A 56,025-nucleotide genomic window follows, 5' to 3' on the forward strand; every position below is an offset into this window, starting at 1 on the left:
TCGATCACCTGGGAGCGGGCAGCACCGATCGCCGCATCCGTGGCGGCGAGCTGGGCCTTGGCGGCAGACAGCGAGGCCTTGGCGGTCTCGACCCGGCTGCGGTCGTCATCGAGCGCCTGCTCGGAGACGGTTCCACTGCGGGAAAGCTGTTCGCTGCGCCCGAGGCGTTTCTGCGCGGATTGAAGCGCGATGTCGTTCTGGGCGACGACGGCCGCTGCCGCCTCCTTTTCGGCCAGTCTCTGGGTCACGACGCTTTTGGCGGTGTCGATGCCGACCCTGGCACGCGCAAGCTGGGCCTCCGCCTCGCGCTTCTGGGCGCTGAGCTGTTCGATGTCCATCCGGGCGACCACGGTGCCCATCTCGACGAAGTCACCCTCGCGCACGAGGACATCCGACAGTCGCCCCGCCGTGCGCGCGGCGACGTCGATCTCGGCGGCCTCGATACGGCCGTTGCCGCTGGCGATCCCTGCCATCGCCTGCGCGCCCACGTGGGTGGACCAATACTGCCAGCCGAAATAGCCGGCGAGGGCGAGCGTGGCGAGGACGGCGCCAATCTTCCAGTAACGGGTCAATCTGCCCTCCTGCTGTGGGACGTTGGAGTACATCCTCATGCGCCTCGTCGCACCGCAGATCCTTGACGAGGATCAATCCGCAGGGCGAGCCGCGCGACATACATTGACTCCTGAAGGCAACTGCAGTTCCCGACCCGAAAGCCCTGTCATCGATATCCGTCGCCGGATACGATCTGCATCAATGCAGCCGCCGCTCGGCCTGGGCATCTGGATGTCATCGCCGACACGGTTGGTGCTGGCGGCGATGCAGCCTGCCAGACATCCAGCGGCGGCGGGCGACGGTCATATAGCGTTGAAGGCAGAGGCATGAACTTGAAAGATCCCCATAGTCAGACACTCGATGCTTGCCTCGACACTCTGGAGACGAGTGTGGGCGGACTCACCGCGGCGGAGGCGGCACGGCGGCTGGGAGTGCACGGACCCAACCAGCTGCCGGAAGCGCGTCGGCGGGGGCCTGTCCGCCGATTTCTGACCCAGTTCAACAATGTCCTCATCTATGTCCTTCTGGGGGCGGCCCTGGTGACGGCGTTGCTGCAGCATTGGGTGGATACGGGGGTGATCCTGGCAGTGGTGTTGGCCAATGCGGTGATCGGCTTCCTGCAGGAGGGGAAGGCGGAAGCGGCGATGGCGGCGATCAGGGACATGCTTGCCCCCCATGCCGCCGTCCTGCGCGATGGCGCGCGGGTGACGGTCAGCGGCACCGAGCTTGTGCCGGGCGACATCGTGCTGCTGGAGGCGGGCGACAAGGTGCCAGCCGACCTGAGGCTGATCGAGGCACAGGGGCTCGCGGCGCAGGAAGCGATGTTGACGGGAGAATCCGTTCCCGTCGAGAAGGCGACTAATCCGGTCGCGGAGGATGCCGCACTGGGCGACCGCAGTTCGATGCTGTGGTCCGGCACGCTGGTTACACAGGGGACGGCGAAAGGGCTGGTGGTTGCCACCGGAGCCTCGACCGAAGTCGGTCGCATCGGCGGGCTTCTGGAGGGGGTCGAGCAGCTGACGACACCACTGGTCGCGCAGATGGATTACTTCGCGCGCTGGCTGTCTTTCCTGATCCTGCTCATCTCCGCACTGCTTCTGCTCTACGGCTACTTCGTCGGACATCGGGATTTCGCCGAATTATTCATGGTCGTCATCGGCGTGGCCGTCGCGGCCATACCCGAGGGTCTACCCGCCGTCATGACCATCACGCTTGCGATCGGGGTGCAGGCGATGGCGCAACGCCATGCGATCGTCCGGCGTCTGCCGGCGATCGAGGCCATCGGCTCCGTTTCCGTCATCTGCACCGACAAGACCGGCACGCTGACACGCAACGAGATGATCGTGGCCGCCGCGGAGACGCCGGACGGCGCGTTCGAGATTTCCGGCGAAGGCTATGCCCCGGAAGGCGCCGTTACGCCGAGCGGCGAGCTTGCGCGGCTGGCCCTCGCCGCAAGCCTTTGCAACGATGCGGAACTTGCCCTGCGCGACGGTCAGTGGATGGTGGAAGGCGATCCAATGGAGGGGGCACTGCTTGCCTTCGCCGGCAAGATCCTCACCGGAAGCCGCCCGGACATGCGCCGGCTGGACGTCATCCCCTTCGACTCCCGCCACCGCTTCATGGCGGTCCTCAGCGAGGTGCCCGATGGCCGTACCACCTTCGTGAAGGGGGCACCTGAGCGCGTTCTGCGCATGTGCGGTGGCATCGACTTCGGCCACTGGCACGACCGCGTCGAGGCGATGGCGTCGCGTGGTCTGCGTGTCCTCGCCCTTGCCGACCGGAGCGAAAGCAGCGTCACCATCGATCCTGCATCCCTGCAGGGAAACCTCCGGTTTCTTGGCCTTGTCGGTCTGATCGACCCGCCACGCCCGGAAGCGATCGCCGCCGTGGCCGAATGCCGGGCGGCCGGCATCCGCGTCAAGATGATCACCGGGGACCATGCGGGAACGGCTGCCGCGATCGCGGCTCAGATCGGCCTGGAGAACTCGACCCGCGTTCTGACGGGAGCAGATCTCGACAAGCTCGACGAGACGCAGCTGGCGCTCGAGGTCGCAGGGGTCGACGTTTTTGCCCGCACCAGTCCGGAACACAAGCTGCGGCTGGTCACGGCGCTTCAGGCCAATGGCCTGACGGTCGCCATGACTGGCGACGGTGTGAATGACGCGCCAGCCCTCAAACGTGCGGACGCAGGCATCGCCATGGGGCAAAAGGGGTCGGAAGCTGCCAAGGAGGCTGCCGATCTCGTGCTGGCCGACGACAACTTCGCCTCCATTGCCGCGGCCGTCCGCGAGGGGCGTACGGTGTACGACAACCTCCGGAAGGTGATCAGCTGGACGCTGCCCACCAATGCCGGCGAGGCGATGGTGGTGGTGCTGGCGCTGCTGGCGGGGCTGGCTTTGCCGGTGACCGCGGTGCAGATCCTCTGGATCAACCTCATCACCAGCACGACGCTGGGGGTCGCACTTGCCTTCGAACCGACAGAGGAAGGTACCATGAGGCGGCCGCCACGCCCGCGTGATACGCCCATCTTGTCGGGCGAACTCGTGTGGCACGTCTCGCTGGTCGGCGTGCTGTTCCTCGCGGCCGTCTTCGGGATCTTCTCGTATGCGATCGACCGCGGCTACCCACTTGCGGTGGCGCAGACCATGGCGATGAACACACTGGTCGTGCTGGAGGTCTTCCACCTCTTCTTCATCCGCAACATCTACAGCACCTCACTGACCTGGGCGGCCATCCGCGGAACGAAGGTCGTGTGGGGGATCGTCATCACGGTCATCGTCGCCCAGTTCGCCGTCACCTATGTGGCGCCGCTGCAGGCGATCCTTGGCACGCGGCCGATCGCCTTTCTGGACGGCCTGCTGATCGTGGCCGTCGGAGGTGTCTTCTTTGCCATCATCGAGATTGAAAAGCAGATCAGGCTGGGCTTGAGGCGGTGACCGACCGGCTGTTGCCGGTCGCACTGATCGAGCGCGCGATCACGGAACGCGGGCTACAAAGAGCCCTTGCATAATATACAATATTATATTATGTATTTCGTAATTCATTGCTCAACCAGGGAGCCAGTCATGTCTGTCACGGCAATTTCGGAAAAGCTATCGGTGTCGGCGCAACCAAGCGTCAGGGGAATTCGCCTGTTCCGCGACCGGGGGTTCGGGACGTTGATCAACAACCGGCCGGATAACGAAGAGCCTTCGCAGCCGAGCAGCGAGGTGGAAAGACAGGAAGCCAAACAGTGCGGCCTGGCCTATGCCTTCATCCCGGTCACGTCCGAGACCATCACCGAGGCGGATGTCCGGGCCTTTCAGCGGGCGGTGGCCGCGTCCGAGGGGCCGGTCGTTGCCCATTGCAAGACTGGTACGCGCTCGCTCAACCTCTATCTGATCGGAGAGGCTCTGGATGGGCGCATGTCGGCCGAAGAGGTCGTCGAGTTCGGGCGCAGCCGAGGGTTCGATACGACACCCGCCGCAGCCTGGCTGAAGAGCCGCGCCGCGCAGCGTCCCCAGGTCAAGGGCTTCTTCGACAAACGCACGTGGAGCGTCCAATACGTCGTCTCCGATCCCGAGACCCGCAAATGCGCCATCATCGATCCCGTGCTCGATTTCGACGAGAAGGCGGGCGCGACGGCACCCAAGTGTGCGGAGGAGATCCTGAACTACATCCGCGACAATGACCTGACGGTGGAATGGATCCTGGACACGCATCCGCATGCCGACCATTTCTCGGCCGCCCATTACCTGAAGGAGAAGACCGGCGCGCAAACCGCGATCGGCGAGCGCGTGGTCGATATCCAGAAGCTGTGGAAGGGCATCTACAACTGGCCGGCGCTTGTCACGGACGGCTCGCAGTGGGACCGCCTCTTTGCCCATGGCGATACCTTCAAGGTGGGCTCCATCGACGCGAAGGTCCTGTTTTCCCCGGGACACACCCTGGCGTCCATAACCTACGTGATCGGCGACGCGGCCTTCGTGCACGACACCCTGTTCATGCCCGACAGCGGCACGGCACGGGCGGACTTTCCCGGCGGCGACGCGCGGATCCTGTGGAAGTCCATCCAGGACATCCTCGCGCTGCCTGACGACACCCGGATCTTCACGGGTCACGACTACCAGCCCGGCGGGCGGGCACCGCGGTGGGAAAGCACGGTGGCCGACCAGAAGAAATTCAATGCCCATCTCGCTGGCGTGACGGAGGAGGCCTTCGTGGCGCTGCGGACGAAGCGCGACAAGACGCTGCCGATGCCGAAGCTGATCCTGCATGCTCTGCAGGTGAACATCCGCGGCGGGCGCCTGCCGGAACCGGAAGCCAACGGCAAGCGGTACCTCAAGTTTCCGCTCGATGCCTTGCAGGGAGCAGCATGGGAATGAGCGACGATCTCAAGCAGATGATGAAGGCCGGGCTGTCCCCCACCGAGCTGGCCGGCCGCGCTGGTGAGGTCGCCAACCTTCTGAAGACGTTGTCCCATCCGGCGCGCCTGATGATCGTCTGCACCCTGGTGGAGGGCGAATATTCCGTCGGGGCGCTGGAGGAGAAAGTCGACGTGCACCAACCGCATCTGTCGCAGCATCTCACGGTGCTGCGCGGATCCGGCATCGTTGAAACGCGGCGGGAGGGCAAGCAGATCTTCTACCGGCTGACGGAAGAGAAGGCCGCACAACTGGTGGGGGCCCTCTACGAGATCTTCTGCACAAAGGACGTAAAATGAGTATCTACCTCGCATCACTGATCGGTGGCATGCTGATCGGCACCTCCGCCGTCATGCTTCTGCTCCTGAACGGCCGGATCGCCGGGATCAGCGGCATCGTCGGACGCCTCGTCCAGGGCGTCCAGACGGCCACCAATCTGGCCTTCGTCATCGGGCTGCCTCTCGGCGTGCTCGTCTATCTCCTTGCCTTCGGCGGTTGGCCGGAAGTGCGCATGACGGTTGGCCTGCCGCTCATCGTCGCGGCCGGACTGCTGGTCGGCTTCGGCTCGCGGATGGGATCCGGATGCACCAGCGGCCACGGCGTCCTCGGCCTGGCGCGCCTGTCGCCGCGCTCCATGGTCGCGGTCGCCACCTTCCTGACTGCGGGTGTCGTCGCGGTCGCTGTCCTGCGGGGGCTCGGCCTATGAACCGGATCATTCTTCAAGTTGCGGCTGCTCTGGCGTCGGGCATCGTCTTCGGCTTTGGCCTGTCCCTGTCCGGCATGCTGAATCCCGCGCGCGTCCAGGGCTTCCTCGATATCTTCGGCGCCTGGGACCCGAGCCTCGCCTTCGTGCTTGGCGGCGCCGTCCTGGTGGCCTTCGTCGGCGTCCAGGCCATGAAGCGGATCAAGCATCCGGCCTTCGACGACAGCTTCCATGTGCCGACCAACAACCGGATCGACGCACCGCTGGTGGTGGGCTCGGCCCTGTTTGGCCTTGGCTGGGGCATCGGTGGCTTCTGCCCGGGACCGGCCATTGCCGCCCTGATGATCGGCCTGCCGGAGACGGTCGTCTTCGTCGTCGCCATGCTGGTCGGGATGACCCTGCATGACCGGGTGTGGAGCAAACGGCCGTGACTTACTCGATCCTATCGGCAGTGGCGTCGGGCGGCCTGGTCGGCTTCCTGCTCGGCCTGCTCGGCGGCGGCGGCTCGATCATCGCCACGCCTTTGCTTCTCTATGTCGTCGGCGTGGCCCAGCCGCATGTGGCCATCGGCACGGGCGCTCTCGCTGTCTCGGTCAACGCTTTCGCCAATTTCGCCAGCCATGCAGCCAAGGGGCACGTCTGGTGGAGATGTGCAGCCGTGTTCTCCGTCCTCGGCGCCATCGGTGCGCTTGGCGGCTCGAGCCTCGGCAAGGCCATGGACGGCGATCGGCTGGTCTTCTTCTTCGCCATCCTGATGGCCGTCGTCGGCGTCCTCATGCTGCGACCGAAGAAGCCCGTCGAGGTGGAATGCCGGCCTGTCGATCTGAAGATGTGTCTTGCCACCGCCGCCGTGGCGCTGGCGGCCGGTGCCGCCTCCGGTTTCTTCGGCATCGGCGGCGGCTTCCTGATCGTGCCGGGTCTGATGCTGGCGACAGGTATGCCGATGATCAATGCCGTCGGCACCTCGCTTCTCTCCGTCGGCACCTTCGGGCTCGCCACTGCTTTGAACTATGCAAGCTCCGGTCTCGTCGACTGGGTGCTGGCGGCGCAGTTTATCGGCGGCGGCGTTATCGGCGGAATTCTGGGCATGCTGCTGGCGGTCCGTCTCAGCGGCTACAAGAACATTCTCAATCGCGTGTTTGCGGGGCTGATCCTCGTCGTGTCCGGATACATGCTCTACCAGAGCTGGGGCGAGCTCTTCGCCTGACGGGGCGCTAAATATCTCCGAGCCGCGGCTTGATGCGCAAGGCGCGCAGCGCATTCAGAATGACGGCCACGTCGATGACCTCCTGGAGAAGCGCCCCCTGCACGGGGGTGAGATAACCGAGCGCTGCGGCAATCATGCCGGCAACCGACAGTCCGATGCCGGCTGCCACGCTTTGCATGGCGATCTGCCGGGCCCTTTGCGCGATCTCGATCCCCGACAGCAGGCGATCCAGATGATCGACCAGCAGAACCACATCCGCCGCTTCGGCCGAGGCCGCAGCCCCGCGCGCGCCCATGGCGACGCCAACATCGGCTGCGGCAAGGGCCGGCGCATCGTTGACGCCGTCGCCGACCATCATCACCGGGCCGTTCTTGCGCTCGGCAATCACCAGAAGCACCTTCTGGTCCGGCGTCAGGTCGGCGCGCACGCCGTCGAGGCCAAGTCCCTCCGTCACTGCCTCGGCGACGGCCTGCCGGTCGCCGGTCGCGAGCAGGATGCGCGCAACCCCCAGCCGCCGCAGCCCTGCCAGCAGATCGCCGGTGCCTGCGCGAAGGGCGTCGGACATCACCAGACGACCCTGGAGTTTTCCGTCGACTGCAACGGCTACGATGACCGAGCCTGCGTCGCGCGCCTGGCTTTCGATCTCGCTCGTGCCGATCTGCGCTGCCACGAAGCCGGCCCCGCCGACAACGATCTTGCGGTCGCCGACCATTCCTGCAAGCCCTTCGCCGGGTGTCTCGACCACGTGGTCAGGGAGGGACAGGGGTATGCCTTTCGCCTTGGCTGCGGCGACAATCGCCTGCGCCATCGGGTGCTTCGATGCCTGCTCCAGGGCGGCGGCGAGGGCGACGATGTCGTCGGCCGGCATGTCGCCTGATGTCTCGACGGAGACGATCTGTGGCCGTCCGTCGGTCAGGGTGCCGGTCTTGTCGAGGATCAGTGTCCGGATCTGCGCCAGCGACTCCAGCGGTCTGGCCCCCTTGATCAGGACCCCGAAATGGGCCGCACGCGACAGTCCCGCCACCAGCGCGACCGGAACCGCCAGGATCAGCGGACAGGGCGTCGCCACCACCAGCACCGCAACGGCGCGGATGGGATCGCTCGTCAACCACCAGGCAGCGGTCGCCAGGAACACCGTCAGGCCGAGAAACCAGAGCGAATAGCGATCCGCCAGCCGCGACATCGGCGCCTTGGACTTCTGCGCCGCCTCCACCAGGCGGACGATCCCGGCATAGGTGCTGTCGGCGGCACGGTGCGTTGCCCTCAGATCGAAGGCCTCGCCGGCATTGGTCGAGCCGCTCATCACCTCCATGCCCCGATCGCGCCCGACCGGCATGGACTCTCCCGTCAACGCTGACTGGTCGAGCTGCGCCCGGTCGCTTTCGACCGTACCGTCCACCGGCGCAACATCGCCTTGGCGGATCAGCAGAAGATCGCCTGGCAGGATGTTTTCGAGAGGGACTTCTTCGAGCGATCCGGTGCCGTGCCGTGTCGCCGTCCGCGGCACGCGCGACAGAAGATCGCTCATTTCGCGCCGGGCACGGCCTTCTGCATAGCTCTCAAGGAAAGTGCCGCCGGAATACATCAACGCGACAACGGCGGCCGCAAGCGCTTCGCCGAAAAACAGCGCCGCGGACATGGAAAGGGCTGCCACGATGTCGAGGCCAACCTCGCCCTTTGACAGGCTGCGGACAATCTCGACCACGAGCGCTGCCAGGACCGGGATCACGCCGGCCGCCCAGGCCATGGCCGCCAGATCGCTCCCGGCTGCCATCAATGCGAGGCCGGACACAAGGCCGGCCAGTGCAACAGCCAGCAAAGCGATGTTGAGGCGGCTGTGCGACAATGGGGTCATCATGTCTTTGGCCAAGGTCTATCCACCGGCGGATGCCCTCAGGCTGGCGGCGAGCACTCCCTTACCCTCCGCCTCGGCCACCTTCTGCTTGACGGCGACGAAGCTGTCGGGACTGACGGAGATGCTGTCGATGCCGCAATCGACCAGGAATTTCGCAAAATCCGGGTGGTCGCTCGGCGCCTGGCCGCAAATGCCGATCTTTGCGCCGGCCTTGCCGGCCTCCGTGATCACGCTGCGGATCATCCATTTCACCGCCTCGTCCTGCTCGTCGAAGAGTTCGGCGAGGTCGCCGGAGTCGCGATCGACGCCCAGCGTCAGCTGGGTCAGGTCGTTCGAGCCGATCGAGAAGCCGTCAAAGTGCTCCGCGAACTGCTTGGCCAGGATGACGTTCGACGGGATTTCGCACATGACGTAGACCTGCAGGCCGTCCTCTCCGCGACGTAAGCCGTTCTCCGCCATCACCTGCAGCACCTTCTGCGCCTCCGAGACGGACCGGCAGAAGGGGATCATGATGATCACGTTGCGGAAGCCGAGCTCGTTGCGGAGCTTGCGGATCGCCCGGCATTCGAGCGCAAAGCCTTCGCGGTAGCGCGGGGAATAATAGCGGGACGCGCCGCGAAAACCGATCATCGGGTTTTCCTCGTCCGGCTCGAATTCGGCGCCGCCGAGCAGTCCGGCATATTCGTTCGTCTTGAAATCGCTCATCCGCACGATCACCGGCTTCGGATAAAGCGTTGCGGCGATGCGCGAGAGCCCCTCGGCCAGCTGGTCGACGAAAAAGGCCGGCTTGTCCTGATAGCCGGCGGTGATCGCGGCGATCTCCTGCTTGGCCGCCTCGTCCTTCAGCCTGTCGAAGTGGACGAGCGCCATCGGATGGATGCGGATGGCATTGCTGATGACGAACTCCATGCGCGCCAGTCCGACGCCATCGGCCGGCAGCTTCCACCAGCGGAAGGCCGCGCCGGGGTTGCCGATGTTCAGCATGACCTTCGTCTTCGTCTCCGGCACGTCGTCCATGTTCAGCGTCTCGACGGCGTAGTCTGCCACCCCTTCGTAGACCTGTCCCTCATCGCCTTCGGCGCAGGAGACGGTAATCTCCTGTCCCGTGTGCAGGAGATGTGTCGCATTGCCGGTGCCGACGATCGCCGGCAGGCCGAGTTCGCGGCTGACGATGGCGGCATGCGAGGTGCGCCCGCCATGGTCGGTGACGATGGCGGCTGCCCGTTTCATGATCGGCACCCAATCCGGATCGGTCGTCGAGGTAACGAGGATCGAGCCGTCGATGAACTGGTCGATGTCCTTTGCCGAGTCGATCAGGCAAACGGTTCCGGAGATGATTGCATCGCCGATCGACAGGCCGCTGACGAGCGTCTTGCCCTTGCTCTTGATCCGGTAGGACTTGAAGACGGCGGCCTCGCGGTTCGATTGCACCGTCTCCGGCCGCGCTTGTACGATGAACAGCCGCCCAGTATCGCCGTCACGCGCCCACTCCATGTCCATGGCGCAACCATAATGGTGCTCGATGGTCACGGCCCAGCGGGCCAGCGTCAGGATCTCGTCGTCGCGCAACACCAGCGCCGCCCGCTCCGCCTTCGAGGTCGGCACGTTCCGTGTCGGCTGGTCCTGCGTGCCATAGATCATCTTGATCGCCTTGGCGCCGCGCTTGCGGGCGATGATCGGGCGAAGCGAGGGGTCGCCGAGAAGCGGCTTGAAGACCTGGTATTCGTCCGGATCGACGGTGCCCTGCACGACGTTTTCACCCAATCCCCAGGCCGCATTGATGAGCACGACCTTGTCGAAACCCGTTTCGGTGTCGATCGAGAACATCACCCCCGATCCGCCGATGTCGGACCGTACCATCTGCTGCACGCCGATCGATAGCGCGACCTTCATGTGGTCGAAGCCTTTCGTCTGGCGGTAGGAGATGGCGCGATCGGTGAAGAGCGAGGCGTAGCAGCGCCGGCAGGCGTCGAGCAGCGATGCTTCGCCGGCGATGTTGAGATAGGTTTCCTGCTGGCCGGCGAAGCTCGCGTCCGGCAGGTCCTCGGCCGTGGCGCTGGACCGCACCGCGACGCTGGCATTGTCGCGGCCGGCGCGCTTCGATAGCTCATGATAGGTCTTGAGGATCGCGTCTGCGGTCGCTTTCGGCCATTCGCCGTGGAGGAAGAGCTTGCGGATGGCCTCGCCGGTTTCCGGAAGGCTGGCCTTGCCGCTGGTCCATTTGCCGATCAGCTCGGTCATTGCCGCCCGGATGCCGTTTTCGTCCACGTAGTTCCAATAGGCATCCGCAGTGGTGGCAAAGCCGGCCGGAACGTCCACGCCCTGCTGGCCAAGCGTCTGGATCATTTCTCCAAGCGAGGAATTCTTGCCGCCCACCTTGGCAACGTCGACGCGTCTCAGGTCTTCGAACCAGACGACGGGTGAAGATGCATCACTCATTGCTGACCTCCATAGGCAAGCGGTTCGCCGAATGCGGTTGCTTGCGATGACGTGAGGCTAATTGCAGTGCGCGTCCGCAACCTTGATCCTTGTCAAGGTGACGGCGCTGTCTCTGTCACACCTTGCACCGTGTAAGGACAAGGAGAAGCACCATGATACCCAGGAGACGGACGGCGATTGCGGGCGAAGTCGGGCCGACACATGTCCGGTTTGCCCTCATCGACATGGACGAACTGCGCCTTGATCACTTCGTCAATTTCCGGTGCGGCGACTTCACGTCGATCGAACAGGCACTGGCCTCCTATCTGCGCTCGCTGCCGGCGCATCCAGATGTTCTGAGCCTTGCCGTCGCAGGCACCGTCGACAACGACCGCGCCTCCGTCCTGGGCAGCGGCTGGCACTTTACACGCCGGCACCTGGAGAGTGCAATGTCCATGCGGCATGTGACCCTGATCCGGGACATCTCGGCCATGGCGCTCGCTCTGCCGTTGCTGGAGCCGCACGAGATCGAGCAGGTCGGCGGCGAGGCGCCCTTCATAGACAGGCCAAAGATCGTCATGAGCTTTGGGCATTTTCTGGAAGCAGCCACGATCATTCCCGTCGATGATGGCTGGATGGCCCTTGCCGGGGCCGCCGGAGAGATGTCCCTTGGCGGGGTCGACGCAGAGGAGATTGAGCTCCTGAAGCACGCCGGGGGTGACGGACCGATGTCGGCAGGCAACCTGCTTTCGAGCGAGGCTCTTCAAAGGCTCTACGTCCACCTGCTGAGCCGCAAGGGAAGAGTGGCGGACGGTGATCCCCACGACAGCCTGGCCACCGGACTTGCCAAGCAGGATGCGGTTGCAGTGGAGGCATCGCAGATCTTTTCCGCCTGGATCGGCCGGCGGATTGGCGATCTTGCCCTTCTCACCGGAGCCGAAGGCGGTGCCTACCTCGTTTCTGACGAGGGCAGGTACGGGCTCGACGTGCTCTCGCCGCAAGCCCTGCGCCAGGGCTTCGAAGCCGGCCGCATCGGCTCCGGCCTCGCCAGGCTCCCGCTGTTCCTGGCCCGTTCGACAACGGCGGTGCTGCGCGGTGCCGCTCTCGCAATCCAGTTTGACGAAGATCATGGCGGCGGGCAGCCGGCTGCTTAGTCTTCAAGACAGAAAGAAGAAGGAACAGTATCATGACATTCAAGACGGTTTTGGCGGTTGTCGGCAGCGATAGCGCAAAAGGCGATCTTTCTCCTGCGCTGCAGGCAGCATCGGAAATCGGAGCGCATCTGACGGTCATCGTCGCAGGCATCGCGACCGCTCCCACGATCGGCGACTATCCCGTCGGCATCGGCTGGATCGAGCAGCGCGACAGCGACATGAAGGCGCTTCAGGCGGTTCGCGACGAGGTCCTCGAACGCTGCCGGGCGGAGGGTATCTCCTGCGATGTCGACCTCGCCTATGCGGAGCGCGCTTTCCTCGAAGAAATCCTGTTCCAGAGGACGCTCTACTGCGATGTCGTTGTGATCGGGAAGGGCGTTATCCAGTCCGCCGACCTGGCGCGTTCCGTGCTCGACGCCGCGGTCTTCCAGGCGCATCGTCCGCTCGTCCTCATCCCGGCCAGCGGTAAGGTGAGCTTCCAGCCGAAGCGGGTCCTCCTGGCCTGGAATTCGAAACTGGAGGCTGCGCGTGCTGCCCGCGAATCGCTCGAGATGCTGATCGGCGCCGAGCAGGTGAATGTCACCCTCGTCGATCCGGATGGCTTCTCCGGACGCAATGGCGAAGAGCCGGGCGCCGATGTCGCGGCCTATCTCGCGCGGCATGGAGTAAAGGTGATCGTGGACCAGCTTCCCAGCGCCGGTCGCCCGGTCAAGACGGTGCTTCAACAGCATGCGCTCGACATAGACGCCGATCTGCTGGTGATGGGGGCTTATGGACACTCGAGAATGCGCCAGCGCATTTTTGGCGGCGTGACGACGTCCATCATGGAAGAGGCGCAGCTACCGGTCCTGCTTGCCCGCTAGCGGCTTCTGCGCTTCTGGTTCCAGACCTCGGAAAGGACGGTCCGCAATGATTATGGAAGATCAGAGTGCCGTCATCGCCTTCCTTTCTGCCCCTGCAACCTATGGCCTCGGCGAGCCTGTCGAGGTCATCCGCACGCATATCTCCGAGGTCTTCCTCGCGGGAGGACGCGCTTACAAGATGAAGCGGGCGGTCAAGCTCCCTTATGTCGATTTTTCGACCATCGAGCGTCGCCTTGAGGCCTGCCAGGATGAGGTTTCGCTCAACAGCCTGACGGCGCCCGATCTCTATCTCGGCATACGCCGGATCACCCGCGACAGCGATGGCCGTCTGGCGCTTGACGGGGCGGGGGACCTCGTCGAGGTCGTGGTGGAGATGGTCCGCTTCGCGCAGGAAGCGCTGTTCGACCGGATGGCGATGGACGGCGGATTGACGCTTCCGCTCATGACGGAGACGGCCCGTGCCATTGCGAGGTTTCATCGCTCCGCGCCTGTGATTTCCTCGGGCACGGGATCGGACAACATGGCCAATGTGCTGGCCATCAATGAGGCGGGCTTCCGGACAAGCCAGATATTCACCACCGATGAGGTCTCCCGGATCGCCGCAGTTTTTCGCAGCCGTCTTGATGAACATGCAGAGGTGCTGGACCGTCGCTCGGATGCCGGCCGGATCCGGCGCTGCCACGGTGATCTCCATCTGCGTAACATCTGTCTCATGCAGGGAGAGCCCCGGCTCTTCGACTGCATCGAGTTCAACCTGCAGATTGCCACCACCGACGTCCTCTACGACCTTGCCTTCCTGCTGATGGACCTCTGGCATCGCGGCGACCGCATGCGCGCCAATTGGGTGATGAACCGATATCTCGACGAGGCGCAGGATGAGGATGGTTTCTGTCTCCTGCCGTTCTTCATGGCGACGCGGGCAGCCGTGCGCGCCCATGTGACGGCGACCCAGGCCTCCGAAGCGGAAGGCGAGGCGGCGTCCTCCCTTGCGACAGAGGCCCGGTCCTACTATGAGTTGGCGCTCACGCTTCTGCAGAAGGCACCGGCGCGGCTTGTGGCCATCGGCGGCCTGAGCGGCTCCGGCAAGTCGAGCCTCGCGGATGCGTTCGCCCCGCTGCTCGGTGTGGCCCCCGGTGCCCGGATCATCGAGAGCGACCGTATCCGCAAGGCCCTGCACGACGTGCCTGCCGAAACGCGGCTGCCGCCCGCGGCCTACCGGCCGGAAATCTCGAAGAAGGTCTATGCCGAGATGGCCTGGCGTGCGGCCGTCATTCTCGGACAGGGCGGGTGTGCGGTGGTCGATGCCGTCTTCGAGCGGCATGACGATCGGCAGCAGGTCGAACGGGCGGCGGCCGAAGCCGGTACTCCCTTTCTCGGTGCATGGCTGGAGGCAGAGCCGCTGCTGCTCTGGGAGCGTGTCTCCAGCCGTTCAGGAGGCGCTTCCGACGCCAACACCGAAATTCTCGCCCAGCAGCTGGAGCGAAGGCCGAGGGATGTCGGTTGGCGCCAGCTCGATGCGGGCAGGGCGATCGGCGAGAACGTCGCTCTTCTTCTGAGCCTTGCCCGTTGAACGACCTGTGTCACAGGAGGTGAAGGCTGCTTCTCGGGAGATCGGCGTTGCGGATTTCCTCAGGGCGCCGGAGCCGGAAAGACGCGCCCCTCGAACAGCTTGCGGGCCGTCCGCAAGGTGCCGATGCCTTCTATCTTGCCCTCCGCACTGATATGAACCAGGACCTCGGCGGCTCCCGTCGGATGCTCGACGAGAAAACGTCCATCCTCCGGGAGCTGTGCCATCTCGGCCGCGATGGAGTCCGGGATGGTACAGGCCGTGGCGACGCTGACGGCGGCGAAGACGCCGATAGAGGCATGGCAGCGGTGCGGGATGAAACTGCGCGTGCTGATCGTGCCGCCGTGCTGTGGCGGCGAAACGAGCGTCATCTTCGGCACCGACTTCTCGGTCACGTCGCCAAGGTTCATCATCGGGCCGACGGCGAGGCGGATCGTTTCCAGGCGGGCCTTGAGGTGGCCGTTGGCGTCGAGATCTTCCCGGCTTTCGGTGCCGCTCAGGCCGAAGTCCGATGCGCGCAGGATGACGATCGGCATGCCGTTGTCGATCAGCGTGCATTCAATGCCGTCGACCACGTCGCGGGCGTTGCCGGAGGGCAGGAGGGCTCCGCACATCGAGCCTTCGGTGTTCTGGAACAGGAGAGGGACGGCGGCATGATGCCCGGGAACGCCGTCGATGCGCGCCTCGCCGCGATAGCTGACCTTGCCGCCGGGGGTCGCGACCTGGGCGACCGATACCTCGCCGGTGTTGACCATGTGGATGCGGACCGGTGTCACACCGTCCTGGGCCGCTACCAGCCCCCGTTCGATCGCCGCCGGTCCTACGGCCGCCAGGATGTTGCCGCAGCCCTGCGCGTCGGTCACCACCGGCTGGTCGACGAAGACCTGAAGGAAGAGGTAGTCGACATCGGCATCCGCCCGGGTGGAGGGAGACAGGATCGCCACCTTCGAGGTCAGCGGGTCGGCGCCGCCGATGCCGTCGATCTGGCGGCTGTCGGGGGAGCCCATGGTGCCGAGCAGCAGTGCGTCACGCTCCTTCGGATCTGACGGAAGGTCGGACGCCAGAAAGACGGCAGCCTTGGAGGTGCCGCCGCGCATCCACAGGCACGGAATGCCGTCGGCATAGGGGTCAGACATATCTCAGCCCCTTCTCGGTCAGCCTTTCCCGCATGGAATAGATGTCGAGGCCGAGTTCTCCTGCGGCCAGACGCTTGCGCCGAGCCTCCTCCGAGGCCACCCGCGCCTCTGCGGCGGCGGCCACCGCCTCTGCTTCGATACGCTTGACGACGACGACCCCGTCGTCATCGGCGACGATCACGTCTCCCGCCTCGATGGCCGCCCCGGCGCAGACGATCGGGATATTGACCGACCCCGGCGTCTCCTTGACGGTGCCCTGGGCGGAAATCGCCTTCGACCAGACCGGAAACCCCATGGCCGTCAGATCCCTGATATCGCGGACGCCTGCCTCGATGATCAGTCCGCGGCAGCCGCGCGCCCGGGCGGAGGTGGCGAGCAGATCGCCGAAATAGCCGTTGTCGCAGGGCGAGGTAGGTGCGAGCACCAGGATGTCTCCTTCGCGGAGCTGCTCGATCGCCACATGGATCATCCAGTTGTCGCCGGGCGGTGCCGAGATGGTCACGGCAGAGCCGGCGACCTGGGCGCCCGAGTAGATGGGCCGCATGTAGGAGGCCAGGCACCCGCGACGGCCCTGTGCCTCATGGACGGTCGCGACGCCGGCTGCCGCGAGGCGATCGATGACCTGCGGATCCGCCCGATCGATGTTTTGCACGACGACAGCCATGTCAGTGCTCCCTGTTCACGGGCGGCGTGCCGTGGGTATGGAATGTCTCGATGGTCTTCAGGCCCCAGGCCTGACCCTTCTTGCGGTCGGTCTCCGTCCAGACGATCGGCTGCCAGTCGGGCGCCAGGATGAGGCGGGCGCCGGCGTTGGCGAGCTCGATCCGGTTGCCTGCCGGTTCCCAGACGTAGAGGAAGAAGGTGCCCTGGATGGCGTGCTTGTGCGGTCCCGTCTCGATGTGAACGCCGTTCTGCAGGAAGATGTCGGCGGCCCGCAGGATATCCTCGCGCTGGTCGGTGGCATAGGTGACGTGATGAAGACGCCCTTCGCCGCCGCCGTGTTCTTCGGTGCAGGCAAGATCATAGGTCTTGTTGTTGACGGTGAACCAGCAGCCGCCGATGCGACCGTTGTCGAGCTGGATCATCTCCGTGACGCGGGATCCGAGGCAAGTCTCCATGAAGCGGCGAAACGCGGTGACGTCGCTCGACAGGAGGTTCAGGTGGTCGAGCCGGCGCGGGGCGGCGCCGGTGAAGGCGGAGGCGGTGTTCTTCAATACGGCACGATCGGACTCCACTTGGGGCTTGTACCAGTTGGTTTCCCAGTAGATCTCGAACAGATGGCCGAACGGATCCTCGAAGCGGAAGGCGCGGCCATGCCCGAGATCGCCGTCGCTCCAGCCGTGGACCGTGTAGCCGGAAGCTTCGATCGCCTTGACGCGGCGCTCCAGCGCTTCCGGCGAAGCGACACGATAACCAATGTGGCCAAGGCCCGTCTGGTGATGGCGCGTCAGCTTGAGCGAATGGAACTCGTAGTCGTCCCAGGCGCGCAGGTAGGCGGAGTTTTCGTCCTCGGCGGAGAGCTTCAGGCCATAGACGCGAGTAAAAAAATCGAGGCTTTCGTCATAGCGGTCCGTGTACATCTCCACGTGACCGAGATGGGCGATGTCGTGACACTGTTCCACGATATGCTCCCTTACAGCTCGTCAACGGTGCGCGGGAAGATGGACTGGAAGCCTTCGGCATATTTGCAGTCGCGGCCGCCCGACTGACCACCCGAGTTGCGCTTGAAGTGGTTGGCGCGGTTGATGGCGACGCGGGTGTAATACTCCCACAGATGCTCCTGGCCCTCCATGCATTCGATGGCGGCGCGCTTCTTCTCCCAGACCGGAGTGATGTCGAGAAAGGTGTCCGGCTTCCAGCCCATCTGTTCCGTCTGGTGCGGTTCGAAGAGATAGAGCTGGGGCGCCCCCAGAACATTCTCGCCCGGATTATGGCCCCAGGCCTGGGCGATCATCCGGCACTCGAGGGTGACCTGCGTCGCGTACATATGGTCGGTGTTGTAGGGGTCGTATTGCGAATGGCTCAGCATAAAGCGCGGCTGCACCTTGCGGATGACGTCCACGAGCTGGTTCTTGTTGTCGCGGGTGAGCTCCAGCGGATAATCGCCGAGGTCCATGCTGACGAGGTCGTGGACGCCGAGCGCTTCCGCCGCGCGTTCGGCCTCCGCCCGCCGCGCATCCTTGACCCGCTCCAGCGTCATGCCCTCCTGCTTCCAGAGCTTGGCGCTCTCGCCGCGCTCGCCGAAGGAGAGGCAGACGACGGTGACGTTGTATCCCATCTGCGCATGGAGCGCGATCGCGCCGCCGCAGCGCCAGACGAAATCGGCCGCGTGCGCGCTGATGATGAGAGCAGTCTTGTTCGTCGACATGAAGGTTCCTCCTCAACCTCCGCCAGACTTGCGCGCCAGCCGCCGCACGACAAATGAAAAAGTCGCCAAGTTTCATAAGTTTTGGCTATAGTACATGGAAGTTGCGGGTGACATCTGCGACATTTCCCGCCACGGAGGAGGTGCAGATATGGCAGACGGCAACGTGGATTACCTTTCGAATATCGTCTTCATGGGCTTCGGAGAGGCGGGCCATGCAATCGCCTCCGGCTGGTCGAAAACCCGGCCCGGAACGGTCCGCGCTTATGACATCGCTCTGGCTGAAACGGGTGATGAGGCGCGGGCAGTGCGGGACCGTTGCAGCGATGCCGGGATCGAAGCCGTGGAAAGCCTGCAGAAAGCGCTCGCTGGCGCCAGGCTGGTCTTCTGTCTCGTGACGGCCGACCAGGCACTGGAGGCGGCGCGGACCGCGTCGCCCTATCTGCAGCAAGGCGTCCTCTGGCTGGACTGCAATTCCTGCGCGCCCTCGACGAAGGCGCGGGCAGCTCTTGTCATCGAAGCGGTCGGCGGCAGGTATGTGGACGTCGCGGTCATGGCACCGGTCTATCCGAAGCGCCATCAGGTGCCTCTCCTCTTGGCCGGCCCGCATGCGGAGGAGGCCGCAAGGCTGATCGAGCAATTGGAGATGCGCCCGAGGATCACGGGCGGGAAGGTCGGCGATGCCTCGAGCGTCAAGATGCTGCGCTCCGTGATGATCAAGGGCCTGGAAGCGCTGACGGCGGAGTGTCTGCTGGGAGCGCGGCGGGCGGGGGTCGAGGAGGCGGTGCTGGCCTCGCTTCAGGCCTCAGACCCCGGCATCGATTGGCGTGCCCGGAGCGCCTACAACCTGGAACGGATGATGGTGCACGGTGCGCGGCGGGCAGCCGAGGTGGAGGAAGTCTGTGTCACCCTGCAGGAGCTGGGGCTTCCCGACTGGATGAGCCGGGGAACGGTGGCATGGCAGCGCGCGGTTGCCACCCTTGGGCTGGAGCCCGGAGAGGATGATCTGACAGCGCGGGCGGATCTCATCCTGAGCAGGCTATGATCTCCCGAAACCTGAAACATCTCAGGCTTTTCGTTGCGGTGGCGGAGCTGAAGTCCGTGACGCAGGCTTCGGAGCGATGGCATGTGTCGCAGCCTGCCGTGACGCAGGCAATCAACAAGCTGGAGCTTGAGACAGGTGGGGGGCTGTTCGAGCGCAGCCGAAACGGCTTCTTTCCGACGCCCCGAGGCGAAATCCTGTTGCGGCGGGTGGAGAGCGCGTTCGGGTTGCTCGACCCTGTGCTGGCGACAATCTCTCCGCGGTTGCGGATCTCGCTCACCTACGCGCAGCTTCAGGCGCTGGTGGCCGTCAGCGAGACCGAGAACTTCACGCTTGCCGCGCGACAGCTGGGGCTGGCGCAACCCACGGTCCATCGCGCCGTCACCCAGATCGAACAGGAGGCGGCCCGCAGTCTCTTCGAGCGCACGGCCTTCGGCATTCTGCCGACGCGTCTTTGCCAGGCGCTGACGCAGGCGGCCCGGCTGGCGATCTACGAGCTGGATCAGGCGGACGCGGAACTGGCGGAGTTCGACGGCGGCGAAGCGGGGTCGATCGTGATCGGCGCCATGCCCCTGGCGCGCTCGGTTCTCCTGCCGACGGCACTTGTCCGGTTCCGGCAGCAGTACAGGGAGATGGCGGTGCGGGTGGTGGATGGGCCCTATCCCGGCATGCTGAGCGAATTGCGCCGAGGCAGCCTCGATATCCTGGTGGGCGCATTGCGGGAGCCGGCGCCCATCGACGACATCGTGCAGGAGGCGCTGTTTGACGACCGGCTGGCGCTCCTGTCGCGGCCCGATCATCCGCTCGGGGCGCAATCGGTCATCTCCGTGGACGATCTCCTCGCCTACCCTTGGGTCGTGCCGCACAGCGGCACGCCGACGCGGGCGCAGTTCGAGACCATCTTCTCCTCGGCCGGCAGACAGCCTCCCTCGCGCCTGATCGAGTCCGGGTCGCTGTTACTGATGCGCGGGCTGCTTCTGGAAAGCGATCATCTCTGCTGCATCTCGCATGTCCAGGCGCGCACGGAATGCGACCGGGGGCTTCTGCGGCAGCTGTCGTTTTCCACCGACGAACTTGTCAGGCCCATCGGCCTGACCTTCCGAGCCGGCTGGCGCCCGACCAACCCGCAGAGGAAGATGATCGAGATCCTTGGAGAGGTGGCCGCTCTCCTGGGCGAAGGCTCGCTCGGCCGCGGCGGGCGCTAGGCGGCCGGAGCGACGTCCGGCTGGAAGCTTGCAAGCATGCCGCTGTAAGTCTTCTCCACCGGGAAGGCATAGGCGCCGCGTTTGGCGGTGGAAAGCCCAAGGGTCACAAGGGCCTCCGCCTGCTTCACCGCCGCCGCGACACCGTCGATCACCGGGACGCCGAATTCGTTTTGCAGCTGCCGGGGCAGATCGGCCATGCCGGCGCAGCCCAAAACAATCGCTTCGGCCCGGTCGTCCCTCAGTGCGATCTCGATCTCCCGGCAGAGGCGCTCGCGGGCCGTGGACGCAGGATCTTCCAGCGAGAGGACTGGAATGTCTGCCGCGCGCACCCGGGCACGCATGCCCATGCCGTAGCGGTGAACCAGAGCCTCAACCGGAAGGCGGGAGCGTTCCATGGTCGTTACGACGGTGAAGCGCTGGGCGATGAAGGAGGCGGTGGCCACGGCGGCCTCGCAGATGCCGATGACCGGGATGCCGGCCATGGCCCGGGCCGCATCGAGGCCTGTGTCGTCGAAGCAGGCGATGATGGCCGCGTCGGCGCCATCACGCTCTCCCTGACGGATGGCCTGCAGCAGGCCGGGAACAGCCAGAGCCTCGTCGTAATAGCCTTCGATGGAGGCTGGGCCCATCGACGAGGTGACGGCGACTAGGTCTGTGCCGGTTGCCAGCACCCGCTCGGCTGCCGCGGCGATGCGGCGGGTCATGCTGGCGGTGGTGTTCGGATTGACGATCAGGATGCGCATGGCGATCATTCAGGCCTTGAGACGCCGCCGGTTGAGGCGGACGATGAGAAACAGGGTTCCCGCGATGACGAGGAAGGAGAAGGCCGTCGTGACGGTACCGAGCGCGTAGAGCACCGGCGTGGTGACGTTGGTGGTCATCGCGTAGATCTCGAGCGGCAGCGTGTTGTAGGTGCCGGCGGCCATCAGGGTACGCGCGAACTCGTCATAGGAAAGGGTGAAGCCGAAGAGGCCGACCCCGATCAGGCTGGGAGCGATGATCGGCAGCAGCACGTGGCGGAAGGCCTGCCAGGAGGAGGCGCCGAGATCGCGTGCCGCTTCCTCGTAGACGGGGGAGAAGCGGTTGAAGACGGCAAACATGATCAGCACGCCGAAGGGGAGCGTCCAGGTGAGGTGGGCGCCGAAGGCGGAGGAATACCAGGCCGGCGGAAGACCCGCCTGCTGGAAGAGCACGCCGATGCCGAGCGAGATGATGATGGAGGGCACGACGAGGCTTGCCACCGCCAGATAGAAGAGCGCCGTGGCACCGATGAAGCGCCGGCGGAAGGCAAGTCCGGCGAGCAGAGACACGGCGACAGTCGTTGCCATCACCATCAGCCCGAGCATCAGCGAGCGCCGGAACGAACCGCCGAAATCGCCGACCGCCTGGGTCTCGAAGAGATTGGCGAACCAGCGAAGGGAGACGCCATTTAGGGGGAATGTCAGCCCACCGTTAGGCCCCTGGAAGGACAGGATGAGGATGGCCGACAGCGGTCCGTACAGGAAGAGGACGAAAATGACGAAGAAGATGGCAAGCGCGTAGAACTCGCGGGAGCGTTTTTCTCTGTGCATCTAAAGCTCCTTGCGAATATCGACGATGCGCAGGATGCCGGCGACCATCAGGAGAACGAGGGCCAGCAGCACCACGGCATTGGCGGCGGCGGCCGGATACTGCAGGAGCGACATCTGGTTCTTCATCATCAGCGCCACGGACGCGCTCTGCCCGCCGGACATGACCTGTACGGTCGAGAAATCGGCCATCACCAGGGTCACGACGAAGATCGTGCCGATGGCCATGCCGGGCTTGGCCAGCGGCAGGATCACGTTGGTCAGCGTCTGCCAGCCGGAGGCGCCGGCATCGCGCGCCGCCTCGACCAGCGACTTGTCGATGCGCATCAGCGTGTTGAAGATCGGCGTCACCATGAACAGCGTGTAGAGGTGGACCATGGCGAGCACGACGGCGAAATCGGAGTAGAGCAGCCATTCGACCGGCTGCGAGATCAGCCCGCTGTTTACGAGCGTCGTGTTGACGAGGCCGTTGCGGCCGAGCACCGGGATCCAGGAGATCATGCGGATGATGTTGGACGTCAGGAAGGGCACGGTGCAGACGAGAAAGAGCACCATCTGCATGGCGGAGCTGCGGATGTGGAAGGCCAGGAAATAGGCCACCCAGAAGCCGACGAAGAGCGTGATGGCCCAGACCATGAAGGCGAACTTCAGCGTGTTGAGATAGGTCTTCCAGGTGACCCAGGATCCGAGTGTCTCGCCGTAGTTGAAGGTGACGAAATCCGGATACATCTGGGCGAAGTCATAGTCCCAGAAGCTGACCACCGTGATCATCAGGATCGGCAGGAGCAGGAAGCAGAACAGGATGATCGCCAGCGGCGCCGCCTGGAGGTAGGAGGTCAGCCAGGAGGGCATCCGGATCTCGCGCCTTGCCTTCGTCTCGCTGACGTCCGCGATCTGTGCTGTGGTCATGGTCTGCACCATTCTCCGGTTTGGCTGCCTCAAAACCCCCTCTGGCCTGCCGGCCATCTCCCCCACAAGGGGGGAGAGACCATGAGGCAACCTCTCGTCCGACATCGATCGAAGAGTGGGACGCAAAGCCCCTCCCCCTTGTGGGGAGGGGTTGGGGAGGGGACTTTCCGTCCCTTACGCTGCGATGAACTCGTTCCAGCGGCGGACCATGTAGCGGTCCTCGTCCATGACGGAGTTCCAGCAAGCGACCTTGCCCATGCGCTCCTCGAAGGAGCCGCCATCGCGCACGGCGCCGGCCTTTTCCATGACCTTGCCGTCGGGCGCGACGATGTCGCCCTGGGCAGGCTTGCCCTCCACCCAGAAGCCCCATTCGTCGGCGGACATGTGTTCCTTGGCGGTATCCATGGCGGCCGAATAGTAGCCCTGACGGTTGAGGTAGGCGCCGACCCAGCCGGAGGTGTACCAGTTGATGTATTCATAGGCTGCATCGAGCTGAGCACCGGACAAGTGTGCCGCCAGACCGAGGCCGCCGCCCCAGGAGCGATAGCCTTCCTTCAGCGGCTGGTACTTGCAGGCGATGCCCTTGCCGCGCACGGCCGCGACGGCCGGGGACCACATGGACTGGATGATCACTTCGCCCGAGGCCATCAGGTTGACGGACTCGTCGAAGCTCTTCCAGAAGGCCCGGAACTGGCCGTCCTTCTTGGCCTGGATCAGGAAGTCGATCGTCGCGTCGATCTCTTCCTTGGTCATGTTGCCCTTGTCGGCGTATTTGATGTTGCCCATGGCCTCCATGATCATGGCGGCATCCATGATGCCGATCGACGGAATGTTCAGGATAGAGGTCTTGCCCTTGAAGGCCGGGTCCATGATGTCGGCCCAGCTGGTGATCTCGCGGCCGACGAGGTCGGGGCGGATGCCGAGCGTATCGGCGTTGTAGATCGTCGGGACCATGGTGAAGAGGTCGGTCTCACCCTTGGCGAAGGTCTTGTCGCCGGCCTTCTCGACATAGCCGACCGTGTGCGGCGCCGTGCCCTGGGCGATGACGCTGTCGGGGGTCAGCTTGCCGTTTTTGAAGAGCGGCACGATCTTGTCGTAGTACTTAAGCTTGCTGATCTCCATCGGCTGGATGACGCCGGCCGGATAGACCTTCTTGAGGATCCAGTATTCGATGTCGGCGATGTCGTAGGAGTTCGGCTGGGTGACGGCGCGCTGGGCGGCGGCATCACTGTCGGTCGCGGTCATCTCCAGCGTGATGCCGAGATCTTCCTTGCACTTCTCGGCAATCGCATTGAGGTTCGACACGCCGGTGCCGAACTGGCGCAGCGTGATCGGGTTCTGGGCCCAGATGGTCGGGAAGCCGGTGATGGCACCGGAGCCGGCGGCGAAGCCGGCCGCAGCCGCACCGGTCTTCAGCAGGGATCGGCGGGTCACGCCCTTCGGCTGATTTGCTTTCGTCATGTCAGTTCTCCTCTGTTGGGCTTTGGCCTTCGTTATTGATGGAATTCACTGCCGGTGCGGCCGAGGACGATGACGTCCTCCTGGTTCCAGCAGAGATGCAGGGCATCGCCGATCCTGACGGGGGTGGCGAAGAATTCGCTGTCGCTGAGGATGGCGGTGAAATCCTCGATGCCGGCACCGGCCACCGAGATCTTCACCGAAGCGCCCCGGTATTCGATGTTGGTAATGGCTCCGGTGAAGCCCAGGCCTTCCTTGGCTGCCGTTCCGATCCGGACCCGGTCGGTGCGAATGGCGAGGTCGGCGGTCTCACCGATCTCATCCGTCGAATCGGTGGCAATGAAGCGGCCGCCCTGCGGGACCACAAGCGTCATGGTGCCGCCGCGGTGTTCGACGACGCGGCCGGAAATGACGTTGTGGTTGCCCATGAACCGCGCCACGAAGGCTGTCGCCGGCCGTTCGAAGACTTGGCGCGGTGCGGCGGCCTGCTCGACGCGCCCGTCGTTCATGACGACGATCACATCGGCGAGCGCCATGGCCTCCTCCTGGCTGTGGGTAACGTGCACGAAGGTGATGCCGAGAGAAGCCTGAAGCTTCTTCAGTTCGGCACGCATGCGCACTTTGAGAAAGGGGTCCAGCGCCGAAAGCGGCTCGTCCAGAAGGAGCGCCTGGGGATTGGTGATCAGCGCCCGGGCCAGCGCCACGCGCTGCTGCTGGCCGCCGGAGAGCTGCGCCGGCTTTCTCGTCGCGTAGGCCTGAAGCTCCATGAGCTCCAGCATCTTCATCGCCTTTGCGCGGCGCTCGTCCTTGGGGGCGCCCTTCATCTTCAGGCTGAAGGCGACGTTGTCGACGAGGTCGAGATGCGGGAACAGCGCATAGGACTGGAACATCATGGCGGTGCCGCGCCGCGCCGGCGGCAGATCGGTCACCACGGTGTTGCCGAGCCGGATGTCGCCGCTGGTGATCGTCTCGTGGCCGGCGATCATGCGAAGCGTCGATGTCTTGCCACATCCGGAGGGGCCGAGCAGGCAGCAATAGGTCCCGCCGGGGATCTTGATGCTGATAGCCTCCACGGCAGTCGTCGTGCCGTAGAGCTTGGTTACCGAAGCAATGTCTATCTCAGATGCTTTGTTCATCACTGTCACCCCTGCTGACCTGATCATGCAGAGTTCGTGCCAGTTTCGCTTTGCCTGCCGTGGACGTGGATTTTCGCTCCTGTTCCGCAAGTTGCCACCCGGACCTGCGTAAACCAGAAGCGATTGCTGTCACTGCCGTGGCTAAATTGTATGCAATCGGGCTTGCGGTTTGTGAGCGCTTGGCATGGGCGATGCGTAACGTTAGAAGTGTGCGATCCGGAAGCAGCCCATGAACATCAAACAAGACATATCCTCACCCGAGTCCGCCACCGAAGATCGTGCTCTCGCGATCCGCGACGCCTTGCGCAACGCGATTGTCGATCGCCGGCTGACGCCCGGGACCAAGCTTACGGAGAGCGAGGTGGGGGCCTTGTTCGACGTCAGCCGGACGGTTGCGCGGGCGGGGCTGCAAATGCTGTCGTTCGAAGGGCTGGTGCGCCTGGAGCGCAACCGGGGTGCCTTCGTCTCCAACCCGACACCGGAGGAGGCACGCCAGGTTTTCGCCTCACGCCGGCTGATCGAACCGGGTGTGGTGATGTCGGCGCTCGAGCGGCTCGATGCAGACAAGATCGCGATCCTGAGGCACCAACTGGAGGAAGAGAGCCGCTACCTCAACGAACGCGGCCCCACGGCCCGGCGTGCGGAAATCAAGGCGTCGGGGGATTTTCACCTGCTGCTCGCCTCGATGGCGGGCAATGCGATCCTCGAACGGTTCATGGAAGAACTCATCGCCCGCTCCTCGCTGGTCATCGCCCTCTATGGGCGGTCGGGCATTTCGAGCTGCGGCCATAATGAGCACATGGCGGTCCTTGCGGCCCTGGAGGCCGGTGACGGGGAACGGGCGCGAGACCTGATGCTGCGCCACATCGACCATATCGAGGCCGATCTGGATCTGCAGGTGCGTGATGTCACGCGGCTGAAGGACGCTCTCGATCTGGCCTAGGACAAGAGCGTCTGCGTCAGCGGGTGGTTCGGGTTGGCCAGGCCGTCGAGGACGTTGAAGTGATGCCTGTCCGGCTCTTCCACCGCCTCCGTCTCGGCGCCGAGGCCTTTCCACAGGTTGGCGAGCAGGGCGTTCTGGCGCAGGAATTCCGATCTTTCGGTGGCGCCGACCCAGCAGGTGAGTCGTGCGCCATTCATTGGCTCCAGCAGCGCCGGGCTTTCCCGCCAGGCTTCCTGGCGGTCGATGTTGAGCTGGGCGTTCATGGCGGTGTGCATCAGGGGCCGCAGATCGTGGACTCCCGAGAGTGAAACCGTGTGGGCGACGCGGGCTTGCACCTCTTGCGGGAGCGGAGACGTGGTGGTGATCATGCGCGTCACCAAGTGCCCGCCGGCGGAATGTCCGATCAGCCGGACCGGCCCCTCGACCAGTTCCGCCGCTTTTTCGATGGCGGCTCCCACCTCTGCTGTGATGCCGGAAATCCGGATGTCCGGGCAGAGCGTGTAGGAGGGCATGGCCACGGCAAAACCTGCCTCGACCGGACCGCGGGCGAGATGGGACCAGTAGGACCTGTCGAGCCGTAGCCAGAAGCCGCCATGCACGAAGACGACCAGTCCGCGCGGCTCTCCCGCCGGCAGGAACAGATCCAGCTTGTTGCGTTCTCCCTCGCCGTAGGGGATGCCAAGCTTCGCTTGTCCCGCCTCCAGCTTGGCCTGCCGGTACATCCGCGCCGGTTCGATCCAGAGCCCCGGCCAGCGCTCGCCGCCGGCGATGTTCGGCCCGTTGGCATAGGCGTCGTCCCAGTCGGTGATGCGGTGGCGCATGTGATCCTCGGCTTGCTGCTTGCTGTGTCGCCCATACTGGCATCTGCCTGCTTGAGGCGGAAGAGGCCAAAGATCGGGTGAGGCCAAAATTATTACAAACTTAAAACTTCTCTCTTGCCAGCGGGCGGGCGCGGTGCTTTTCTGGTGGAAAGGCAAAAATGCCGCGGCCGCCGCACCGGAAACATCCGGGCGTCGGACCAGAAGAACGCATGGGAACTCGACGATGAAACTGGGACCGACAGGCCACCTGGATACGTTTGCCCGCGATAATCTTCCGCCCTCCAATCAGTGGCCGGAGATCCTTGTCGACGGCTTCGATTATCCCGAGTGGCTGAACTGCGCCGTGGAGCTCACCGACCGCATGGTCGAGCGCGGCTTCGGGGACCAGACGGCCCTGATCGGCAACGGCCGGCGTCGTACCTACAAGGAGCTCTCCGACTGGACGAACCGCATCGCCCGGGCGCTGACGGAGGATTACGGACTGAAGCCCGGCAATCGGGTGCTGATCCGTTCGGCCAACAATCCGGCCATGGTCGCCTGCTGGCTGGCGGCGACGAAGGCCGGGGCCGTGGTCGTCAACACCATGCCGATGCTGCGTGTCGGTGAAATCGCCAAGGTGGTCGACAAGGCAGAAGTGACCATGGCGCTCTGCGACACGCGCCTGATGGACGAACTGGTGGCCGTCGCCAAGGAAAGCCGCTTCCTGACGCAGGTGATCGGCTTCGACGGAACGGCCAATCACGATGCCGAGCTGGACCGCGCGGCGCTGGACAAGCCGGTGAAATTCGAGGCGGTGAAGACTGGCCGCGACGACGTGGCGCTGCTCGGCTTCACCTCGGGTTCGACGGGCGTGCCGAAGGCAACGATGCACTTCCACCGCGATATCCTGATCATTGCCGATGCCTATGCGAAGGAAGTGCTCGACGTGACGCCCGACGACGTCTTCGTCGGATCGCCGCCGCTTGCCTTCACCTTCGGGCTCGGCGGTCTTGCGGTCTTCCCATTGCGCTTCGGGGCTGCGGCGACACTTTTGGAGCAGGCGACGCCGGCGAAGATGATCGAGATCATCGAGACCTACAAGGCGACAGTCTGCTTCACCGCGCCGACGGCCTATCGCGCCATGCTGGCGGCAATGGACAAGGGTGCCGACCTCTCGTCGCTCCGCGTCGCCGTCTCCGCAGGGGAAACCCTGCCGGCACCGGTCTACGACGAATGGGTGCGCAAGACCGGCAAGCCGATCGTCGACGGCATCGGCTCGACGGAGATGCTGCACATCTTCATCTCCAACCGGCTGGATGATTCGAGGGCGGCCTGCACCGGCAAGCCGCTGGCCGGCTACCAGGCCATCGTCGTCGACGACGACATGCGCGAAGTGGCGCCGGGGACCGTCGGCAAGCTTGCCGTGAAGGGGCCGATCGGTTGCCGCTATCTCGCCGACGATCGTCAGGGGGACTATGTCCGCGACGGCTGGAACCTGACGGGGGATTCCTTCATCCGCGACGAGGACGGCTATTTCCATTTTGCCGCGCGCTGCGACGACATGATCGTGTCCGCGGGCTACAATATCGCGGGGCCGGAGGTCGAGGCGGCACTCCTGAAACACGAGGCCGTGGCGGAATGCGCTGTGATCGGCGTGCCCGATACCGAACGTGGCCATGTCGTGGAAGCGCATGTGGTTCTGGTGGACGGCAGTGCCGCCTCGGACGCCATGGCCAAGCTGCTCCAGGAACACGTCAAGAGCATCATCGCGCCCTACAAATATCCGCGTTCCATCGTCTTTGCCGATACGCTTCCGAAGACCGAGTCCGGCAAGATCCAGCGGTTTCGGCTGAAGCAGGCGAGGGCGGCATGATGCGGCTGACTACGGGAAAAGCCGTAGCGCGCCGCTTCGGCAGTGGACGTTCTTTTGCAAGTATGGAAGGTATCGCCAATAGCGGTCGGCTCTAAAGCCGACCCGGATATCCGGCTGCGAGATCAAGGGGTCCGTGCCTGGACTGGGACGACAAGAACAACTGGGAGTTCAAAAAATGAAGACACTGGTTTCTGCAGCCACGCTTGCGCTCAGCATGAGCGTTTCCGGCCTCGCCTTTGCCGAACCCGTCAAGATCGGGATGATCACCACGCTTTCGGGCGGCGGTGCCGGCCTCGGCATCGATACGCGTGACGGCTTCATGCTGGCCATCAAGCAGGCCGACAACAGCGAGATCGAAGTCATCACCGAAGACGACGGACAGAAGCCGGAACTGGCCGTCCAGATCGCCGACAAGATGATCCAGAGCGATCAGGTCGACATCCTGACCGGCATCGTCTGGTCCAACCTGCTGATGGCGGTCGCCCCGAGCGCGGTGGCCCAGGGCAAGTTCTACGTGTCCACCAATGCGGCACCCGCGGCCCTTGCCGGCGCAAACTGCAACCCGCTCTACTTCAATGCCGCCTATCAGAACGACAATCTTCACGAGGCCATGGGCGAATACGCCAACAAGGACTACAAGAAGATCTTCATCATGGCGCCGAACTATCCGGCCGGTAAGGATTCGCTGACCGGCTTCAAGCGCTACTACAAGGGTGAACTGGCCTCGGAAGTCTACACGCAGGTCGGCCAGACCGACTATGCCGCCGAGATCGCCCAGATCCGCGCGTCCGGCGCAGATGCCGTGTTCGCCTTCCTGCCGGGCGGCATGGGCATCGCCTTCATGAAGCAGTATGCGCAGTCGGGCGTCGAGATCCCGGTCATGGGTCCTGGCTTCTCCTTCAGCCAGGACGTGCTTCCCGCCATCGGCGACGCAGCGCTCGGCGCCAAGGCCTCCGGCCAGTGGGCTCCGGACTTCGACACGGAGGTCAGCAAGAAGTTCCTCGCCGACTTCCAGGCTGAATACGGCCGCCTGCCATCCATCTATGCCGTCCAGGCCTATGATGCGGCGCAGCTGATCCTGTCGGCGGCTGCCAAGGCCGACGTCAAGGATACCGATGCGTTCCGTGCAGAGCTTCTCAAGGCGGACATCCAGTCGCCGCGCGGCGACTTCAAGTTCAACACCAACCAGCATCCGATCCAGGACATCTACCTGACGGAAGTGGTGAAGGGTGCGGATGGCGTTCTCACCAACAAGACCGTCGAGAAGATCTTCGACGATCATGAAGACGCCTATGCCAAAGACTGCAAGATGTAAGGCCAGTCAGTGACACTCGCACTTGCTCTTGAGCAGTTGCTCAATGGCCTTCAGCTCGGCGTCATGTTGTTTCTCATGGCTGCCGGGCTGACGCTGATCTTCGGCGTCATGGGCCTGATCAATCTCGCACACGGTTCTCTCTACATGGTGGGCGCCTTCGCCTGCGCGGCTGTGGCGGCAGCGACGGGGTCCTTCTGGCTCGGTCTTGTCGCCAGCCTCGCCTGCGCGGCGGCGGCCGGAGCTATCATCGAACTCCTCGTCATCCGAAGGCTCTATGATCGGGAGCATCTCGACCAGGTGCTGGCGACTTTCGCGCTGATCCTCATCTTCTCGGAAGGAACGCGCTGGGTGTTCGGATCCTTCCCACTCTATCTCGACATTCCGCCCTTGCTTCAGGGCGCTGTGGCGCTGCCCGGCGGCGCGCAATATCCCGTCTATCGCCTGGCGATCATCGCTGCAGGCGCCCTGGTGGCGCTCGGCCTCTATCTGCTGATCGGCAAGACGCGGCTTGGCATGCGCATCCGCGCTGGCGAGAGCGACCGCGAGATGATCGGGGCGCTCGGCGTCGACATCCGCACGCTCTATACCGTCGTCTTTGCGCTGGGGGCCGCCCTTGCGGGCCTTGCTGGCGCCATGGTCGGCGCGCTGCAGTCGGTGCAGGTCGGCATGGGCGAACCGGTTCTCATCCTTGCGTTCGTGGTCATCGTCATCGGCGGCATCGGCTCGATCAAGGGCGCGCTTCTCGGTGCTCTCCTGGTGGGCGTCGTTGACACCATGGGCCGCCTGCTGCTGCCGCAGCTCTTCTCGCTTTTCGTGCCGCCGTCACAGGCCGGCATGATCGGTGCCGCCGCGGCTTCCATGCTGATCTACGTGATGATGGCGCTGATCCTGGCCGTCAAGCCGCGCGGGCTCTTCCCCGCAGCCCATGCGTGAGGCCGCCATGCTGAGCCGTGAAAGCCTCATCAATATCGTGCTGGCCGTGTTGTTGCTCGCAGTGCCGCTCGTCGCCAATGCCTACGGCGAACCCTTCTATGTGACGCTCGCCACACGCGTCGCCATTCTGGCGCTTGCGGCCACGGGGCTCAATCTCGCGCTCGGGCTCGGCGGGCTCGTCTCCTTCGGGCACGCGGCCTTCTTCGGCATCGGCGGTTATGCGGCAGGCATCCTTGCCACCCACGGCTTCTCTGGCGATCCGCTCTTCTTCGGCCTGTCCGGCACGAACCAGATGCCGGTGATCTGGCTGGTGGCCATGATCGCCGCCGGCCTGGTAGGGCTGCTGATCGGAGCGATCAGCCTGCGGACGTCCGGCGTCTACTTCATCATGATCACGCTCGCCTTCGCGCAGATGGTCTATTATTTCGCCATCTCCTGGCCGGCCTATGGTGGCGAGGACGGGCTGTCGATCCTGGTGCGCAACCAGTTCCCCGGCATCAACACGATGCGGCCGGTGAACTTCTTCCTGATCTGCTACGTGGCGCTGATGGCGGCGCTCGGCCTCTTCGTGCTGATCCGCAGCTCGCGCTTCGGCACCGCGCTGCAGGCGGCGCGGCAGAACGAGGTGCGGGTCGCCACCGTCGGCATCGCGCCCTATCGCATCCGGTTGACCGCCTTTGCGCTGTCCGCCGCCATGACCGGACTTGCGGGCGCCCTGTTTGCGGATCTCAACCGCTTCGTCAGTCCCTCCATGCTGTCCTGGCATATGTCGGGAGAACTGATCGTGCTGATCATTCTCGGCGGCACGGGGCGATTGTTCGGCCCGCTGGCGGGTGCCGCCCTCTTCGTCATCTTCGAATATGTGCTGGGCGGGCTGACGGAACGCTGGCAGTTCTTCCTCGGCCTGATCCTGCTCGGCACCGTGCTCTTTGCGCGCGGCGGGCTGCTCGGGCTTCTGGCCGGAAAGGCACGTCATGGCTGATCCCGTTCTGCAACTCACCGACCTCTCGAAATCCTTCGGCGCATTGCGGGCGACCGACGGCGTGTCGCTCGACCTGAGGCCCGGCGAGATTCACGCCCTGATCGGCCCGAACGGCGCCGGCAAGTCGACGCTGATCCACCAGATCTGCGGCACGCTCCGGCAGGATTCCGGCACCATCCGCTTTGTCGGCCAGGACATCGGTCATCTCGGCGTTGCCGAGCGCTCGCGCCTCGGACTGGGGCGGACCTTCCAGGTGTCTTCGCTGGCCTCCGAATTCTCCGCCCTGCGCAATGTCATGCTGGCGGTGCAGGCGCAGCAGGGATCGAGCTTCCGCTTCTTCAAACCGGTGATGAGTGACGCCTCGCTGATCGATACGTCCATGTCGATGCTGGAGCGGGTCGGCCTGCAGGACCGGGCCCGGCTTCCCGCCGCCGAACTCTCGCACGGCGAGCGGCGCAAGCTCGAGATCGCCATCGCCCTGGCGCTGAACTCCAAAGCCTTTCTGCTCGATGAGCCGATGGCCGGCATGGGACCGGAAGGCTCCAAATCGCTGACGGGCTTCCTCGACGGGCTGCGCCAGGAGGCGCCGATCCTGCTCGTCGAACACGACATGGACGCGGTGTTCGCGCTCGCCGACCGCATCTCCGTGCTCGTCTACGGCAAGGTGATCGCTACCGGAACGGTGGACGAGATCCGCAGCGATCCGGCCGTTCGCACGGCCTATCTGGGAGACCACGCCTGATGCTGCTCGATGTTGTAAAGATCGAAGCCTCCTATGGCGCAAGCCAGGCCCTGTTCGGCGTCGATCTCGCCGTTGCGGAAGGCGAGGCGGTGGCGCTGATGGGCCGCAACGGCATGGGCAAGACCACCACCATCCGGGCGATCTGCAATCTCACCCCGCCGCGGGCCGGATCGGTCCGGCTGGCCGGCACCGATCTGAAGGGCAAGCCGTCGCACCGGGTCGCCAAGCTCGGTATCGGGCTCGTGCCGGAAGGACGCCGCTGCTTTCCCAACCTGACGGTCCACGAGAACCTCGTTGCCGCCGCCCGTCCGGGACCCTGGACGCTGGAGCGGGTCAACGCGCTGTTTCCGCGCCTCGCCGAGCGGCATGCGCAGATGGCGCGGTCGCTGTCGGGCGGCGAGCAGCAGATGCTGGCGATTGGCCGTGCCCTGATGACCAATCCGCGGCTCCTCATCCTCGACGAGGCGACGGAAGGTCTGGCGCCGGTCATCCGCCAGGACATCTGGGCGGCGATCCGCAAGCTGAAGGCGGAGGGGCTTTCGATCCTGGTGGTCGACAAGACGCTGTCGGAGCTGCTGCCGGTCGCCGACCGCTGCGTCATCCTCGAAAACGGCAAGAGCGTGTGGCAGGGTACGTCTGCAGAGCTGACCGCCGACGTGCAGGATCGCTATCTCGGCGTCTGAGCCGCCGCAAACATCGGCCCGCCCTTATGGGCCGGAAAGCCGTAGCCGTTGATCATCACCAGATCGATGTCGCTCTCGCGGGCGGCGATGCCTTCCTCGATAAGCAGGCGGCCTTCATCGGCCATGGCAGCGAGCAGGCGCTGGATGATTTCGGCGGCAGAGAAGTGGCGCGGCGTCAGGCCCTTGGCTGCCCGGCATGACTCGATGATCGCGGTAACCTGCGGGTCCACCTCTCGTCTCCCGTCCGCATAGGCATACCAGCCGCGGCCGGCCTTCTGGCCGAGACGGCCCGCCTCGCAGAGCCGGTCGGCGATCTCCACATAGCGTTCAGAGGGATCGCGCGTCGCGGCCTGCCGCTTGCGGCGGGCCCAGGCGATCTCCAGCCCGGCCATGTCGTAGACGGCAAACAGGCCCATGGGGAAGCCGTAATCCTCCAGCGCCGCATCGATCTCCTGCGGCAACGCACCGTCCTCCAGGAGATATTCCGCCTCGCGGCGATAGGCGGAGAAGATGCGGTTGCCGATAAAGCCTTCCGTGACGCCGGTGACGATCGCCAGCTTGCGCAGCCTCTTTGCCACCGCAAGTCCGGTCGCCAGCACGTCCGGCGCCGTCCTGGCGCAACGGACGACTTCTAGGAGCCGCATGACGTGCGCCGGCGAGAAGAAATGCAGGCCGAGCACGCGCTCCGGATATTGCGTCCGCGCGGCGATCTCGTCCGGGTTCAGGTAGCTGGTGTTGGTGGCCAGCACGGCGTCGGCGCGCAGCACGCGGTCGAGCCGGCGAAAGAGATCGACCTTCACCTCGACATCGTCGAACACGGCTTCGATCACGAGATCGCACGGGCCGAGGTCTTCGTCGCGGGCCGACACGGCAAGCCGCTCCGCCTGCTTGTCCCGGGCATCCTGGTCCATTCGGCCGGTCGCAAGGGCGCGGTCGAGCAGGGCGAGGATGCGGTCTCGGCCCTGCGCCGCTGCTGTCTCGTCGCGGTCGAGGCCGATGACGCTGTAACCGGCGGCAAGCGCTGCGACGGCAATGCCGCTGCCCATCAGGCCGAGGCCAGCGATGCCGATCGTGGCGACCGGACGCGGCTCGATGCCGTTGAGGCCTTCGACCTTCGATGCCTGGCGTTCCGCAAAGAAGACGTGCCGCAGGGCTGCCGCCTCGGCGCTGTCGCGCAGGCGCAGGAAGGTTGCCCGTTCGTCGGCCAGGCCTTCGGCAAGCGGTTGTCCGGCCATTTCCACAAGCCTCACGGCTTCGGCCGGAGCCCGCTGGCCGCGTGCCCTGGCGAGGACCTTCGACCGTGCCGTTTCGATCGCGGCAGGATCGGCGGTCGGGAGGATTTGCTCACCGGTGCGGCGGAGGGGACGGCTGGCCACTTCCTGCGCGGCGATGATGGCTGCCTCCAGCGGATGCCCGTCCGTGACCGCGTCGAGGATGCCAAGCGACAGCGCCTCCGCCGCCTTGACGCTGCGGCCGGTGCCGATGAGGTCGATGGCCGCGGGGATGCCGATGAGGCGCGGCAGGCGCTGGGTGCCGCCGGCGCCGGGAACGAGGCCGAGCTTCACTTCGGGCAAGCCCAGTTGAGCAGCCGGCGAGGCGATGCGATGATGGCAGGCGAGTGCCACCTCCAGGCCGCCGCCGAGCGCTGCGCCCTGAATGGCCGCCACCACCGGTTTCTCAAAGGACTCGATCCGTTCGATGACGGCGGGCAGGAGAGGGGCGACCGGCGGCTGGCCGAATTCCTTGATATCGGCGCCGCCGATGAACGTCTTTCCGGCTCCGGTGAGGACGATGCCACGCAGGCTTTCGGATACGGCCGCGTGATCGAGCGCGGCCATCAGGCCGGCGCGGACATCCCGGGACAGCGCGTTGACCGGCGGATTGTCGATGGTCACCAGCAGCACGTCCTGGCGGATCTCGCCGCGGACGCTGTCGGAGAAGGAGATCGCACTGTCCGTCATCGGTCTACTCCGGCACGACGGCGATGGCCTGGATCTCGATCTTCGCCCGATCTTCTATGAGGGCCGCCACCTGCATGGCCGCCATGGCCGGAAAATTCCGGCCCATGACATCGCGGTAGACGCGACCGATGCCCTTGAGGTTGGCGAGATATTCCGCCTTGTCGGTGAAGTACCAGGTCATGGTGGTGACGTGCTCCGGTCCGGCGCCGCCGGCGGCCAGCACGGCCACGACATTCTCCAGCGTCTGGCGCACCTGTTCGACGAAATCGTCGCTTTCGAACTGGCACTGGCCGTTCCAGCCGATCTGGCCGCCGACATAGATCTGCCGACCGCGGGCCGAGACGCCGTTGGAATAGCCGATCGGCTTTGCCCAGCCTTCGGGCTGAAGGATGTCATGCATGCGTCTTCTCCGGAGGCGCGGCCTTCAGCAGCTCGCGCGCGATGATGAGTTTCTGGACTTCGGTGGCGCCCTCGTAGATCCGCAGCGCCCGGATCTCGCGGTAGAGGCTTTCGACGATCTCCCCGCGTTGCACGCCCCGGCCACCGAACATCTGGACGGCGCGGTCGATGACGGCCTGCGCCGTTTCGGTCGCCGTCATCTTGGCCATGGCCGCCTCCTTGGTGGTCGGCAGGCCCTGGACGTCGCGCCGCCAGGCGGCGCGGTAGGTGAGAAGAGCCGCCGCATCGATACCGGCCGCCATGTCGCCGAAGGCTGCCTGCGTCAGCTGCAGGTCTGAAAGCGTCGCACCGAACATCGGACGGCTCCGGGCATGCGCCAGCGCTTCGTCCATGGCGCGGCGGGCAAAGCCGAGCGCCGCGGCCGCCACAGAAGCGCGGAAGATGTCGAGGGTGCGCATGGCGATCTTGAAGCCCTCGCCGGGAGCACCGAGAAGCCGATCGGCGGGGATGCGGCAGTTTTCAAAGCGGATGGTCGCCAGCGGATGCGGCGCGATCACGTCGATGCGCTCGGCGATGGAGAAGCCTGGGTCATCGGCATAGACGACGAAGGCGGCGATGCCGCGTGTTCCGGGTGCCTCGCCGGTGCGGGCAAATACGGTGTAGACATCGGCGATGCCGCCATTGGAGATCCAGGTCTTCTCGCCGTCGAGCACATAATGGGCGCCATCCCGGCGGGCCGCGCAAGTCATGGCCGCGACATCGGAGCCGGCTTCCTGTTCGGAGAGGGCAAAGGCGGAGATCCACTCGCCGGATCGGGCCTTCGGCAGCACCGTGCGGCGCAGCGTCTCGGATCCGGAAAGGCCGATGGCACCGGTCCCCAACCCCTGCATGGCAAAGGCGAAATCGGCAAGCCCGTCATGCCAGGCGAGCGTCTCGCGGGTCAGGCAGACGGCGCGGGAATCGATCGGCACCGTGCCGCCGGCACCCGTCGCGGCGTCCAGCAGTCCGGCGTCGCCCAGTGATCGAACGAGGGCGCGGCAGGCGCGATCAGTATCGTCATGGTCGATGCCGGAGAGGGCGCCCGATGCGGCATGAGCGTCGAGTTTCTCCGCAAGCGCGCGGTGGCTTGCATCAAAGAAAGGCCAGTCGAGATGCTCGCGGGTCGGTCCGGCAAGCGGGGTCTGCGCCGCCATGTCAGTTCCCCTCAAAGACGGGCTTGCGCTTTTCGGCGAAGGCCTCGAAGGCGCGGCGGAAGTCCCTGGTGGCCATGCAGACGGCCTGGGCCTGCGCCTCGGATTCGATCATCTCGTCGAGACCCATGGCCCATTCCTGGTTCAGCATGGTCTTCGTCATCGTGTGCGCGAACCACGGTCCGTCGGCCAGCGAATGGGCAAGCTTGCCGGCTTCCGCCTCGACGGCCTCGGCGGGGTGCAGGGCATTGTAGAAGCCCCAGGCGTGGCCTTCCTCAGCGCTCATCGAGCGGCCGGTGAACAGAAGTTCTGCAGCGCGGCCCTGTCCGATGATGCGCGGCAGGATCCCGCAGGCGCCCATGTCGGCGCCCGCCAGTCCGACGCGGGTGAAGAGGAAGGCGGTCTTTGCCTCGGGTGTCGCAAGCCGCATGTCGGAGGCCATGGCGAGGATGGCGCCGGCGCCGGCGCAGATGCCGTCGATCGCCGCAATAATCGGCTGCGGGCATTTCTTCATCGCCTTGACGAGGTCGCCCGTCATCCGGGTGAAGGCGAGGAGGTCCGGCATGGCCATCTGCGTCAAGGCCTCGATGATCTCGAAGACATCGCCGCCGGAGGAGAAATTGCCGCCGGCGCCGGTCAGGACCACGGCCCGGACATCGGATGCATAGGCGAGATCGCGAAAGAGGTCGCGTAGTTCGGCGTAGCTTTCAAAGGTCAGCGGGTTCTTGCGCTCCGGACGGTTCAGCCGGATCGTTGCGACGCGGCCGTCCTCGCTCACCTCCCAGAGAAAGTGTCGTGCCTGATAGTCCTTGAAGGGGCGCAGATGACCTGCCATCGAAACCGTGCTCATCCTGCCAGTACCTCCCCGCCGGCGATGGCGATCGCCTGGCCGTTGATCGAGCTCGCGCCGGGCGACGCCAGCCAGAGAACGGCGTCTGCCACTTCCTCCGGCGTGATCAGCCGCCCCTGCGGATTGTTTTTGGTGAAGGCGGAGGCCGCCTCCTCGTGGCTGCGTCCGGTCTTCGTCATGATCGTCTTGATCGCCTGCGCAATCATCGGCGTATCCGTAAAACCCGGGCAGACCGCGTTGACGGTGATGCCTGTCTTCACCAGTTCCAGCGCCAGTGATCGCGTCAGGCCGATCACACCGTGCTTGGCGGCGGTGTACGCCGAAACATAGGCATAGCCGGTGAGGCCGGCGGTGGACGCGACATTGATGATGCGCGCGCCAGGCCCACGCGCCTTCAGATCGCCAAGGGCCGCCTGCGTGACCAGGAAGACGCCGGTCAGATCCACCGCAAGCACGTGGTTCCAGACCTCCAGCGAGGTCTTCTCGAAGGGTGCTGTCGGTGCTTCGCCGGCATTGTTGACGAGGATATCGATCGAACCGAAGGCGGCGCGGGCTTTGGCTACGCCGTCGCCGATGGCCGTCGCGTCGGCGACGTCGAAGCCGGCCGCAACCTGCGCCGAGGAACCGATCTGCGCCGCCAGCGCTTCGAGCGGCGTCGCGCGGCGACCGGCCAGCGTGACGCGGGCGCCTGCCCCAGCGAGCGCCACCGCGATGGCCGAGCCGATGCCGCTGCCGGCACCGGTCACCAGCGCGTGGCGTCCTTCCAGCTTCCTGTTGCCGTCCATCAACCGATCCTCACTTTGCTGGAGCCGTGCGCGCCAGGTTGGTCTCGTACTGCTGCTTGCCGGAATAATACTGCTTCGGCCAGGCAATGTCGGTGAGACCGATGCGGGCAGCTTCGTGCAGCACCCAGGCCGGATCGGCGAGATGCGGCCGGGCGACGGCGCAGAGATCGGCGCGGCCGGCCGCGATCACCGAGTTGGCGTGATCGGCCTCGGAGATGGCGCCCACGGCCATGGTGGGAATGCCGACCTCGTTGCGGATCTTGTCGGAGAAGGGCGTCTGGAAGAGGCGGCCGTAGACCGGTTTCTCCTCCTTCCAGACCTGGCCCGACGAGCAGTCGATCATGTCGGCACCCGCCTCCTTGAACATCCGCGCGAAGATCGCCGCGTCTTCCGGCGTGTTGCCGCCTTCGAACCAGTCGTGGCAGGAGAGGCGCACAGAGATCGGCTTGTCCTCCGGCCAGACGGCGCGGATGGCACGGAACACCTCGAGCGGATAGCGGGCGCGGTTCTCGTGGCTGCCGCCGTACGCGTCGGTGCGATGGTTGGTCAGCGGCGACAGGAAGCTCGACAGCAGATAGCCGTGGGCGCAGTGCAGTTCCAGCCAGTCGGCTCCGGCACTGGCGGCAAGCTCGGTCGCACGCACGAAGTCTGCCTTCACCCGATCCATGTCGGCGCGGTCCATGGCCTTGGGGACCTGACTGTGCTTCAGATAGGGCAGCGCCGAAGCCGAAATCAGCGGCCAGCCGCCGTCTTCAAGCGGCTGATCCATGCCGTCCCAGGCGCGTTTCGTGGCGCCCTTGCGGCCAGCGTGGCCAAGCTGGATGCCGACCTTGGCGGTGCTGTTGGAATGGGTGAAGTCGACGAAGCGCTTCCAGCCCGCCGCCTGCTCATCGTTCCAGAGGCCGAGACAGCCGGGGGTGATGCGCGCGTCCGGCGAGACACAGGTCATCTCGCCGAAGATCAGGCCAGCGCCGCCGAGTGCGCGGGCGCCGAGATGCACGAGATGGAAGTCGCCGATCAGGCCGTCAGTTGCGGAATACATGGCCATGGGCGACATGACGATGCGGTTCTTCAGCGTCACGCCGCGCAGCGTATAGGGCGTGAACATCGGCGGCGGCACCTTGCCCTTGGCATTCGGCTCGACGCCGGCCTCGGCGGCGAACCAGCGTTCGTAGCCTTCGAGCCATGCCTTGTCGCGCAGGCGCAGGTTCTCGTGGCTGATGCGCTGCGAGCGGGTCAGCATGGAGTACATGAACTGCTCGGGCGGCAGCGTGTCGGCGTAGCGCTGACCCACCACCTCGAACCATTCCATCGCATTGCGGGCGGCATTCTGGATGCGGGCAACGTCGACGCGGCGGATCTCTTCGTAGGTCTCAAGGACCGCCGGGATCTGGTCGCGGGTGTGGCCGTGCTTGTTGAACTGATTGGCGAGTTCGATGGCGTCGTCGATTGCCAGCTTGGTGCCGGAGCCGATGGCGAAATGGGCGGTGTGGGCGGCATCGCCCATCAGCACAACATGCGACTTCCCGTTGAAATGGCTCCACTTGCCGCAGATCAGGCGATTGAAGTTGAGCCAGGCCGAGCCGCGCAGATGCCGCGCATTGGTCATCAGCTCCGCACCGTCGAGCACCTCGGAGAAGAGGGTCTGGCAGAAGTCGATGGAGCCCTGCTGGTCCATCTGGCCGAGCTGATGCTTCTCGTAGGCTTCCTCCGTCGTCTCGACGATGAAGGTCGAGGTATTCTCGTCGAACTTGTAGATGTGGGCCTGAAACCAGCCGTGATCGGTCTTGCGGAAATCGAAGGTGAAGGCGTCGTAGAGCTTGTTGGTGCCAAGCCAGATGTAGCGGTTGGGCCGCGTCACGAGATCGGGCTGAAAGACTTCCGCATAGCGGTTGCGGATCTTCGAGTTGAAGCCATCCGACGCGATGACGAGATCGGCGTCCGGGTAGTCGAGATCGCTGGCGACATCGGTTTCGAAGACGAGTTCGACACCCAGCGTTTCGCAGCGGCGCTGCAGGATGTTGAGGAGCTTCTTGCGCCCGATGCCGACGAAGCCGTGGCCGGAGGTGCGCTGGCGGGTGCCCTTGAACCAGACCTCGATGTCGTCCCAGTGATTGAAGGCGTCCTCGATTTCGGCGGCGCTCTCGGGATCCCAGGCGCGCATGGCCTGCATGGTGGCGTCGGAAAACACGACGCCCCAGCCGAAGGTGTCATAGGCCCGGTTTCGCTCCACCACGGAGATCTGATGCTCCGGATGCTGCTTCTTCATCAGAAGCGCGAAATAGAGCCCGGCCGGTCCGCCGCCGATGCAGACGATGCGCATGAAGCAATCCTCCTCAGTTCCCGTCTTATTATTTTAAGTTTAAACTATATAAACGCTCCGAGGAGCGTCAAGCGCTTTTTCGGGTGAGGGCAGTTGCAAGCCAGCGATCCTTTGACATTTCAAATTGTGCTTCGTAGTTGTTCCTTGAGGTGGAGGATGAAAGTGCGGATGGATATCACCGACAGCCAATCGGCCAGCGGCGATCTGGAAATGATCGTGCATGGTCCCAGCGGACGCAACAAGCCGGAGACCCGGCTGTGGTTGCGCATGCTGTCCACGACCAAACTCATCACCACGGAAATCCGTCGCCGTCTTCGCGCCGAGTTCGGCGCGACCCTGCCGCAGTTCGACCTGATGGCGCAGCTCTATCGGGAGACGGACGGTTTGCGGCTTGGCGAGCTTTCCAAGCGGACCATGGTCACCAACGGCAATGTCACGGGTCTTGTGGAGCGGCTGGAGACGGACGGGCTCGTCAGGCGGGTGACGCCGGACAAGGACCGGCGGGTCACCGTCGCGCAGCTGACGCCGGCGGGAACCGAACTCTTCACGGCCATGGCAGCGGCGCACGAGGGCTGGCTGCGCGAGCTTTTCGCGGATCTCGATGCCGAGACGGTGGATGCGCTCTGGTCGGACATCGGGCGGGTCAAGACCTCCGCCAGCAACCACCTGTCCGGTGCAGACGTCGAATAGCCTAGACCCGAAACCGTCTGCGTCGCTCAGAACACGAGCTGCGGCAGGCTGAGGACGATGGCGGGGAAGGCGATGGTGAGGATGATCACCACGAGGTCGGCGAGGATGAAGGGGACCACGCCCCTGAACACCTGGACGACGCTGACATAGCGCGACGCCACGTTCTTGATGACGAAGACATTCAGCCCCACCGGTGGCGTGATCATTCCGATTTCCAGCATCTTGACCACGAAGACCCCGAACCAGACCAGGCTGATGCCCTCCGCCTTGAGGACCGGAAGCAATACGGGAAGCGTCACCAGCAGGGCGCCGAAGGGCTCCATGAACATCCCCAGGACCAGGTAGATCGCCACGATGATCGTCATCAGTTCGACGTAGCCGAGGTCCGCGCCGGCGACAAAGGAGCCGATGAAGGAGGAGAGGCCGGTGATGCCCAGAAAGCGGGTGAACATCGAGGCGCCGATGCCTATGATGAACAGCGATGCACAGGTGACCAGGGTCTCCAGAAGCGAGACGCGCATCACCTGCAGCGTCAGCTTGCCGGTGACGGCCGACAAGAGAATGGCGCCACCTGCGCCCACCGCGCCGGCTTCGGTCGCCGTAAAGTACCCGGAGAACAAGCCACCGAAGACGAGCAGGACGAGGATGGCGATCGGCCAGATCCGCAGGATCGCCGGCAGCCCTCCGGCATCGGCAAAGCCGGCCGCCAGGTGGCGTGGCACGATGTCCGGCCGCAGCCAGCAGTAGCCGAAAACAATGAGGCAGTAGGAGAAAGCGGTAAGGATGCCGACGCCGATGCCGCCGACGAAGACCTGGGTGATCGAGGTTTCCGCGAAGACGCCGTAGACGATCATCAGGATCGACGGCGGGATCAGTGCGCCGATCGTGCCTCCTGCGGCGATGGCGCCGGCCGCGAAACTCGGGCGGTAGCCGGCAGCGACCATCTCGGGGATCGCGATCCGTCCCATGGCCGCAGCGCAGGCAATCGACGATCCGGAGACGCTGGCAAAGCCCGTGCAGGCAAAGATCGAGGAGATCGCCAGCCCGCCAGGCACCCGCCAGAGGATCGCCTTGGCTGCATCGAAGAGACTGGTGGTCAGGCCCGCATGGAAGGCGATGAAGCCCATCAGCAGGAACATAGGCACCGCGCTCATCGTCCAGCTGGCCACAAAGCTGTAAGGGGTCGAGGTGACGATGCCGAGGGCCGGCTGGAAGCCGAGAAGCATGGCGATCCCGCCGAAGGAGACGGTGATCATGGCGAGCGCCACAGGCACGCGCAGCAGGAGCAGCAGCAGCAGGATGCCGACACCATAGAGACCGACGTCTACGCTCATGCCTGATGCTCCCGCGCCGGCTCTTCGTTGCCGGTGATGATCTGAAGAAGGCGCACGGTGACGATGATTGCAGCCAGTGCGAAGCCGGCCGGCGGCAGGAAGTAGCCGGGCCAGGTGATGATCTTGGTCTGTAGTGCAACGACGAAGGTGCCGGTCTCGTAGTTCCTCACGGCCGTCAGCCAGCTGGCATAGGCCATCACCGCATAGATCACGACGCCGAGGGCGGCGATCAGCAGATCGGAGACACGGCGCATGCGTGGCGACAGCATGAAGTCGAGCAGTTCGACGGAAATCATGCCGCCCCTGCGTTCCACCCAGGCCAGCGGCAGGAAGGCGACCAGGAGCATGTAGTAGTAGGACACCATCTCGACTGTGGCGGGCAGCGAGGCACCCGTCAGCACGCGCGAGAGGATGTCGGCGCAGACGTGGATCATCATGGCAAGCACGCCGATGGCCGCGACGAAGGCCAGCATCCGCGAGAGCTTATCGGCTAGACCGGAAATATAGGACATGGACGAACCCGTTGCGCAGTGTTCAAGCCAGGCAGGGCCTGCGGACGATGCCCGCAGGCCCCTTGCCTCACATGCCGTAGGTCGCGAAATCGACCTTGCTCCAGACTTCCTCGTCGAGGCGCTTGGCGATGGCATCAGGATTGCCACCGGCCTCCTTGACGATGCCGTTCCACTTGTCGACGAGGCCGGCGAAACGCGCCACGCGTTCGGCAGCATCCTCGAAGCCGAACCGTTCCTGCGAGACCTTGGCGGCCGTCTCCTTGTCGGCTTCAGCAAACTCCTCGGCTGCCTGGACGAAGGCAGCATCGGGTTCGATGAATTCGATGCCCGCCTTTTCCGCGGCAGCCTTCGCCTCGGCGGCCATGTCGTAACCCCATCTTTGCGTAAAGATGACATTGGCCCGGTTGGCGGCGGTCGCCAGCTGCTTGCGCTCTTCCGCACTTAGCGATTCCCAGGCGACGTTTGCCACCGTGAAGTCGGAGGTCGCGTGGTAGGTGCCCAGCGGCACGAAGGTGATGTTGGTGACGAGCTCGACCAGCCGGAACGACAGGAGATCGCCGATCGAGGCCATCGAGCCATCGATGACGCCCTGCGACATCGATTCGAAGGTATCGCCAACGCCGATGTTGGCCGGTACGGCGCCGAAATGCTCCGCCCAGCGCGAGAAGGGCGCGCCGCCGCTGCGCAGGCGCAGCCCCTTGACGTCTTCGGCCGTGCGCACCGGTTTCTTCGTCAGCAGCGCGTAGACGTCTGACGATCCGGAGCCAAGATAAGTGACGCCGAACTTCTTCATCTCCTGCTGGCAGGTGTCGCAGGTCACCATGTATTCCGTCATGGCCGCGGCCATGGCATGCGGTTCGCGGCCGGAGAGGGCAAGCTCGCCCGCCAGCGACATGTTCGGCAGATCAGCCGGGAAGTAGAGCGGCAGCAGGTTGCCGACCTCCACGAGCTGGCTTTGCAGGCCGTCCTTCATCTGACCCAGACCGACGACCTCGGGGCCGAGGATCTGAGCCGTCAATTTGCCATCCGAAACCTCAGGCAGGATTTCGGCCAGCTTCGAATACAGGTGGCTGTGCGAGGGATGCGCCGGCGGGGCGCCGGGTGCGATGCGCAGTTCGCGGGCGTCGGCGGTGGTTGCGGCAAGCGCCGCAAGTCCGACCATCATGGACAACACATATTTCATGTTCATTTCCTCCCAGTTCAGAACATGTTGCGGATAGCAGTTCAGAGATTCAGCAGTCTCCGGGCGTTCTCCTTGAGGATCAACGGACGGACCTCGTCACGGATCTCGATCTTCTCGAAATCCGCCAACCACCGGTCCGGGGTGATCGCCGGCCAGTCGGAGCCGAACAGCATCTTGTGCTTCAGCATCGTGTTGGCATAGCGGACCAGGATCGGTGGAAAGTACTTCGGCGACCAGCCGGACATGTCGATGTAGACATTCGGCTTGTGGGTCGCGACAGAGAGCGCCTCCTCCTGCCAGGGGAAGGAGGGATGCGCCAGGATGATGGGCATGTCCGGGAAATCGGCTGCCACGTCGTCCAGATGGATCGGATTGGAGTATTTCAGCCGCATGCCCATGCCGCCGCGCATGCCGGCGCCTACGCCGGTCTGGCCGGTATGGAAAAGGGTGATCGCGCCCTCTTCGGCGATTGCCTCATACAGGGGGTAGGCGCTGCGGTCGTTGGGATAGAAGCCCTGCATGGTGGGGTGGAACTTGAACCCCTTGACGCCGAATTCGCGCACCAGACGTCGCGCTTCGCGCGCACCGCTTCTGCCTTTGGCCGGATCGATGGAGGCGAACGGGATCATGATGTCGCTGTTGGCGGCGGCGATCTGCGCCACCTCCTCGTTCTCGTAGCGTCGGAAGCCGGTTTCCCGCTCGGCATCGACCGGGAAGATGACGCAGCCGATCTTGCGTTCCCGATAGTAGGCGGCCGTTTCCTCGACGGTGGGCAGCATGCCCTTGGCGCCGGCCGGGTTCTTGAAGTATTTCGCCATGCCGGCCTGGAACTCGTCATAGCCGTCGTCGCGGTGACCGCAGCAGGGTTCCTCCGCATGAGTGTGGATGTCTATGGCGATCAGTTCGTCGATGTTCACCGGCCCGTCTCCTCCGCAAGACCGACATATTTCTGCAGGAGCGCGATCAGCTGCGCCCTTTCTTTCAGGCTGAGTGGCGCGCCGGTCGTCTCTTCGTAGCCGAAGAAGGCGTCACTCGCCGTGTCCACGGCCTGCCGCCCGTGTGGCGTCAGCGTCAGTTCGACCGCGCGGCGATCGGCGTCCGGGATTTCCCGGGACACGAGATTTGCGTCCTCCAGGGCCCGGATAAGTTTCGTCATATGCGCACGCTTGATCATCAGGCGTTGTCCCAGTGCGCTCTGTCGAATGCCGGGGTTGCACGCGATCACCCACAGGACGGAGAACTCTCCCGGCTTGAGGCCGCGTGGACCGTGATCGGAAAAGAAATCTTCGAAGGCATGCAGCTGTGCAAGCCGCAGCAGGAAACCGAGCGAACCTGCAAGCTCACCCACCTGGACCTTGTCGGGACGTCGTGCGGACACATCCATGCCGGCATCTCCCTCAGCTGGTGCCCGGCGCCTTCACCCGCGCCGCCCGCTTGTCGAGAAAGGCGCGAAGCCTTTCTTCGGCTTCCGGGGTGGTGGCGGTGAAGGAGGCGATGAAGGACTCCACGAACAGGCCGTCTTCCTTCGCCATGTCCTGGATACGGGGCAGGGCGTTGATGACGGCGTAGTTGGAGATTTCCGCGTTGCTGGCGGCGGCACAGGCGAGTTCATGCGCCTTCCGACGCGCCTCGCCCTTGTCCACGACGTATTGAACGATGTTCCAGCGCTCGGCCTCTTCGGCGGCCGCCACGCGGCCGGTCAACATCATGTCGGTCATGCGGGCCACCCCTGCCAGGCGTGCGACCCGAACGGAGCCGCCACCGCCGACGAAGATGCCGCGCTGGCCTTCCGGAAGCGCGAAGAAGGCGGAACGATCGGCAACGCGAATATGGGTCGAGGCGGCAAGCTCCAGGCCCCCGCCGACGACGGCGCCGTGCAGCGCGGAAATCCAGGGAATGGTGCCATGTTCTATGCCGGCGAAGACCGCGTGCCATCGCCGGGAGCCGCGGACGCCCTCCATGGGTGTCTTCTTGATGTGTTCGGCGAGGTCCAGCCCGGCGCAGAAATGATCGCCATGGCCGTAGAGAACGACGGCTTTTGCCTCGTCCTCGGCGCGGACCACCGTCTCTGCAATGGTCTCGACGAAACGGTCACTGATGGCATTGCGCTTTTCGGGCCGGTTGAGCCCGATGTGAGCGATCTCGTCGCGAAGCTCATAGGTGACGAAGTTGCTCGCCGTTGCGTCGGCCATTGTGCATCCACTCCTTCATAGACGGACCTCCCGGAGCCGTCTGTCCTGCATGATTGTTTACAGAGAGATTGTTTCCTTGTAAACAAAAAACCGGGAGTATCAATCTCTGGGAGGGGATGTCATGGCCGACAACGCCGTGCAGGATGCAAAGCTGTGGACGCCAGTGGTGAACTGGGAAAAGCGGCCGAACGGGGAGGTGCTTGTCTGGCGGGAGGATCCGCTGGGCGCCTATCCCGACAAGCTGAATGCGCGCCTGGTGCATTGGGCGACAATCGCGCCGGACCGTGTGTGGATGGCCGACCGCGAGGGAACGGGTGCCTGGGCCACGGTCACCTACAGCCAGGCCCTCGAACGGATCCGGCGCATAGGCCAGTTTCTGCTCGATCGGGGCCTGTCGGCGGAAAGTCCTCTCGTCATCCTGTCGGAAAACTCTATTCCACATGCGCTGATGGCGCTCGGGGCGCAGCACGTGGGTATCCCGTCCGCTGCCATCGCACCCGCCTATACGACCAATCCCTCCGGGCTCGGCAAGCTGCGCGACATCGCCCGGCAGATCACGCCCGGCATGGTCTTCGCTGAAGACGCGGGACCTTTCCTCGAGGGCGCCACTGCGGCCTTCGGGGCCGACATTCCGTTTGCTGCCGTTCGCAACCTGCCGCCGACGCGACCGGCTTCATTCCTTTTCCAGGATATCCTGAAGACGGAGCCGACAGCGGTTGTCGACGAAGCCTTCGACAGGGTCGGCCCTGACACCGTAGCGAAGTTCCTGTTCACCTCCGGGACCACCGGCTCGCCGAAGGCGGTCATCCAGACGCAGCGGATGCTGTGCTCGAACCAGGAGATGATTGCCGATTGCTACGGCTATTTCCGCGACGAACCTCCGATCCTCGTCGACTGGGCGCCCTGGAATCACACGGCCGCCGGCAACAAGTGCTTCAACATCGCAATCTACAACGGCGGCACCTATTACATCGACCGCGGCAAGCCGGCGCCTGGGCTGATCGGGCAGACGATCGCCAATCTCCAGGAGGTGTCGCCGACCTGGTACTTCAACGTTCCCGCCGGCTTCGAGATGCTGATCCAGGCTATGCGTGAGGATCGGGCGCTGCGGGAGAACTTTTTCAAGGATCTGAAGCTGCTGATGTATGCCGGCGCCGGCATGGCGCAGCATACCTGGGACGCACTGCTTGAGCTGTCCGAGATGGCAACGGGCCGGAGGATCCCGCTCTGCACCGGCATCGGCTCCACGGAGACCGCACCTTTCGCGCTCTTCTGCACGGATCCCCAGGACAAGCCCGGGAATATCGGCATTCCGGCGCAAGGGGTGACGATGAAGCTGGTGCCCGCGGACGAGCGGTACGAGTTGCGCCTGAAGGGGCCGAACGTCACGCCGGGCTATTGGCGAAACGAGACGCTGACGGCGGAGGCTTTCGACGACGAGGGCTTTTATCGGATCGGCGACGCGGTGAAATTCGTCGAGGCCGATGACCCGCGACGAGGCTTCTATTTCGATGGGCGTACGGCGGAAAACTTCAAGCTTCAGACGGGCACCTGGGTGGCGGTCGGGGTTCTGCGCGCGCAGCTCGTCAATCAGTTCGGCGGACTGATCCGCGACGCGGTGATCACCGGCGAGAGCCGTGCCGAGCTCGGGGCGCTTGCCGTTCCGTTCATGCCGGCGCTTCGGGGGCTGGTGGACGGTGAAGCAGATCTCGACGACGAGGCGGTGATCGCGCATCCCAAGGTGCGCGCGGCGATCGCGGCACGGCTCCTGGAGCACCAGCGGCAGTCGAGCGGGTCGGCAACCCGCGTGATGCGCATCCTGCTGATGACGGAACCGCTGCGGTTCGAGAAGGGCGAGGTGACGGACAAGGGCTCGATCAACCAACGGGCGGTGCTGGCGCATCGCGGCGAGCTGGTCGAGGCGCTCTACGCCGATGCGCCGGGTGTCATTCAGGTGGGCAAGGAGCTAGCGGCATGAAGATCGAAGGTTCGAGCGCGATTGTCACCGGAGGAGGCTCCGGCCTCGGCGAGGCGACGGCACGGCTTCTCGCAAGGCTGGGGGCGGTGGTGCATGTGTTCGACCGCAATGGCGAGGCTGCCGAGCGGGTTGCGCAGGACATCGGCGGCGTGGCCGTCACGGGAGATGTCGCGGACGAGGGGGATGCCACCAAGGTCTTCGGACTTGCAGCCAAAGCCGGCGACGGGCTGCGCATCCTCGTCAATTGTGCGGGCATCGGCACGGCGGGACGCATCCTCGGCAAGGAGGGCCCCATGCCGCTTGCCGATTTCGAGCGCGTCATTCGCGTCAACCTCATCGGCACCTTCAACATGATGCGGCTGGGGGCCGAATGCATGGCCGCAAACCCGGAACTGGACGACAAGGCGCGGGGCGTGATCGTCAACACGGCCTCCGTTGCCGCCTTCGAAGGCCAGGTGGGGCAGGCGGCCTATGCCGCGTCGAAGGGCGGGATCGTCTCCATGGCGCTGCCGGCGGCGCGCGAGCTCGCGCGGTTCGGGATCCGGGTCAACACGGTGGCGCCCGGGATCTTCCTGACGCCGCTGCTGGCCGGCCTGCCGCAGGAGGCCCAGGACAGTCTCGGCGCGGCGATCCCCTATCCCGCCCGGCTTGGGGATCCGGCCGAGTTTGCCGATGCCGTCCGCTTCCTGATCGAGAACCAGTATGTCAACGGCGAGGTCATCCGCCTCGACGGCGGGATCCGGATGCAGCCCCGGTGACTGCGATGGGGTATTCCGACCAAGCGCAACGGACATTGGCGCTTCTGGCGTTGACGCCGGGCTGGCAGCGGGTGAAGGAGCTCAGCCCGGATTGCGACGACGCGACGGTTTCAGCGATCGTCGAGGAAGCGGCGCAGTTTGCCGAAAGGGTGCTGGCGCCGCTCAACACTCCCGGAGACCGGATGGGTGCACGACTCGTCGAGGGGCGGGTGCGAACGCCGACCGGTTTTGCAGAGGCCTTCCGGCGCTACGGCGCGTCCGGCTGGCTGGGGATGGACGTCTACGATCGCTACGGGGGGCAAGGGTTGCCGCTGACCGTCCAGGCGGCTTGCGCGCCGCTCTTCGAGCGCGGCTGCGTGGCGCTGATGATGGCGGCCGGTTCGACGCGCGCTGCCGCTCATCTGCTGGCGGAGGCTGCCGACGGTGCAGTTGCGGATGAATGGGTGCCGAAGCTTCTGGCGGGGGAGTGGGCGACAACCATCTGCATCTCCGAGCCGGAGGCAGGCTCGGATGTCGGCCGTCTGCGCACGAGGGCGCAATGCCGTGACGGGACGTGGCGGATCACCGGCCAGAAGATCTGGATCTCGTTCGGGGACCACGACATGGCGGACCGCATCGGCCACTGCCTGCTTGCCCGCACCAACGACCAACCCGGGACCCGTGGCATCAGCCTCTTCCTGGTGCCGGACGGGATCGATGGGCGCCAGAACGGCGTGAGTGTCGAGCGCATCGAGGAGAAGATGGGCCTGCATGGTTCGCCGACCTGCGCGATGCGCTTTGAGGAGGCTGTCGGCGTGCTGATCGGTGACGAAGGACGCGGGCTGCCGCAGCTCTTCACGATGATCGAGCTGATGCGCCTGCAGACCGCCTGCCAGGGGCTCGGGCTCGCCTCGGCTTCGCTGGATATCGCGGAAGGTTATGCCAGGGAGCGACGTCAGGGTGGACATCCCGAGCGACCGCCGGTTGCGATCGCCACGCATCCGGACGTCCGGCGGCAGTTACACGAGATACGCCGGCAGACGGAGGTGCTGCGGGCGGCGGTGCTGGAACTCGCGACCATCATGGATCTCGCGCGTCTCGAGCCGGACGAGAGCCGCCGCCGGGCGCTTGCGGATCTTGCCGGATGGATGCTGCCGCTGATCAAGAATTTCGGTGGGGCAGCGGGCTTCGACGTCGCCAATGCCGCCATCCAGGTGCTCGGCGGGGCCGGTTATACGCGCGACTGGCCGCTCGAGCAGTATCTGCGCGACTCGCGGGTGATGACGATCTACGAAGGTACGACGGGGATGCAAGCCATCGACTTCCTGACGCGACGGCTGTGGCGGGACGAGGGGCGCGGCCTGCAGGTTTTTGAGAAGCGTGCGAGGGCGGAGATCAAGGCCCTGGCCGCGGAACATCCCGAGCTGGCGGATGAGGCGCTTCGAGGGCTGGCGGATTTCACCGAGTTCAGCGCGCGCATGGTCGCACTTCGCGATGATCCGGAACGGGGACTCTATCTCGCCGACAGCTACATGCGGGCGGGGTGGCAGGCGGTCAGCGCCTGGATGGCGATGCGGGTGCGGCAGCTGCCGGAGGTTGCCGAGCGCTCCTGAGCGTCTTTCGGATTTCCCGCCGGTTTCCCTGTCTCAGGGATTTCCGGAAACCCTTGCATAGGCCCCCAGGATGAATCTTTCCGCCTGAAACAGATAGGCTTCCAGGGTCTCCGAGGCGCCCCGTGGATTGCCGGCTTCCAGTTGCGTGACGATGCTGCGGTTCTGGTCGATGAAGGGAGCGTGGAGAAACTCGGGGTCGTGCAGCAGTCCGAAGACCAGCCTCAGTTCCAGGGAGATCTGCCGGTAGAAGTCACTGAGACGCGGACTATCGGCAAGCTCGACGATCGCTGCGTGGAATGCGATGTCGGCCGTGCCGACGCCCAGCCAGTCGCCCTTGTCCCGGCAATCATGGGCCGCTTCGACGGCAATGCGCATCTTGGCTGCTGCCGGATGGCGGGGATGTGCCTGCGCCAGCGCCGGGCACTCGATGAAGCGGCGAACCCGGTAGATGTCTACGATCGTCGACATGCTGGGCGTCGCGACGAAGACGCCGCGATTGGCCTCGTAGCGCAGAAGCCCTTCTTTGGTCAGCAGTCGGAAAACCTCGCGCAGCGTGTTGCGCGAGACCTGCAGTTCGTCGCTGAGGGTCTGTTCGGAGAGATGACTGCCCGGAACGAGCCGGCCGGAGATCACCTGCTCGCGGATCCGGCCGGCAAGCGTCTCGGCGAGCGTCAGGGTCGGTTCGACGCCGTTGCTGTTCTGGCGGGCAGAGCGCTTCGTATTTGGCGCTTCCTGTTCCTTCTCGCCCAAACCACCCGTCCTGAAAGTTGTCATCAGATTGCCCATCCCGCTTCACAATGCCAATCGCAGGACGACCGGCGGAGTTCAATAGAAAACCACGGCGCCGCTATGGAACGCCGGCTCCATCCTGGCTGAATGATTATTTGTAGGGCAATGTATGAAAATTGTTCAACAGTATGGACAGGGATATCGGGAGTTGCTAGCTTTCATCGCAGTAATGAGTGGGAAACAGGTCTCATGAGGATGATCGACCTTAACAGCGATCTCGGCGAAAGCTTCGGCGCCTGGCGCATGGGCGATGACAGCGCGATGCTGGATGTCGTCAGCAGCGCGAATGTCGCCTGCGGCTTCCATGCGGGCGATCCGGCCGGCATTCTGCGGACGCTGCGGGCTGCCGCCGAACGGGGCATCGCCATCGGCGCCCATGTCGGCTACCGCGACCTCGTCGGGTTCGGCCGGCGCAACATGGACCCGACCAGCGAGGAATTGATCGGCGACGTGGTCTACCAGATCGGTGCGCTGCAGGGGCTCGCCACCGCGGCGGGCACGCGCGTCACCTACGTCAAGCCGCATGGCGCCCTCTACAACACCATCGCCTTCGATACACGGCAGGCGGCCGACGTGATCGCCGCCATCCTGGCCGTCGATGCTTCGCTGGCGCTTGTGGCGCTCGCGGGCTCGCCGCTCATCGCGCAGGCGAGGGCTGCCGGTCTGACGGTCGTGGCCGAGGCTTTTGCGGATCGCGGCTACACGGCAGAGGGGGCACTCGTCTCCCGACGTGAGGCCGGGGCCGTCCTGCATGATCCGGATGTCATTGCCAAGCGCATGGTGCGGCTCGTCCAGGAGGGCGTGCTGGAGGCTATCGACGGCACGATGACGAAGGTCGATGCGCAGAGCATCTGCGTGCACGGCGACAGCCCGGGTGCCGTTGCGATCGCGCAGCGTCTGCGCAGTGCGCTCCAGGAGGCCGGCGTTGCGATCGGCCCCTGCGCCGGCGCGGCAGGCTGAGACTGGCATGCAGGCAACCGTTCCCGCACCGCTGCGCACTCCGTCGATGCGTGTCCTGCCCGTCAGGGAGGACTGCGTTCTCGTGGAGCTTTCCGACCTCGGCGAAACGCTCGCACTTTTCGAGGCCCTGCAGGACCATCCGATTGCCGGCATCCGCGAGATCATCCCGGCTGCCCGCACGCTGCTGATCGACTTCGATCCGCTGGAGATCTCGGCGGAAGCGCTCGGATCCGTCGTTGCGTCCTATCTCGGCGGGGAGAGCAAGGCCTCCTCCGGATCGCTGGTCGAGATCCCGGTCCACTACGACGGCGAAGATCTCGCAGAGGTCGCCGCCATTCTGGGCGTGACATCGGAAGAGGTCATTCGCCTTCATGGCGCAGCCGAATATCTGGTCGCATTCACAGGCTTTGCTCCCGGCTTTGCCTATCTGGCCGGTGGTGATCCGCGGCTGGCGGTGCCGAGACGTAAGTCGCCACGCACGCATGTGCCGGCCGGTGCCGTCGGACTGGCCGGTGAATTCACCGGTGTCTATCCCAAGACGAGCCCCGGCGGCTGGCAGCTGATCGGCACGACGCCGCTGTCGATGTTCGACATCGACCGCGATCCGGCGGCCTTGCTGCAGCCCGGAAGCCGTGTCCGCTTCATCGATATCGGGAATGCCAGGCCTTACGAGATCAAGGCGCCGAAGGCTTCGGTCAAGACCAGCCAGCCACCCGCCGCGGTTGAGGGTGCGGCTGGCATCGAAATACTCTCCGTCGGCCTTCCGGTCCTGTTCCAGGATCTCGGGCGTTCGGGGCAGGCGAACCAGGGCATCAGCCGGTCCGGCGCAGCCGATCGCGGCGCGCTGAAGATGGCCAATCGGCTGGTCGGCAATCCGCCGAATGCAGCGGCGCTGGAAGTCACGCTCGGTGGCCTGTCGTTTCGGATGCGCGGTCGGGGTGTTCTCTCACTGGCAGGGGCTCCGGCTCCCGTGTCGATCGCCAGCGCGAGCGGCGCCCGGCTGACGGCTCACCACAATCACCCGGTCGCCCTCGACGATGGCGATGTGGTGACACTTGGTGCGCCGCCGGCCGGCATGCGCTCCTATCTGGCGATGCGCGGCGGCTTTGCGGTTGCTCCCGTGCTGGGAAGCGCTGCCACCGATACGCTGGCGCAGATTGGTCCAGCGCCGCTTGCGGCGGGCGATCACGTTGCAATCTGCGACGCGTCGGTCGGAAGCCTTGTCACGATGGGTGAACTGCCCTCCGTCTCCATGCCGCGTGCCGGCGAGGAGGTGGTGCTGGACGTCGTCATGGGACCGAGAACCGACTGGTTTACAGAGAGCGCCGTGGAAAGCTTCCTGTCCCAGACATGGCAGGTCACGGCCCAATCGAGCCGCGTCGGCATCCGGCTTGCGGGCGAGGCACTGGAACGGGCGATCACCAAAGAACTTCCCAGTGAAGCCACAGTCCACGGCGCCATCCAGGTGCCGGCGAGCGGCCAGCCGGTGCTCTTCCTCGCCGATCATCCGCTCACCGGCGGCTATCCGGTGATCGCCAATGTCGCGGGCCACCACCTCGATCTTGCCGGGCAGATTCCGGTGGGTGCGCGCATTCGCTTCAACCCGACACACCGCTTCGTCGACAGACTTATTCCGGGGAAACAGACATGAAGAAGGTTCTGATCGCCAACCGCGGCGAGATCGCGGTGCGGATCATCCGGGCCTGCAAGGACTATGGCCTGGCCTCTGTCGCCGTCTACGCCAATGCCGACGTCGGCGCGCTCTTCGTCGCTCAGGCGGACGAAGCCTATGCGCTGGATGGTGCGAGCGCGAAGGACACCTATCTCGACATCGACAAGCTGATCGCCGTTGCCAGACGATCGGGCGCGGATGCCGTCCATCCCGGCTACGGTTTTCTCTCCGAGCGCGCCGAATTCGCGCGGGCTGTGATCGACGCGGGGCTGACCTGGATCGGCCCGGATCCGCAGGTGATCGAGGCGCTGGGAGACAAGCTCGAGGCGCGCCGCATCGCCCAGCGGGTCGGGGCACCGCTGGTGGCCGGCAGCGAGGGCGCCATTTCGAGTGCTGCGGAGGCGCTGGCGTTTGCGAAGCGCTTCGGCCTGCCGATCGCCATCAAGGCCGCCCATGGCGGCGGCGGGCGCGGGATGAAGGTCGCGCGCCACCTCGACGAGGTCGAGGAGATGTTCCTGTCGGCCACCCGCGAGGCCGTGGCCGCCTTCGGGCGCGGCGAATGCTTCGTCGAACAGTTCCTCGACCGCCCGCGCCACATCGAGGCGCAGGTGCTGGCGGACCGGCTGGGCAATGTGCTCGTGGTGGGCACCCGCGATTGCTCGCTGCAGCGGCGCAACCAGAAGCTCGTCGAAGAAGCGCCGGCTCCGTTCCTCTCGCCTGAACAGCGCGAGAAGATCCACGCGGCGTCCCGCGACATCTGTGCGGAGGCCGGTTACACCGGCGCCGGCACGGTGGAATTCCTCTTGAGCGCCGACGGGATGATCTCGTTTCTGGAGGTCAACACGCGGCTGCAGGTCGAGCACCCGGTGACGGAAGAGACGACGGGGATCGACCTCGTCATCGAGCAGTTCCGCATCGCCGAAGGCCTGCCGCTCAGCACGACCGAGACACCTCTGCCCCGGGGCCATGCCATCGAGTTCCGGATCAATATGGAAGATCCCGGCCGCGGCTTCCTGCCCTCGGCTGGCGAGATCACGCAGTTTAA

Annotated in this window: 51 protein-coding genes (2 of these 51 only partly in view); 25 read left to right on the forward strand and 26 right to left on the reverse strand. The window is 64.9% G+C overall.

Going from position 1 to position 56,025, the window contains the following annotated elements; all coding sequences use genetic code 11:
• On the reverse strand, window positions 1-605 hold the 5' portion of the coding sequence (locus tag EO99_RS0106185) for an HlyD family secretion protein (protein WP_077067042.1). Its footprint begins 499 nt before the window's first position; 605 of the gene's 1,104 nt are visible here — the first part of the coding sequence; the start codon lies at window positions 603-605; the stop codon falls past the left edge of the window.
• A 273-nt stretch (window positions 606-878) separates the two neighbouring features.
• On the opposite strand from EO99_RS0106185, the gene EO99_RS0106190 reads away from it, so the two are divergent.
• The 6 genes from EO99_RS0106190 (at window position 879) to EO99_RS0106215 (ending at window position 6,865) form a co-directional block, all read left to right on the forward strand.
• Entirely contained in the window at window positions 879-3,488 is a 2,610-nt protein-coding gene (locus EO99_RS0106190; protein WP_029617772.1) for an HAD-IC family P-type ATPase, read from the forward strand.
• A gap of 129 nt (window positions 3,489-3,617) precedes the next feature.
• Window positions 3,618-4,916 carry a bifunctional sulfur transferase/dioxygenase Blh gene (blh, locus tag EO99_RS0106195; RefSeq protein ID WP_029617773.1) on the forward strand — a complete coding sequence of 433 codons (1,299 nt, stop codon included), beginning with the start codon at window positions 3,618-3,620 and terminating at the stop codon, window positions 4,914-4,916.
• Window positions 4,907-5,254 (forward strand): sulfite-sensing transcriptional repressor BigR, encoded by a 348-nt coding sequence (bigR, locus tag EO99_RS0106200; protein ID WP_029617774.1) that lies wholly within the window; start codon window positions 4,907-4,909, stop codon window positions 5,252-5,254. The genes blh and bigR overlap by 10 nt, the downstream gene beginning before the upstream one ends.
• Window positions 5,251-5,661, forward strand: a complete 411-nt coding sequence (locus tag EO99_RS0106205) for a YeeE/YedE family protein (protein ID WP_029617775.1) — start codon at window positions 5,251-5,253, stop codon at window positions 5,659-5,661. The genes bigR and EO99_RS0106205 overlap by 4 nt, the downstream gene beginning before the upstream one ends.
• Window positions 5,658-6,089: a YeeE/YedE family protein gene (locus EO99_RS0106210; protein WP_029617776.1), complete on the forward strand. Its 432-nt coding sequence runs from the start codon at window positions 5,658-5,660 to the stop codon at window positions 6,087-6,089. The genes EO99_RS0106205 and EO99_RS0106210 overlap by 4 nt, the downstream gene beginning before the upstream one ends.
• On the forward strand, window positions 6,086-6,865 hold the full coding sequence (locus EO99_RS0106215; RefSeq protein ID WP_235776773.1) for a sulfite exporter TauE/SafE family protein: 780 nt from the start codon (window positions 6,086-6,088) through the stop codon (window positions 6,863-6,865). Before EO99_RS0106210 ends, EO99_RS0106215 begins: the two co-directional genes overlap by 4 nt.
• A 7-nt stretch (window positions 6,866-6,872) precedes the next feature.
• Here the strand turns inward: EO99_RS0106215 and EO99_RS0106220 are convergent, their stop codons facing one another.
• The gene (locus tag EO99_RS0106220) at window positions 6,873-8,720 is read right to left on the reverse strand and encodes a heavy metal translocating P-type ATPase (protein ID WP_029617778.1); all 1,848 of its coding nucleotides are present in this window, start codon (window positions 8,718-8,720) and stop codon (window positions 6,873-6,875) included.
• A gap of 18 nt (window positions 8,721-8,738) precedes the next feature.
• Window positions 8,739-11,159, reverse strand: coding sequence for a phosphoenolpyruvate synthase (gene ppsA / locus EO99_RS0106225; protein WP_029617779.1), 2,421 nt, complete (start codon window positions 11,157-11,159; stop codon window positions 8,739-8,741).
• A 152-nt stretch (window positions 11,160-11,311) separates the two neighbouring features.
• Between ppsA and EO99_RS0106230 the strand changes: the two genes are divergently transcribed.
• The 3 genes from EO99_RS0106230 to EO99_RS0106240 are packed head-to-tail and all read left to right on the forward strand — an operon-like array spanning window position 11,312 to window position 14,725.
• Window positions 11,312-12,292: a glucokinase gene (locus EO99_RS0106230; RefSeq protein ID WP_029617780.1), complete on the forward strand. Its 981-nt coding sequence runs from the start codon at window positions 11,312-11,314 to the stop codon at window positions 12,290-12,292.
• Window positions 12,293-12,324: 32 nt separating this feature from the next.
• Entirely contained in the window at window positions 12,325-13,155 is an 831-nt protein-coding gene (locus EO99_RS0106235; protein WP_029617781.1) for a universal stress protein, read from the forward strand.
• A gap of 46 nt (window positions 13,156-13,201) precedes the next feature.
• Window positions 13,202-14,725, forward strand: coding sequence for a bifunctional aminoglycoside phosphotransferase/ATP-binding protein (locus tag EO99_RS0106240; protein WP_037111172.1), 1,524 nt, complete (start codon window positions 13,202-13,204; stop codon window positions 14,723-14,725).
• Window positions 14,726-14,784: 59 nt separating this feature from the next.
• Here EO99_RS0106240 and EO99_RS0106245 read toward each other — a convergent pair whose 3' ends face one another.
• The 4 genes from EO99_RS0106245 to EO99_RS0106260 are packed head-to-tail and all read right to left on the reverse strand — an operon-like array spanning window position 14,785 to window position 18,226.
• On the reverse strand, window positions 14,785-15,858 hold the full coding sequence (locus tag EO99_RS0106245; RefSeq protein WP_037111177.1) for a 4-oxalomesaconate tautomerase: 1,074 nt from the start codon (window positions 15,856-15,858) through the stop codon (window positions 14,785-14,787).
• Window positions 15,851-16,522 carry a 4-carboxy-4-hydroxy-2-oxoadipate aldolase/oxaloacetate decarboxylase gene (locus tag EO99_RS0106250; RefSeq protein ID WP_029617784.1) on the reverse strand — a complete coding sequence of 224 codons (672 nt, stop codon included), beginning with the start codon at window positions 16,520-16,522 and terminating at the stop codon, window positions 15,851-15,853. Before EO99_RS0106250 ends, EO99_RS0106245 begins: the two co-directional genes overlap by 8 nt.
• 1 nt (window position 16,523) lies before the next feature.
• Window positions 16,524-17,480 carry a VOC family protein gene (locus tag EO99_RS0106255; RefSeq protein WP_029617785.1) on the reverse strand — a complete coding sequence of 319 codons (957 nt, stop codon included), beginning with the start codon at window positions 17,478-17,480 and terminating at the stop codon, window positions 16,524-16,526.
• Between the two features lie 11 nt (window positions 17,481-17,491).
• Window positions 17,492-18,226: a PIG-L deacetylase family protein gene (locus tag EO99_RS0106260; protein WP_029617786.1), complete on the reverse strand. Its 735-nt coding sequence runs from the start codon at window positions 18,224-18,226 to the stop codon at window positions 17,492-17,494.
• A gap of 148 nt (window positions 18,227-18,374) precedes the next feature.
• Between EO99_RS0106260 and EO99_RS0106265 the strand changes: the two genes are divergently transcribed.
• On the forward strand, window positions 18,375-19,268 hold the full coding sequence (locus tag EO99_RS0106265) for an NAD(P)-dependent oxidoreductase (protein ID WP_029617787.1): 894 nt from the start codon (window positions 18,375-18,377) through the stop codon (window positions 19,266-19,268).
• Complete coding sequence (locus EO99_RS0106270; protein ID WP_037111182.1) at window positions 19,265-20,470, forward strand: LysR family transcriptional regulator; 1,206 nt, start codon at window positions 19,265-19,267, stop codon at window positions 20,468-20,470. Before EO99_RS0106265 ends, EO99_RS0106270 begins: the two co-directional genes overlap by 4 nt.
• Here EO99_RS0106270 and EO99_RS0106275 read toward each other — a convergent pair.
• From EO99_RS0106275 to EO99_RS0106295, 5 genes are all read right to left on the reverse strand, one after another.
• A complete protein-coding gene (locus tag EO99_RS0106275; RefSeq protein ID WP_029617789.1) occupies window positions 20,467-21,213 on the reverse strand; it encodes an aspartate/glutamate racemase family protein in 747 nt (248 codons plus the stop codon). The genes EO99_RS0106270 and EO99_RS0106275 overlap by 4 nt on opposite strands.
• 9 nt (window positions 21,214-21,222) lie before the next feature.
• Entirely contained in the window at window positions 21,223-22,041 is an 819-nt protein-coding gene (locus EO99_RS0106280; protein ID WP_029617790.1) for an ABC transporter permease, read from the reverse strand.
• The gene (locus EO99_RS0106285; RefSeq protein WP_029617791.1) at window positions 22,042-22,947 is read right to left on the reverse strand and encodes an ABC transporter permease; all 906 of its coding nucleotides are present in this window, start codon (window positions 22,945-22,947) and stop codon (window positions 22,042-22,044) included.
• 174 nt (window positions 22,948-23,121) lie between these two features.
• Window positions 23,122-24,408: an ABC transporter substrate-binding protein gene (locus EO99_RS0106290; RefSeq protein ID WP_029617792.1), complete on the reverse strand. Its 1,287-nt coding sequence runs from the start codon at window positions 24,406-24,408 to the stop codon at window positions 23,122-23,124.
• 32 nt (window positions 24,409-24,440) lie between these two features.
• Window positions 24,441-25,541, reverse strand: a complete 1,101-nt coding sequence (locus EO99_RS0106295; RefSeq protein ID WP_029617793.1) for an ABC transporter ATP-binding protein — start codon at window positions 25,539-25,541, stop codon at window positions 24,441-24,443.
• 229 nt (window positions 25,542-25,770) lie between these two features.
• On the opposite strand from EO99_RS0106295, the gene EO99_RS0106300 reads away from it, so the two are divergent.
• Window positions 25,771-26,484, forward strand: a complete 714-nt coding sequence (locus EO99_RS0106300) for a GntR family transcriptional regulator (protein ID WP_029617794.1) — start codon at window positions 25,771-25,773, stop codon at window positions 26,482-26,484.
• Here EO99_RS0106300 and EO99_RS0106305 read toward each other — a convergent pair.
• The gene (locus tag EO99_RS0106305; RefSeq protein ID WP_029617795.1) at window positions 26,481-27,305 is read right to left on the reverse strand and encodes an alpha/beta hydrolase; all 825 of its coding nucleotides are present in this window, start codon (window positions 27,303-27,305) and stop codon (window positions 26,481-26,483) included. The genes EO99_RS0106300 and EO99_RS0106305 overlap by 4 nt on opposite strands.
• Before the next feature lie 223 nt (window positions 27,306-27,528).
• On the opposite strand from EO99_RS0106305, the gene EO99_RS0106310 reads away from it, so the two are divergent.
• The 6 genes from EO99_RS0106310 to EO99_RS0106335 all read left to right on the forward strand — a co-directional run bounded on the left by EO99_RS0106310 (window position 27,529) and on the right by EO99_RS0106335 (window position 33,812).
• Window positions 27,529-29,157, forward strand: a complete 1,629-nt coding sequence (locus tag EO99_RS0106310) for an AMP-binding protein (RefSeq protein WP_029617796.1) — start codon at window positions 27,529-27,531, stop codon at window positions 29,155-29,157.
• 175 nt (window positions 29,158-29,332) lie between these two features.
• The gene (locus EO99_RS0106315; RefSeq protein WP_029617797.1) at window positions 29,333-30,472 is read left to right on the forward strand and encodes an ABC transporter substrate-binding protein; all 1,140 of its coding nucleotides are present in this window, start codon (window positions 29,333-29,335) and stop codon (window positions 30,470-30,472) included.
• Window positions 30,473-30,481: 9 nt separating this feature from the next.
• Window positions 30,482-31,405 (forward strand): branched-chain amino acid ABC transporter permease, encoded by a 924-nt coding sequence (locus EO99_RS0106320; RefSeq protein ID WP_029617798.1) that lies wholly within the window; start codon window positions 30,482-30,484, stop codon window positions 31,403-31,405.
• A 7-nt stretch (window positions 31,406-31,412) separates the two neighbouring features.
• Window positions 31,413-32,387 (forward strand): branched-chain amino acid ABC transporter permease, encoded by a 975-nt coding sequence (locus EO99_RS0106325; protein ID WP_037111189.1) that lies wholly within the window; start codon window positions 31,413-31,415, stop codon window positions 32,385-32,387.
• On the forward strand, window positions 32,380-33,129 hold the full coding sequence (locus EO99_RS0106330; protein ID WP_029617800.1) for an ABC transporter ATP-binding protein: 750 nt from the start codon (window positions 32,380-32,382) through the stop codon (window positions 33,127-33,129). Before EO99_RS0106325 ends, EO99_RS0106330 begins: the two co-directional genes overlap by 8 nt.
• On the forward strand, window positions 33,126-33,812 hold the full coding sequence (locus EO99_RS0106335; RefSeq protein WP_210165072.1) for an ABC transporter ATP-binding protein: 687 nt from the start codon (window positions 33,126-33,128) through the stop codon (window positions 33,810-33,812). Before EO99_RS0106330 ends, EO99_RS0106335 begins: the two co-directional genes overlap by 4 nt.
• On the opposite strand, the gene EO99_RS0106340 is transcribed toward EO99_RS0106335, so the two are convergent.
• Genes EO99_RS0106340 through EO99_RS0106365 form a run of 6 tightly spaced genes read right to left on the reverse strand, consistent with a single transcriptional unit; the run spans window position 33,797 to window position 41,320 of the window.
• Window positions 33,797-35,773, reverse strand: a complete 1,977-nt coding sequence (locus EO99_RS0106340; protein ID WP_029617802.1) for a 3-hydroxyacyl-CoA dehydrogenase NAD-binding domain-containing protein — start codon at window positions 35,771-35,773, stop codon at window positions 33,797-33,799. The two genes, EO99_RS0106335 and EO99_RS0106340, sit on opposite strands and share 16 nt — an antisense overlap.
• A 4-nt stretch (window positions 35,774-35,777) precedes the next feature.
• Entirely contained in the window at window positions 35,778-36,173 is a 396-nt protein-coding gene (locus EO99_RS0106345; RefSeq protein WP_029617803.1) for a RidA family protein, read from the reverse strand.
• Entirely contained in the window at window positions 36,166-37,365 is a 1,200-nt protein-coding gene (locus tag EO99_RS0106350) for an acyl-CoA dehydrogenase family protein (protein WP_029617804.1), read from the reverse strand. The genes EO99_RS0106345 and EO99_RS0106350 overlap by 8 nt, the downstream gene beginning before the upstream one ends.
• Before the next feature lies 1 nt (window position 37,366).
• Window positions 37,367-38,212: an enoyl-CoA hydratase family protein gene (locus EO99_RS0106355; RefSeq protein ID WP_029617805.1), complete on the reverse strand. Its 846-nt coding sequence runs from the start codon at window positions 38,210-38,212 to the stop codon at window positions 37,367-37,369.
• Window positions 38,209-38,997, reverse strand: coding sequence for an SDR family NAD(P)-dependent oxidoreductase (locus EO99_RS0106360; RefSeq protein WP_029617806.1), 789 nt, complete (start codon window positions 38,995-38,997; stop codon window positions 38,209-38,211). The genes EO99_RS0106355 and EO99_RS0106360 overlap by 4 nt, the downstream gene beginning before the upstream one ends.
• A 10-nt stretch (window positions 38,998-39,007) precedes the next feature.
• Window positions 39,008-41,320, reverse strand: a complete 2,313-nt coding sequence (locus tag EO99_RS0106365; protein WP_029617807.1) for a bifunctional salicylyl-CoA 5-hydroxylase/oxidoreductase — start codon at window positions 41,318-41,320, stop codon at window positions 39,008-39,010.
• Window positions 41,321-41,488: 168 nt separating this feature from the next.
• Between EO99_RS0106365 and EO99_RS0106370 the strand changes: the two genes are divergently transcribed.
• Window positions 41,489-42,010, forward strand: a complete 522-nt coding sequence (locus tag EO99_RS0106370; RefSeq protein WP_156034657.1) for a MarR family winged helix-turn-helix transcriptional regulator — start codon at window positions 41,489-41,491, stop codon at window positions 42,008-42,010.
• A 26-nt stretch (window positions 42,011-42,036) separates the two neighbouring features.
• Here EO99_RS0106370 and EO99_RS0106375 read toward each other — a convergent pair whose 3' ends face one another.
• From EO99_RS0106375 to EO99_RS0106400, 6 genes are all read right to left on the reverse strand, one after another.
• Window positions 42,037-43,344, reverse strand: coding sequence for a TRAP transporter large permease (locus tag EO99_RS0106375; RefSeq protein WP_029617809.1), 1,308 nt, complete (start codon window positions 43,342-43,344; stop codon window positions 42,037-42,039).
• The gene (locus tag EO99_RS0106380) at window positions 43,341-43,856 is read right to left on the reverse strand and encodes a TRAP transporter small permease (RefSeq protein WP_029617810.1); all 516 of its coding nucleotides are present in this window, start codon (window positions 43,854-43,856) and stop codon (window positions 43,341-43,343) included. Before EO99_RS0106380 ends, EO99_RS0106375 begins: the two co-directional genes overlap by 4 nt.
• Window positions 43,857-43,923: 67 nt before the next feature.
• Window positions 43,924-45,039, reverse strand: a complete 1,116-nt coding sequence (locus EO99_RS0106385; protein ID WP_029617811.1) for a C4-dicarboxylate TRAP transporter substrate-binding protein — start codon at window positions 45,037-45,039, stop codon at window positions 43,924-43,926.
• A 41-nt stretch (window positions 45,040-45,080) separates the two neighbouring features.
• Entirely contained in the window at window positions 45,081-45,956 is an 876-nt protein-coding gene (locus tag EO99_RS0106390) for an amidohydrolase family protein (RefSeq protein WP_029617812.1), read from the reverse strand.
• A complete protein-coding gene (locus tag EO99_RS0106395) occupies window positions 45,953-46,423 on the reverse strand; it encodes a MarR family winged helix-turn-helix transcriptional regulator (protein ID WP_029617813.1) in 471 nt (156 codons plus the stop codon). The genes EO99_RS0106390 and EO99_RS0106395 overlap by 4 nt, the downstream gene beginning before the upstream one ends.
• A 13-nt stretch (window positions 46,424-46,436) precedes the next feature.
• Window positions 46,437-47,231 carry a crotonase/enoyl-CoA hydratase family protein gene (locus tag EO99_RS0106400; RefSeq protein WP_029617814.1) on the reverse strand — a complete coding sequence of 265 codons (795 nt, stop codon included), beginning with the start codon at window positions 47,229-47,231 and terminating at the stop codon, window positions 46,437-46,439.
• 121 nt (window positions 47,232-47,352) lie between these two features.
• Here EO99_RS0106400 and EO99_RS0106405 point away from each other — a divergent pair, with 121 nt between their 5' ends.
• Genes EO99_RS0106405 through EO99_RS0106415 form a run of 3 tightly spaced genes read left to right on the forward strand, consistent with a single transcriptional unit; the run spans window position 47,353 to window position 51,559 of the window.
• Window positions 47,353-49,209, forward strand: coding sequence for a feruloyl-CoA synthase (locus EO99_RS0106405; RefSeq protein WP_029617815.1), 1,857 nt, complete (start codon window positions 47,353-47,355; stop codon window positions 49,207-49,209).
• Window positions 49,206-49,967 carry an SDR family oxidoreductase gene (locus tag EO99_RS0106410; RefSeq protein ID WP_029617816.1) on the forward strand — a complete coding sequence of 254 codons (762 nt, stop codon included), beginning with the start codon at window positions 49,206-49,208 and terminating at the stop codon, window positions 49,965-49,967. Before EO99_RS0106405 ends, EO99_RS0106410 begins: the two co-directional genes overlap by 4 nt.
• Window positions 49,968-49,972: 5 nt before the next feature.
• Window positions 49,973-51,559 carry an acyl-CoA dehydrogenase family protein gene (locus EO99_RS0106415; protein WP_029617817.1) on the forward strand — a complete coding sequence of 529 codons (1,587 nt, stop codon included), beginning with the start codon at window positions 49,973-49,975 and terminating at the stop codon, window positions 51,557-51,559.
• A gap of 33 nt (window positions 51,560-51,592) precedes the next feature.
• Here the strand turns inward: EO99_RS0106415 and EO99_RS0106420 are convergent, their stop codons facing one another.
• Window positions 51,593-52,333, reverse strand: a complete 741-nt coding sequence (locus tag EO99_RS0106420; protein ID WP_081852000.1) for a GntR family transcriptional regulator — start codon at window positions 52,331-52,333, stop codon at window positions 51,593-51,595.
• Window positions 52,334-52,537: 204 nt separating this feature from the next.
• On the opposite strand from EO99_RS0106420, the gene EO99_RS0106425 reads away from it, so the two are divergent.
• The 3 genes in view from EO99_RS0106425 to EO99_RS0106435 are tightly spaced (at most 46 nt apart) and all read left to right on the forward strand, a layout consistent with a single transcriptional unit that may run on beyond the window.
• The gene (locus tag EO99_RS0106425) at window positions 52,538-53,308 is read left to right on the forward strand and encodes a LamB/YcsF family protein (protein ID WP_029617819.1); all 771 of its coding nucleotides are present in this window, start codon (window positions 52,538-52,540) and stop codon (window positions 53,306-53,308) included.
• Window positions 53,309-53,354: 46 nt separating this feature from the next.
• Window positions 53,355-54,959: a 5-oxoprolinase subunit PxpB gene (gene pxpB, locus EO99_RS0106430; RefSeq protein ID WP_029617820.1), complete on the forward strand. Its 1,605-nt coding sequence runs from the start codon at window positions 53,355-53,357 to the stop codon at window positions 54,957-54,959.
• Window positions 54,956-56,025: the 5' portion of an acetyl/propionyl/methylcrotonyl-CoA carboxylase subunit alpha gene (locus EO99_RS0106435; protein ID WP_051679724.1), read on the forward strand. It continues 709 nt past the right edge of the window; 1,070 of the gene's 1,779 nt are visible here — the first part of the coding sequence; it begins with the start codon at window positions 54,956-54,958; its stop codon lies beyond the right edge, outside the window. The genes pxpB and EO99_RS0106435 overlap by 4 nt, the downstream gene beginning before the upstream one ends.

This window comes from Pseudorhizobium marinum (assembly GCF_000705355.1).
GTDB lineage: Bacteria > Pseudomonadota > Alphaproteobacteria > Rhizobiales > Rhizobiaceae > Neorhizobium > Neorhizobium pelagicum.

What these genes read in the sequence shown, in the direction of transcription:
- EO99_RS0106395 (WP_029617813.1), bottom strand. Translation starts at nt 46,423, where the DNA reads ATGGATGTGTCCGCACGACGTCCCGACAAGGTCCAGGTGGGTGAGCTT.
- EO99_RS0106330 (WP_029617800.1), top strand. Translation starts at nt 32,380, where the DNA reads ATGGCTGATCCCGTTCTGCAACTCACCGACCTCTCGAAATCCTTCGGC.
- EO99_RS0106210 (WP_029617776.1), top strand. Translation starts at nt 5,658, where the DNA reads ATGAACCGGATCATTCTTCAAGTTGCGGCTGCTCTGGCGTCGGGCATC.
- EO99_RS0106400 (WP_029617814.1), bottom strand. Translation starts at nt 47,231, where the DNA reads ATGGCCGACGCAACGGCGAGCAACTTCGTCACCTATGAGCTTCGCGAC.
- EO99_RS0106405 (WP_029617815.1), top strand. Translation starts at nt 47,353, where the DNA reads ATGGCCGACAACGCCGTGCAGGATGCAAAGCTGTGGACGCCAGTGGTG.
- ppsA (WP_029617779.1), bottom strand. Translation starts at nt 11,159, where the DNA reads ATGAGTGATGCATCTTCACCCGTCGTCTGGTTCGAAGACCTGAGACGC.
- EO99_RS0106380 (WP_029617810.1), bottom strand. Translation starts at nt 43,856, where the DNA reads ATGTCCTATATTTCCGGTCTAGCCGATAAGCTCTCGCGGATGCTGGCC.
- bigR (WP_029617774.1), top strand. Translation starts at nt 4,907, where the DNA reads ATGGGAATGAGCGACGATCTCAAGCAGATGATGAAGGCCGGGCTGTCC.
- EO99_RS0106295 (WP_029617793.1), bottom strand. Translation starts at nt 25,541, where the DNA reads ATGAACAAAGCATCTGAGATAGACATTGCTTCGGTAACCAAGCTCTAC.
- EO99_RS0106350 (WP_029617804.1), bottom strand. Translation starts at nt 37,365, where the DNA reads ATGGCGGCGCAGACCCCGCTTGCCGGACCGACCCGCGAGCATCTCGAC.
- EO99_RS0106280 (WP_029617790.1), bottom strand. Translation starts at nt 22,041, where the DNA reads ATGCACAGAGAAAAACGCTCCCGCGAGTTCTACGCGCTTGCCATCTTC.
- blh (WP_029617773.1), top strand. Translation starts at nt 3,618, where the DNA reads ATGTCTGTCACGGCAATTTCGGAAAAGCTATCGGTGTCGGCGCAACCA.
- EO99_RS0106240 (WP_037111172.1), top strand. Translation starts at nt 13,202, where the DNA reads ATGATTATGGAAGATCAGAGTGCCGTCATCGCCTTCCTTTCTGCCCCT.
- pxpB (WP_029617820.1), top strand. Translation starts at nt 53,355, where the DNA reads ATGCGTGTCCTGCCCGTCAGGGAGGACTGCGTTCTCGTGGAGCTTTCC.
- EO99_RS0106265 (WP_029617787.1), top strand. Translation starts at nt 18,375, where the DNA reads ATGGCAGACGGCAACGTGGATTACCTTTCGAATATCGTCTTCATGGGC.
- EO99_RS0106315 (WP_029617797.1), top strand. Translation starts at nt 29,333, where the DNA reads ATGAAGACACTGGTTTCTGCAGCCACGCTTGCGCTCAGCATGAGCGTT.
- EO99_RS0106270 (WP_037111182.1), top strand. Translation starts at nt 19,265, where the DNA reads ATGATCTCCCGAAACCTGAAACATCTCAGGCTTTTCGTTGCGGTGGCG.
- EO99_RS0106410 (WP_029617816.1), top strand. Translation starts at nt 49,206, where the DNA reads ATGAAGATCGAAGGTTCGAGCGCGATTGTCACCGGAGGAGGCTCCGGC.
- EO99_RS0106340 (WP_029617802.1), bottom strand. Translation starts at nt 35,773, where the DNA reads ATGACGGACAGTGCGATCTCCTTCTCCGACAGCGTCCGCGGCGAGATC.
- EO99_RS0106365 (WP_029617807.1), bottom strand. Translation starts at nt 41,320, where the DNA reads ATGCGCATCGTCTGCATCGGCGGCGGACCGGCCGGGCTCTATTTCGCG.
- EO99_RS0106370 (WP_156034657.1), top strand. Translation starts at nt 41,489, where the DNA reads ATGGATATCACCGACAGCCAATCGGCCAGCGGCGATCTGGAAATGATC.
- EO99_RS0106285 (WP_029617791.1), bottom strand. Translation starts at nt 22,947, where the DNA reads ATGACCACAGCACAGATCGCGGACGTCAGCGAGACGAAGGCAAGGCGC.
- EO99_RS0106245 (WP_037111177.1), bottom strand. Translation starts at nt 15,858, where the DNA reads ATGTCTGACCCCTATGCCGACGGCATTCCGTGCCTGTGGATGCGCGGC.
- EO99_RS0106235 (WP_029617781.1), top strand. Translation starts at nt 12,325, where the DNA reads ATGACATTCAAGACGGTTTTGGCGGTTGTCGGCAGCGATAGCGCAAAA.
- EO99_RS0106290 (WP_029617792.1), bottom strand. Translation starts at nt 24,408, where the DNA reads ATGACGAAAGCAAATCAGCCGAAGGGCGTGACCCGCCGATCCCTGCTG.
- EO99_RS0106415 (WP_029617817.1), top strand. Translation starts at nt 49,973, where the DNA reads ATGGGGTATTCCGACCAAGCGCAACGGACATTGGCGCTTCTGGCGTTG.
- EO99_RS0106250 (WP_029617784.1), bottom strand. Translation starts at nt 16,522, where the DNA reads ATGGCTGTCGTCGTGCAAAACATCGATCGGGCGGATCCGCAGGTCATC.
- EO99_RS0106205 (WP_029617775.1), top strand. Translation starts at nt 5,251, where the DNA reads ATGAGTATCTACCTCGCATCACTGATCGGTGGCATGCTGATCGGCACC.
- EO99_RS0106220 (WP_029617778.1), bottom strand. Translation starts at nt 8,720, where the DNA reads ATGACCCCATTGTCGCACAGCCGCCTCAACATCGCTTTGCTGGCTGTT.
- EO99_RS0106375 (WP_029617809.1), bottom strand. Translation starts at nt 43,344, where the DNA reads ATGAGCGTAGACGTCGGTCTCTATGGTGTCGGCATCCTGCTGCTGCTG.
- EO99_RS0106230 (WP_029617780.1), top strand. Translation starts at nt 11,312, where the DNA reads ATGATACCCAGGAGACGGACGGCGATTGCGGGCGAAGTCGGGCCGACA.
- EO99_RS0106425 (WP_029617819.1), top strand. Translation starts at nt 52,538, where the DNA reads ATGAGGATGATCGACCTTAACAGCGATCTCGGCGAAAGCTTCGGCGCC.
- EO99_RS0106310 (WP_029617796.1), top strand. Translation starts at nt 27,529, where the DNA reads ATGAAACTGGGACCGACAGGCCACCTGGATACGTTTGCCCGCGATAAT.
- EO99_RS0106360 (WP_029617806.1), bottom strand. Translation starts at nt 38,997, where the DNA reads ATGGACGGCAACAGGAAGCTGGAAGGACGCCACGCGCTGGTGACCGGT.
- EO99_RS0106260 (WP_029617786.1), bottom strand. Translation starts at nt 18,226, where the DNA reads ATGTCGACGAACAAGACTGCTCTCATCATCAGCGCGCACGCGGCCGAT.
- EO99_RS0106355 (WP_029617805.1), bottom strand. Translation starts at nt 38,212, where the DNA reads ATGAGCACGGTTTCGATGGCAGGTCATCTGCGCCCCTTCAAGGACTAT.
- EO99_RS0106300 (WP_029617794.1), top strand. Translation starts at nt 25,771, where the DNA reads ATGAACATCAAACAAGACATATCCTCACCCGAGTCCGCCACCGAAGAT.
- EO99_RS0106325 (WP_037111189.1), top strand. Translation starts at nt 31,413, where the DNA reads ATGCTGAGCCGTGAAAGCCTCATCAATATCGTGCTGGCCGTGTTGTTG.
- EO99_RS0106305 (WP_029617795.1), bottom strand. Translation starts at nt 27,305, where the DNA reads ATGCGCCACCGCATCACCGACTGGGACGACGCCTATGCCAACGGGCCG.
- EO99_RS0106345 (WP_029617803.1), bottom strand. Translation starts at nt 36,173, where the DNA reads ATGCATGACATCCTTCAGCCCGAAGGCTGGGCAAAGCCGATCGGCTAT.
- EO99_RS0106420 (WP_081852000.1), bottom strand. Translation starts at nt 52,333, where the DNA reads ATGACAACTTTCAGGACGGGTGGTTTGGGCGAGAAGGAACAGGAAGCG.
- EO99_RS0106190 (WP_029617772.1), top strand. Translation starts at nt 879, where the DNA reads ATGAACTTGAAAGATCCCCATAGTCAGACACTCGATGCTTGCCTCGAC.
- EO99_RS0106275 (WP_029617789.1), bottom strand. Translation starts at nt 21,213, where the DNA reads ATGCGCATCCTGATCGTCAATCCGAACACCACCGCCAGCATGACCCGC.
- EO99_RS0106385 (WP_029617811.1), bottom strand. Translation starts at nt 45,039, where the DNA reads ATGAAATATGTGTTGTCCATGATGGTCGGACTTGCGGCGCTTGCCGCA.